This window comes from Candidatus Eisenbacteria bacterium (assembly GCA_026388185.1).
GTDB lineage: Bacteria > Eisenbacteria > RBG-16-71-46 > JAFGJU01 > JAFGJU01 > JAPLKG01.
Map to the genome: position 1 here is coordinate 288,357 of JAPLKG010000014.1, position 53,180 is coordinate 341,536.

General features: G+C 54.4%; 49 protein-coding genes and 1 tRNA gene. 31 read left to right on the forward strand and 19 right to left on the reverse strand.

From position 1 onward, the window contains the following. Positions 1–10: 10 nt before the first annotated feature. The gene (gene nifS / locus NTX17_08740; GenBank protein ID MCX5801458.1) at positions 11–1,204 is read right to left on the reverse strand and encodes a cysteine desulfurase NifS; all 1,194 of its coding nucleotides are present in this window, start codon (positions 1,202–1,204) and stop codon (positions 11–13) included. Between the two features lie 223 nt (positions 1,205–1,427). Between nifS and nikR the strand changes: the two genes are divergently transcribed. The 5 genes from nikR (at position 1,428) to NTX17_08765 (ending at position 4,549) form a co-directional block, all read left to right on the forward strand. Then, positions 1,428–1,853, forward strand: coding sequence for a nickel-responsive transcriptional regulator NikR (gene nikR / locus NTX17_08745; protein ID MCX5801459.1), 426 nt, complete (start codon positions 1,428–1,430; stop codon positions 1,851–1,853). Between the two features lie 95 nt (positions 1,854–1,948). After that, the gene (locus NTX17_08750; GenBank protein ID MCX5801460.1) at positions 1,949–2,593 is read left to right on the forward strand and encodes an energy-coupling factor ABC transporter permease; all 645 of its coding nucleotides are present in this window, start codon (positions 1,949–1,951) and stop codon (positions 2,591–2,593) included. A gap of 20 nt (positions 2,594–2,613) precedes the next feature. After that, positions 2,614–2,916: a PDGLE domain-containing protein gene (locus tag NTX17_08755; protein MCX5801461.1), complete on the forward strand. Its 303-nt coding sequence runs from the start codon at positions 2,614–2,616 to the stop codon at positions 2,914–2,916. 30 nt (positions 2,917–2,946) lie between these two features. Then, complete coding sequence (gene cbiQ / locus NTX17_08760) at positions 2,947–3,723, forward strand: cobalt ECF transporter T component CbiQ (GenBank protein MCX5801462.1); 777 nt, start codon at positions 2,947–2,949, stop codon at positions 3,721–3,723. Between the two features lie 70 nt (positions 3,724–3,793). Beyond that, the gene (locus tag NTX17_08765; protein MCX5801463.1) at positions 3,794–4,549 is read left to right on the forward strand and encodes an ATP-binding cassette domain-containing protein; all 756 of its coding nucleotides are present in this window, start codon (positions 3,794–3,796) and stop codon (positions 4,547–4,549) included. On the opposite strand, the gene NTX17_08770 is transcribed toward NTX17_08765, so the two are convergent. Next, entirely contained in the window at positions 4,546–6,099 is a 1,554-nt protein-coding gene (locus NTX17_08770; GenBank protein ID MCX5801464.1) for a family 20 glycosylhydrolase, read from the reverse strand. The genes NTX17_08765 and NTX17_08770 overlap by 4 nt on opposite strands. A gap of 362 nt (positions 6,100–6,461) precedes the next feature. Here NTX17_08770 and NTX17_08775 point away from each other — a divergent pair, with 362 nt between their 5' ends. Further along, positions 6,462–6,989 carry a hypothetical protein gene (locus NTX17_08775; GenBank protein ID MCX5801465.1) on the forward strand — a complete coding sequence of 176 codons (528 nt, stop codon included), beginning with the start codon at positions 6,462–6,464 and terminating at the stop codon, positions 6,987–6,989. 48 nt (positions 6,990–7,037) lie between these two features. Then, positions 7,038–7,487 (forward strand): hypothetical protein, encoded by a 450-nt coding sequence (locus NTX17_08780; protein MCX5801466.1) that lies wholly within the window; start codon positions 7,038–7,040, stop codon positions 7,485–7,487. Positions 7,488–7,516: 29 nt separating this feature from the next. Here NTX17_08780 and NTX17_08785 read toward each other — a convergent pair whose 3' ends face one another. Further along, positions 7,517–8,407, reverse strand: a complete 891-nt coding sequence (locus NTX17_08785; protein MCX5801467.1) for a hypothetical protein — start codon at positions 8,405–8,407, stop codon at positions 7,517–7,519. A 299-nt stretch (positions 8,408–8,706) separates the two neighbouring features. On the opposite strand from NTX17_08785, the gene NTX17_08790 reads away from it, so the two are divergent. The 6 genes from NTX17_08790 (at position 8,707) to NTX17_08815 (ending at position 16,754) form a co-directional block, all read left to right on the forward strand. Next, entirely contained in the window at positions 8,707–9,162 is a 456-nt protein-coding gene (locus tag NTX17_08790) for a DinB family protein (GenBank protein MCX5801468.1), read from the forward strand. Between the two features lie 394 nt (positions 9,163–9,556). Further along, a complete protein-coding gene (locus tag NTX17_08795) occupies positions 9,557–11,245 on the forward strand; it encodes an ATP-binding protein (protein ID MCX5801469.1) in 1,689 nt (562 codons plus the stop codon). Positions 11,246–11,274: 29 nt separating this feature from the next. Further along, on the forward strand, positions 11,275–12,660 hold the full coding sequence (locus NTX17_08800) for a sigma-54 dependent transcriptional regulator (GenBank protein MCX5801470.1): 1,386 nt from the start codon (positions 11,275–11,277) through the stop codon (positions 12,658–12,660). 533 nt (positions 12,661–13,193) lie between these two features. After that, a complete protein-coding gene (locus NTX17_08805) occupies positions 13,194–13,700 on the forward strand; it encodes a hypothetical protein (protein MCX5801471.1) in 507 nt (168 codons plus the stop codon). A gap of 245 nt (positions 13,701–13,945) precedes the next feature. Further along, positions 13,946–14,908 (forward strand): NGG1p interacting factor NIF3, encoded by a 963-nt coding sequence (locus NTX17_08810; GenBank protein ID MCX5801472.1) that lies wholly within the window; start codon positions 13,946–13,948, stop codon positions 14,906–14,908. 76 nt (positions 14,909–14,984) lie between these two features. Continuing rightward, a complete protein-coding gene (locus tag NTX17_08815; protein MCX5801473.1) occupies positions 14,985–16,754 on the forward strand; it encodes an NAD+ synthase in 1,770 nt (589 codons plus the stop codon). 49 nt (positions 16,755–16,803) lie between these two features. Here the strand turns inward: NTX17_08815 and NTX17_08820 are convergent, their stop codons facing one another. Then, on the reverse strand, positions 16,804–17,373 hold the full coding sequence (locus NTX17_08820; GenBank protein MCX5801474.1) for a CvpA family protein: 570 nt from the start codon (positions 17,371–17,373) through the stop codon (positions 16,804–16,806). A 339-nt stretch (positions 17,374–17,712) separates the two neighbouring features. On the opposite strand from NTX17_08820, the gene lexA reads away from it, so the two are divergent. The 12 genes from lexA to NTX17_08880 all read left to right on the forward strand — a co-directional run bounded on the left by lexA (position 17,713) and on the right by NTX17_08880 (position 30,955). Then, positions 17,713–18,546: a transcriptional repressor LexA gene (gene lexA, locus NTX17_08825; protein ID MCX5801475.1), complete on the forward strand. Its 834-nt coding sequence runs from the start codon at positions 17,713–17,715 to the stop codon at positions 18,544–18,546. Positions 18,547–18,559: 13 nt separating this feature from the next. After that, the gene (locus NTX17_08830; protein MCX5801476.1) at positions 18,560–18,811 is read left to right on the forward strand and encodes a hypothetical protein; all 252 of its coding nucleotides are present in this window, start codon (positions 18,560–18,562) and stop codon (positions 18,809–18,811) included. Positions 18,812–18,839: 28 nt separating this feature from the next. Next, complete coding sequence (gene dinB / locus NTX17_08835) at positions 18,840–20,000, forward strand: DNA polymerase IV (GenBank protein MCX5801477.1); 1,161 nt, start codon at positions 18,840–18,842, stop codon at positions 19,998–20,000. Between the two features lie 44 nt (positions 20,001–20,044). Next, positions 20,045–21,148: a three-Cys-motif partner protein TcmP gene (gene tcmP / locus NTX17_08840; protein MCX5801478.1), complete on the forward strand. Its 1,104-nt coding sequence runs from the start codon at positions 20,045–20,047 to the stop codon at positions 21,146–21,148. After that, positions 21,135–21,869 (forward strand): phage Gp37/Gp68 family protein, encoded by a 735-nt coding sequence (locus NTX17_08845; GenBank protein ID MCX5801479.1) that lies wholly within the window; start codon positions 21,135–21,137, stop codon positions 21,867–21,869. The genes tcmP and NTX17_08845 overlap by 14 nt, the downstream gene beginning before the upstream one ends. A gap of 335 nt (positions 21,870–22,204) precedes the next feature. Further along, entirely contained in the window at positions 22,205–22,651 is a 447-nt protein-coding gene (locus NTX17_08850) for a hypothetical protein (protein ID MCX5801480.1), read from the forward strand. Between the two features lie 226 nt (positions 22,652–22,877). Next, the gene (locus tag NTX17_08855; protein MCX5801481.1) at positions 22,878–23,654 is read left to right on the forward strand and encodes a DUF72 domain-containing protein; all 777 of its coding nucleotides are present in this window, start codon (positions 22,878–22,880) and stop codon (positions 23,652–23,654) included. Next, positions 23,655–26,033, forward strand: a complete 2,379-nt coding sequence (locus NTX17_08860) for a DEAD/DEAH box helicase (GenBank protein MCX5801482.1) — start codon at positions 23,655–23,657, stop codon at positions 26,031–26,033. A 103-nt stretch (positions 26,034–26,136) separates the two neighbouring features. Then, a complete protein-coding gene (locus NTX17_08865) occupies positions 26,137–26,883 on the forward strand; it encodes a ribonuclease H-like domain-containing protein (GenBank protein MCX5801483.1) in 747 nt (248 codons plus the stop codon). Between the two features lie 42 nt (positions 26,884–26,925). Next, positions 26,926–28,056, forward strand: coding sequence for a thiamine-phosphate kinase (thiL, locus tag NTX17_08870; protein ID MCX5801484.1), 1,131 nt, complete (start codon positions 26,926–26,928; stop codon positions 28,054–28,056). 406 nt (positions 28,057–28,462) lie between these two features. Beyond that, positions 28,463–29,176 carry a hypothetical protein gene (locus NTX17_08875; GenBank protein ID MCX5801485.1) on the forward strand — a complete coding sequence of 238 codons (714 nt, stop codon included), beginning with the start codon at positions 28,463–28,465 and terminating at the stop codon, positions 29,174–29,176. A 123-nt stretch (positions 29,177–29,299) separates the two neighbouring features. Next, positions 29,300–30,955, forward strand: coding sequence for a DUF885 domain-containing protein (locus NTX17_08880; GenBank protein ID MCX5801486.1), 1,656 nt, complete (start codon positions 29,300–29,302; stop codon positions 30,953–30,955). A gap of 15 nt (positions 30,956–30,970) precedes the next feature. Here NTX17_08880 and cdaA read toward each other — a convergent pair whose 3' ends face one another. The 6 genes from cdaA to NTX17_08910 form a co-directional block, all read right to left on the reverse strand. Next, positions 30,971–31,759, reverse strand: a complete 789-nt coding sequence (gene cdaA / locus NTX17_08885) for a diadenylate cyclase CdaA (GenBank protein ID MCX5801487.1) — start codon at positions 31,757–31,759, stop codon at positions 30,971–30,973. A 288-nt stretch (positions 31,760–32,047) separates the two neighbouring features. After that, complete coding sequence (gene folP, locus NTX17_08890; GenBank protein MCX5801488.1) at positions 32,048–32,905, reverse strand: dihydropteroate synthase; 858 nt, start codon at positions 32,903–32,905, stop codon at positions 32,048–32,050. 35 nt (positions 32,906–32,940) lie between these two features. Further along, on the reverse strand, positions 32,941–33,564 hold the full coding sequence (gene folE / locus NTX17_08895) for a GTP cyclohydrolase I FolE (protein ID MCX5801489.1): 624 nt from the start codon (positions 33,562–33,564) through the stop codon (positions 32,941–32,943). Further along, complete coding sequence (gene ftsH / locus NTX17_08900) at positions 33,542–35,515, reverse strand: ATP-dependent zinc metalloprotease FtsH (protein MCX5801490.1); 1,974 nt, start codon at positions 35,513–35,515, stop codon at positions 33,542–33,544. The genes folE and ftsH overlap by 23 nt, the downstream gene beginning before the upstream one ends. Positions 35,516–35,685: 170 nt before the next feature. Further along, positions 35,686–37,239, reverse strand: coding sequence for a tRNA lysidine(34) synthetase TilS (gene tilS, locus NTX17_08905; GenBank protein ID MCX5801491.1), 1,554 nt, complete (start codon positions 37,237–37,239; stop codon positions 35,686–35,688). A gap of 184 nt (positions 37,240–37,423) precedes the next feature. Then, positions 37,424–37,500 (reverse strand) — tRNA-Met (locus NTX17_08910). Positions 37,501–37,813: 313 nt separating this feature from the next. On the opposite strand from NTX17_08910, the gene NTX17_08915 reads away from it, so the two are divergent. The 5 genes from NTX17_08915 to NTX17_08935 all read left to right on the forward strand — a co-directional run bounded on the left by NTX17_08915 (position 37,814) and on the right by NTX17_08935 (position 42,373). Next, entirely contained in the window at positions 37,814–38,473 is a 660-nt protein-coding gene (locus NTX17_08915) for a hypothetical protein (protein ID MCX5801492.1), read from the forward strand. 10 nt (positions 38,474–38,483) lie between these two features. Next, on the forward strand, positions 38,484–39,299 hold the full coding sequence (locus NTX17_08920; protein ID MCX5801493.1) for a histidinol-phosphatase HisJ family protein: 816 nt from the start codon (positions 38,484–38,486) through the stop codon (positions 39,297–39,299). Positions 39,300–39,377: 78 nt separating this feature from the next. Next, positions 39,378–40,844 carry an IMP dehydrogenase gene (gene guaB, locus NTX17_08925; protein ID MCX5801494.1) on the forward strand — a complete coding sequence of 489 codons (1,467 nt, stop codon included), beginning with the start codon at positions 39,378–39,380 and terminating at the stop codon, positions 40,842–40,844. A 68-nt stretch (positions 40,845–40,912) separates the two neighbouring features. After that, positions 40,913–41,713 (forward strand): hypothetical protein, encoded by an 801-nt coding sequence (locus tag NTX17_08930; GenBank protein ID MCX5801495.1) that lies wholly within the window; start codon positions 40,913–40,915, stop codon positions 41,711–41,713. Between the two features lie 132 nt (positions 41,714–41,845). Continuing rightward, complete coding sequence (locus NTX17_08935; protein ID MCX5801496.1) at positions 41,846–42,373, forward strand: DUF4416 family protein; 528 nt, start codon at positions 41,846–41,848, stop codon at positions 42,371–42,373. Between the two features lie 296 nt (positions 42,374–42,669). Here the strand turns inward: NTX17_08935 and NTX17_08940 are convergent, their stop codons facing one another. The 5 genes from NTX17_08940 to NTX17_08960 form a co-directional block, all read right to left on the reverse strand. Continuing rightward, positions 42,670–43,152, reverse strand: coding sequence for a HEPN domain-containing protein (locus NTX17_08940; GenBank protein ID MCX5801497.1), 483 nt, complete (start codon positions 43,150–43,152; stop codon positions 42,670–42,672). Then, positions 43,142–43,717: a nucleotidyltransferase domain-containing protein gene (locus tag NTX17_08945; GenBank protein ID MCX5801498.1), complete on the reverse strand. Its 576-nt coding sequence runs from the start codon at positions 43,715–43,717 to the stop codon at positions 43,142–43,144. The genes NTX17_08940 and NTX17_08945 overlap by 11 nt, the downstream gene beginning before the upstream one ends. A 391-nt stretch (positions 43,718–44,108) precedes the next feature. Then, entirely contained in the window at positions 44,109–45,248 is a 1,140-nt protein-coding gene (locus tag NTX17_08950; GenBank protein MCX5801499.1) for an ATP-binding protein, read from the reverse strand. Positions 45,249–45,858: 610 nt separating this feature from the next. After that, the gene (locus NTX17_08955) at positions 45,859–46,278 is read right to left on the reverse strand and encodes a type II toxin-antitoxin system death-on-curing family toxin (protein ID MCX5801500.1); all 420 of its coding nucleotides are present in this window, start codon (positions 46,276–46,278) and stop codon (positions 45,859–45,861) included. Continuing rightward, entirely contained in the window at positions 46,278–46,535 is a 258-nt protein-coding gene (locus NTX17_08960) for a helix-turn-helix domain-containing protein (GenBank protein MCX5801501.1), read from the reverse strand. Before NTX17_08960 ends, NTX17_08955 begins: the two co-directional genes overlap by 1 nt. A gap of 329 nt (positions 46,536–46,864) precedes the next feature. Here NTX17_08960 and NTX17_08965 point away from each other — a divergent pair, with 329 nt between their 5' ends. After that, on the forward strand, positions 46,865–47,752 hold the full coding sequence (locus NTX17_08965; protein ID MCX5801502.1) for a hypothetical protein: 888 nt from the start codon (positions 46,865–46,867) through the stop codon (positions 47,750–47,752). A 429-nt stretch (positions 47,753–48,181) separates the two neighbouring features. On the opposite strand, the gene NTX17_08970 is transcribed toward NTX17_08965, so the two are convergent. The 4 genes from NTX17_08970 to NTX17_08985 form a co-directional block, all read right to left on the reverse strand. Next, positions 48,182–49,336 (reverse strand): right-handed parallel beta-helix repeat-containing protein, encoded by a 1,155-nt coding sequence (locus NTX17_08970; GenBank protein ID MCX5801503.1) that lies wholly within the window; start codon positions 49,334–49,336, stop codon positions 48,182–48,184. 326 nt (positions 49,337–49,662) lie between these two features. After that, complete coding sequence (locus NTX17_08975) at positions 49,663–50,145, reverse strand: HEPN domain-containing protein (protein MCX5801504.1); 483 nt, start codon at positions 50,143–50,145, stop codon at positions 49,663–49,665. Further along, positions 50,135–50,710, reverse strand: a complete 576-nt coding sequence (locus NTX17_08980; protein ID MCX5801505.1) for a nucleotidyltransferase domain-containing protein — start codon at positions 50,708–50,710, stop codon at positions 50,135–50,137. The genes NTX17_08975 and NTX17_08980 overlap by 11 nt, the downstream gene beginning before the upstream one ends. Positions 50,711–51,250: 540 nt before the next feature. Continuing rightward, positions 51,251–53,008, reverse strand: coding sequence for an FG-GAP-like repeat-containing protein (locus NTX17_08985; GenBank protein MCX5801506.1), 1,758 nt, complete (start codon positions 53,006–53,008; stop codon positions 51,251–51,253). Positions 53,009–53,180: the final 172 nt, after the last annotated feature.

Sequence of the window (53,180 nt, forward strand, 5' to 3'; positions counted from 1 at the left end):
TACCTGCCCGTCACGCCCCTGGGTCATTGCCCCTTTTCTTCTTCATGTCGCTGTAAAGCGGACTCATCTCACGAAGCCTCTCGACTATTGGAGGGAAGACCTTCAAGAAATGCTCTACGTCCTCCGCGGTGTTTTCCCTGCCGAGCGAGAAGAGGAGAGAGCCCTGAGCCACGTCGGGCGGTACTCCCATGGCCGTCAAGACGTGAGACGCCTTCAATGCCTTCGAGCTACACGTGGAACCGCTCGACGCGGCAATTCCCTCCATGTTGAGAAATAGAACCATGGATTCGCCCTCTATGTACTGGGCGCAGATGCTCAAATGCCCGGGTAAGCGCCTTTCGGGGTGACCGTTCACGCGGACGAACTGGATGCGTTCTTTGATTCCAGCCTCCATCGTGTCGCGTAGTTTCTTGCAACGTTCCGCCGCCGGCCCCATTTCCTGCTCCGCCACTTCCACTGCCTTTCCCAGCCCGACAATCGCAGGCACGTTCTCGGTGCCGGCTCTCTTGCCGTCCTCCTGAACCCCGCCGTCAATGAACGGCGCAATCCTTACACCTTGCCTCACGTAAAGGGCCCCGACCCCCTTGGGTCCGTAACACTGGTGGCCCGCAAGGCTGAGAAGGTCTACACCCAGTTTGTTGACATTGACGGGAATGTTGCCGAAGCTTGCCACGGCGTCGGTGTGAAAAACGATGCCCCTCTCCCTTGCGATCTTTGAGATTTCTTCCGTGGGTTGTATGGTGCCCACTTCGTGGTTGGCGTGCATGACGGATATGAGGACGGTGGACGGCATGACGGCTCTTGCGACATCGTCGGGATTCACCAGCCCGTGGCCGTCTGTGGGTACGTAAGTAACCTGGAAGCCTTGTTTCTCGAGTTTTTTACAGGAGTGCAGAACCGCGTGGTGCTCGATGCTGCTTGTGACTATGTGGTTTCCCTTCTTTTGAGCCGCCGCTACCAGCCCCTTGATTGCAAAGTTGTCGGCTTCCGTCCCCGTTGACGTAAAGACAATTTCGTCCGGCCGTGCGCCGATGAAATCGGCCACACGCTTTCTGGCAGCCTCCACGGCCGCTCGCGCCTCTTGCCCGAAATCGTGCACACTGGAAGGGTTCCCGAACGTTTCACCCAAGAATGGAAGCATCGCCTCAACCACTCGAGGGTCGGTCTTTGTCGTTGCCGCGTGATCAAAATAGATCCGTTTCATCTACTCTCACCTCCGCCTGGTCTTCTTGTGATTCTTACGGAGTCTACCAAAAACCGTGGACGTGTCAAGCGAGGGCTTGCGATCCAGGCGCCGGAAGACGCCCGCGCCGGGGGAAAATGTCGGCGAGGCGTCAACAAAGTTCTTGACCGTTCCAGAATTAGTGTTATGTTTTTGAGAAACGTATGCACACCGGCAACGGCGGCTCGCAATTGTGGGGTCAGCTATGAAGAAACCGTCTCATCTCATCAGGTTTGGCGTCTCGCTCGAAAGGGAGCTTCTCGCGCGGCTCGACTCGTTCGTCAGAGACAATGAGTTTCCGACGAGATCGGAGGCAATACGTGCCCTGATAAGAGAGAGGCTCGTCAGAAAAGAGTGGTTGTGCGGTAGGCAGGTGGTGGGTGCGATAGTGCTTGTGTATGACCACGGAAGACGCGAGATTCTCAACAAGATTACCCACGTTCAGCATGAGTTTCACGACAATGTGATCTCGACGCAGCACGTGCATCTTGATCGCGACAACTGCCTTGAGGTAGTCGTCGTGAAGGGCAGACCCAGAGACGTGGACAGTCTCTACAAGGGGCTACAGTCGATTAAAGGTATCAAGCACATCAGTCTGAATACGGGGACCACGGGTCGCGGAATTCCATGATTGTGCAGTGTAGGTCTCGCGCGAGCGGGGACGGCGGCTGATAGATAGCCGGTCATGCGCCGGCGAGGACGGTGGAATTCCCGGAGGACTTCTTCGTGCACATTCCAGACGGTTTTCTTGAAGCGAAGGTGTGGGTGCCTGCTTGGGTGCTGGCGGCCGGGGCAATGGGACTCTGCTCCAGAAAGGCCGGCCGGGCTCTTGGCGACAAAAAGATTCCTGTCATGGGAGTCACGGCGGCGTTCATCTTTGCCGCGCAGATGCTCAATTTTCCGATAGCCGGGGGTACTTCCGGTCATCTTCTTGGCGGCGCAATAGCCGCAACACTATTAGGACCGTACGCAGGATTCATGGTCATCACGGTCGTGCTCACGGTTCAATGCCTCGTATTTCAGGATGGAGGTCTCACCACGCTCGGCGCGAACATCATGAACATGGCATTTGTAGGTACCACGTGCGTCTACCCGATCATAAGGGTGAGTAGCTCCGTGATGCGCAGGAGAGCGGGAGTTGTTCTCGGGGCTTCGCTGGCAGCGTGGGTCTCTGTCGTGGCAGCTTCCTTTGGCTGCTCTCTTGAGCTTGCGCTGTCTGGAAGGGCTCCGATCGCCGTGGTCGTGCCTGCCATGGTGGGTGTCCATTCCGTGATAGGGATCGGAGAGGCCCTGATAACGGGATTCTTTGTCGGATTCCTGCTCAAGACAAGGCCCGATCTTGTGATGAGCGGGACAACGGCAAATCGCTAGCGCGCTTCAGGGGGAGAGCGATGTCGGAACGAAAGGTTCTAGTTTTGTCGTTCGTCGTTTCGCTGGTCCTTGCCGGTCTTGTGTCTCCTTACGCTTCACGGTTGCCCGACGGACTGGAGAGGATTGCCGGTGACCTGGGATTCATCGACAGAGAGCGCGCGCTCCTTCGCTCGCCCGCTCCCGATTACTCTTGGCAAGGTTTACTTCTTGGAAAACTACCCGCGTCTCTCGCCGGAATAGCGGGTGCAGCACTCGTGTTTGCGGCCGCCGCTCTACTCGGAAAGGTCCTGACCGCGGCGGAGTTGAAACACGAGACGCGTTGATCGCTAACAACGATTGTCAGCAAGAGACGTATGGATCTTTTCGCGATCGACAGATACTGCGGCTTGACGAGTCCGATCCACAGGCTGAATCCAGTCGTTACCCTGGTCTCATTCCTGACCTTTGTGGTTGTCGTAGTTCTTGTACCGGTGCGCGAATTCGCCCCGTTACTGGCGGCCCTGTTCAGCCTGTCGTGTATCGCGCTTGTTTCGAAAGTTCCTCTTCGCTTCATCCTCAGGAGGAGTCTTGCGATAGTTCCCTTTGCGATTGCAATCGGTGCATTCAATCTGCTCGGGAGGGGTGTGGACCTCATGATTCATCACTCCGCCTCGGGTTCTTCTGCCCTTGATTCCGCCGGGGTTCCCGCGTTCCTGAACGTGGTGCTGAAGTCGTTTGTCTGCGTTCTGGGCATGACTATTCTCGTCAGCACGACGGGCAGTGCCAATCTACTGAATGCCATGCGCAAGATAGGTGTCCCGGAAGGATTGACGGCGGGAACCTGTTTTCTCTCCAGGTACGCTTACGTTGTTGCGGACGAGCTATTCAGAATGAAGAGATCGAGAGACTCTCGACGGGCGGGCAGCTTACCGTGGATTGCGGAATTGCGTTTCGTGGGCTCGCTGGTCGGCGTGCTGTTCATTCGGTCTTACGAGCGAGCCGAGCGTGTCCACGTGGCCATGTGTTCACGCGGGTTCGATGGAACCGCCGTCGTTTCGACTCAATTCAGGACTTCGAGAAGAGACGTCTTGTTTCCTCTGTTTCTTCTAGGGCCCCTTCTACTGATACTTCTGATTTCGAATCTGATCTGACGGGCTGGTTTCGGAGTGATCACGCCGGCCACGGAGTTAGCACAAGGAATCAGCAGACGAGAGTCACATAATGCGCCCCATCATACAAATATCCTCGCTCTCTTTCGCCTATCCTGACGGAACCAGCGCTCTCGACGGCGTTTCTCTTGACATATTCGAGGACGAGTGTCTGGGTCTTGTTGGGCCGAACGGCGCCGGGAAGACAACGCTCTTGCTTCACCTCAACGGCATTCTGTCTGGAAGCGGTAAAGTCACGATCGATGGTCTGGAGGTGTGTGACAAGAACTTGCGTGAAGTCAGGCAGAGAGTCGGAATTGTGTTCCAGGATCCCGACGATCAGCTTTTCAGTCCCACTGTTTTCGACGACGTGGCGTTCGGGCCGCTCACAATGAGGCTCGCCAATCCGGAGGTTCTTTCGCGCGTGAACTGGGCCTTGAACGAAGCCGGCCTTGCCGGGCTCGAGAAGAAGGCGCCACATCATCTGAGCTTCGGCCAGAAGAAAAAGGCTTCGTTAGCTTCTGTTCTTTCCATGCGACCAAGAATCATTGCCCTCGACGAACCTACGAGCAATATGGACCCGCGCAGCAGGAGGAGGTTTCTCCAGCTCATAAAGGCGCTGAAGGCTACGAAGGTTCTCTCGACTCACGACATGGAGAGCGTGAGTGAATTGTGCAGTAGAGTCGTTGTGCTCGATTCCGGCAGGGTGGTCGCCGACGGGAACACGCAATCCGTTCTCTCGAATAGAGAACTCATGGAATCTCACGGCCTGGAAGTCCCGCGCAGCCTCTGGTGCCCGCCACGACATTCACCTGACGTGCCACACTAGTATTCAGGGCTCTCGAACGGGTCGTTGATGTACGGATGACGCCTAAAATTGGGAGGAATTTCCTTGCCCGTAGGATCCAGCGGGGGGGCTCCTCCTCGCCAGAATGCTTCTGCGCCCTCACGCAAAATTTTTCTGGGAGTGCCCATCCCGCTGTAGTTGAAGCAATTCCACAAGGCGACAGTCATGCCCAGGAATCGGCCGTCCTTGTCCGCAACATACTTGCCGAAGTTGTTTGTCGCTTGAAGGTCGTTGTACGTGCAACCAACCACGCGGAAACCCTTTGAGAGCAAATAGTCAACCGTGGGGAAATCCGGCTTCCGCTGCTTGTAATGCGCGTCCACGAGGATTATGTCTTTTGGCAGAGAATCTATCAGGGCATACGTATTACCGAGGAGTCCGTTGCAGTTGTCTTGCCCCTGAAACTGGGTAGAGCTAAGCAGCATGCCTGCCCACATCATCGTCTGCACATTCTTCTGCTCGAGGTACGCGTGGATCTCTCGGATGTCGCTCAAGAATAGCTTGGCTGCCTTCTCCTTCGGCATGTTCGAGAACGCCCGAATCTCGTCGTGCCCGATATGCATGTATTTGGGCTCGAATATCTCCAAGATCTCGTCGATGATTCCGAAGAGTCTCGCGTACACCTTCGGATTGGACGGGTCGTACGTGTTCTTGTCCAAACACAGATCCGGATAGGCTGGACAGAGCAGGACGTCCTGGTGACTGAAGGTATCTATCAGGGGGATCACTTCGAACCCCGCCGCACGTGCGTATTCTACGAGGGCTCTGAGCGTGTCCCTTGCGAGAGCATCGGTTCTTCCCACTCCCGGGGCTGAATTGAATTTGATTGCGTCGTCCACCTGGACAATCATGGTGTTCATGTGCAGCATCTCTGCCATGTCGATGACCGCTCTTGCATCCCACACTTGCTCACGAAATCTGTAGCCGCGAAGCGGGAGCAAGAACGCTCGCATGCTTGCGGACGGGAAATCAACGATCTCGATCGGAGGAACTACAGATGTTGCGGTGTAAGCGTCTATCGAAATAACCTGAAGCAGAGTCTGCGCGCCGCACTTGAGTCCTTGGATGCCATTTCCTATCAGACACGTCCTGCCGGGGCTCACCGAGAGAACGTAACTCTGCTCCGGAGAGCTACCGAAGTCCGCAGTCGAGAGTGACGGAACAAGACCTTTCAACGCTGCGTTACTAGCGAGGCCGACCACGATCGCGTTTTTCTCCGGGATCAGATCTGTCACCATCATTTCGGGGTTGACTCCGTGCAACTTGTAGAGGCCTTGCTTGAGCCAGGCTGCGATGTTGCGCTCTTCCTGCGAGGAAGTGGTCGGGAGGATGATGACTGTCGTGGCGGTGAGCGTAAACGCCTCGCTAATCTTCCATTTCAGCTGGATAGGTTCCGGCACGGCGAGCGCCCGCATGGAACTCGAGGCGGGAAGCCACCTTTGGGCGAATCCGTTGCCGGCACACGCAGCCACGAGTATCGAAGTCAAGAGCACGATCGCGGTTCCGGAAGCGACTCTGGTTCCAGTTTTCAAGGCCATCCTCCTCGTTGCCATGTCTTGATTGCGATGTCATCGTCGTCGAAGTGCCCGTGCGATTGCCACGGCCTGGTCGGCCCGGCGTCCCCGCAACAAACGCGTTTGCCGGAGTGCATGTGGGACGATTTCATCAAAGAGTGTATAGGTGCTCCGATCGGAAGTCAATCAGCTCGTCACAGTAGAATGGGACGTCTCCTAACTGCGTCGACATGATTCGTCACCTCTGTTGACGCATGGCGCCTTTGCTGTTATCATGGCGCTTCACTTAGTGGAAACGCCGAGAAGAGCGGGTGGTGACACATAAACTTGACAGATTGTTTCAGATACGGGTCACGACCTGTCGAAAGGAGGGAGGACAAATGCGTGTGCTCGTTATCGCTATTGTGGTTGCTTCTTTGACCAGTCTCGCTGCTGTGTGTTCGGCTCAGGACTATTCTGATTGGAGCGTAACCGGCAGTGGTGGGGACAAGAATTACAGCATAGGGTTTCAGCTCGGACTTCCCCTCGTGGCCGGAGTGGACATTTCCGGGCAGCTCAACCAGCGGTTCAGCGTGAGCCTGGGTTTTGGATTTGTGCCCGATCTCATTGCCCTGGGCGGCCAACTGCGAATGAACGTCCTTGAGCCCGGTCCAGACAAGATAGTTCCCATTGTCGGCGTCGGACTCAACCAGTACTGGCTCGAAGACGACGGAGAAAATACCGATGCCGTGGCGGCTCATCTTCTTGTCGGAGGCCAGCGCATGTTTGGTTCGAATTACGCTTTAGGTCTGCACCTGGGTTACATTGCAACCCTCAGCGAGAGCACTGCGTCTCATGTTAGCGTGTGGGGAGTGAACGACGACATGTCTAAGCTCTTCTTGGGAGTTGAGGGACGCTACTTCTTCTAATGGGAAACAGTGCGGTGACACTTTCTTGACAAACGAAAGGAGACGAAGATGAAAGGGACAAGGGCTGTAATCATCATGATAATCGTGTTCGTCGTGGCCCTTTTTCTTGGCTTCATGATGGGTTCAAAGCGCGTGTCCGACGTCACGAAGGAACTCAATGCTCTCAAGACAGAGTTCAAGACCAAAGTCGCCACGCTCGAAGAGAACCTCGCAACGGCCAAGGCACAGAAGGAACTCTCCGTCTGCAAGTGGGAGCTTGTGCAAGTCAGAACCAACGCATCAGCGCGGAATTTCGGCAAGGCCACAGAATCTCTTTCTGTCGCGAAGGGAGCGTTAGACAAGGCCGTTTCCATATCATCTCCCAAGTTTTTTGCCAGGCTTGCCCCTCTTCAGCCGGCACTTGAAGAGATCAAAGTCGATCTTGATAAGAACGACGTGAAGGTTGTCGGGAAGGTGGAGGGAGTGATAGCCCAGCTCGATACGATCATATCCGAATGAAATTCGCTCGGGTTACCGGGGGAGGCGCTCTAGGCCAGCGGAGAGACGAATAGCATGAGCCACTCTTTGAGGCTCAGTCCGAATGCCTCTTTTCCATAGCGTGTGGCGCAGACTGTCTTTATGTTGCTGAACTGTCTGCCTGTACTCACGGCGTGTTTCTTTAGCCTCAACGCAAATTCAATCGCCTCCCCCGAGAACATCGTTTCTCTAAAACCCCCCAGTCTGCGAAAGGCGCTTTTTCTTACGAACATCACCCCCAGGCTGACGCCGTTGAGCCTCAGCGGAAGGCGGGAGATCATCGCCGCGAGTCTTGAACTCAGGCTCCCATCCTCTGACGCCACATTTGTCCCGCCTCCAAGTGACTTTCTGTTGGCAGTTGCCTGAAGAATACGACAGAGAGACCCTTTCTTGGGCATCAGGTTCGGTCTGAGAAGAACCAGAATCTTTCCCCTGGCAACGCTTGCTGCGGCGTTGATTGCCGCCGCGCAATTCGGGAGGTTTCTGGACACAATTTTGGCATCGAATTCCTCCGCCGAGGCAAAGTAGGTAAGTGAGGCGGAGCGAGTGATCCGGTCCGAGCCTTTGATTGAGGTCGACGTGGCAACGAGGGCGGCCCCGGCCGCTAGAGTGGAATCGCCGGCCCCAATGGAGTCCGTGGACTCGGAGCCGTATGCAGCCACGATTATCTCTGCCTTTCTTCCAAGCGTTCGAGAGAGTTCCTCTCCTGCTTCAGCGAGCAGTTCCAGCGTCCGCAGCAACTCCCTTGAGCAACTAGTCGCAGCCACGATGACAGACAGGGCTGGCCTGGACTCTGGCAGTGCATTCTGCAATGGACGTCGCGGTTTGGGCTGAAGGGCCACCGACTCGGTGTCGAGGTCTTCGAGCAATGCTTCAATCGTATCGTTAAGAATGGCAGCCAATAGCGCAGACCTCCTTAGCAATGCGACAACCGGGCCCCGCGCACTAGGCAGAGCAGGGCCGACATGTATTTTGGATTGCAATAGACGTGCCAGAGGCAAAGCCGGGGTTAAGCGATCGTCCGGGCATGGTGCAGCGGGGCGATTATCCATTCGCGTCGCGACGAGGAATCTCTGGGGAGCGATTCGACAGTCCGGTCAGAGCAGAGAATATCACGAGGGGGATTCGGCAATCGTGTTAAGATGAGAACTACGCGGCGGGCAATTCGTCGACTCCGGAGCCATCTTGACAGGAGGGGGGCATGACAATTCAAGAGCCGTTCGAACACATCGAGAATGCGAGAATCTTGCTTCTTCAAGCCGCCCAGGAGGTTGACAGAGAATGCTTCTTGAACAGGCAGAAGGGCATGAGTTCGATACGAGATCTTCTCGTTCATCTCATGGATGCGGAAGACTACTGGATCGGCTCCGTAGTCTGTGGCGAAAAACGACAGAAGTTCCTCCCCGAGAAATATGAAGACGTTGCTGCGCTCCAGGCAAATTGGGACAGAATTCACGGCCGCACCCAAAAACTCGTCTCTGACATCGCGAGCGGACTCCTCTCAGAACAAACGACCGTGCGGTGGGAAGGGGAGAGGGTGCTCGACTTGGGCACGGTCTTTCTGCACGTGTTTACCCACGAGCTTCACCATCGCGGCCAGATCTGCCTCTTGATGAGGCAGCAAGGATACGAGCCGCCCTACGTGGACTTGCTTTAAGAAAGTTGTTGACTTTGTGACCTCGGTGTGCTATCTTACGAAGGCAAGAGCAAGGAAACGAGCTGACGAGGTTACCGAAAGGCCCTGTTCTTCTTGTTACAGCAGCTTTAGCGCGGCCGAATAGCTTTCCGGCCTCCCGCCAGTTTGATTACAGTTCATGAAGTGAGACGAACATGACTCCAGCTGAGATTCCGAGCCGAGACTCGATGCCCGGAGTTTGGGGATTCTCCGTCCGTCGTTGCTTGCTGTACGTGTTCTTCCAGCCCCCTCGCCGGATTGCATCATGTTAGCCTTTCATGGCGGGTCCCTTGCCGCTGATATCTTAGGGCCGAACTTACTGACATTCGGGTGATTCAGAGGAAAGCCCTGAAGGCAGGTGATTCTCGTGGGCACGGTGGCAAGATCGGTCGACGCGAGACAACCCTCTCGGAGGCATCGCGTTGCATCTATCGTTCACTACGAACAGGCCTTTTTCATCCGGCAGATTATCGCCGCATCCGTTCCGGCAGTCAGCCTTGTCGTGAGGCATTCTTTCCCCAACTTGATGTTTGCCTTCTACGTCGTCATTGCCGTCACGTGTCTCAATCTCTTCTACTACTGGCTCACCGTGACCGGGAGATTCCGTTCTTCCTTCAAATGGGTTCAGATCGGCATCGACATGTTTCTTTGGACGCTCCTCATACACGTTACCGGCGGGAAAGACAGCGTTTTCTTCTTTCTCTATCCGCTCGAGATACTGGTGGCGGCTTTCACGCTCTCCGCGTCAGGCTGCGCGTACGGCGCCACGCTTGCGGGTGTTTTCTACACTATCGATGTAGGTTTTCTCGGCTCACATGCGGACCTGGGAGGCACCCACATCGTCAGACTCTTTTTCCTCTCGGCAATCGCAGCCATATCCGTCCTCGTAGTCAGAAAACTCGAAAAGAAGACGGTCGAGGTGGAAAGGCTCAGCGAGATGTTGCGCGAGCGGGCCGAAAGCGCAGAGACAAGCCTGGGTGCAGTTCTCGACACCGTGGGCGACGGCCTCCTGATACTGGATGAAAAAGGTGGGTTGCTCTCCGTAAACGGCCCGTTCGCGAGAATGTGTGAAATTGCAGACGGAAGGCTGCCTGGAGAAGCGGCGCGCGGAACACCATTCTACAACGTCAAGGCTCGATTGCTGGAATTGCTGAGCGGGGGAGCCGAAGATGAGACGGTAGAGATTACTTTTCCACAGGAATCCGGGCGCCCACGAGGGTTCCACCTTAAAACCAAGGTGTTCAAGCGGCACGGTGAAAGATGCATCATGGCGATCGCTTCGGATGGCGTTCTCGAAAGCGAGAGGAACGACGCGCTATTTCACAACGGTGATGCCGGCGAGACGGATTCGCTTCCGGGCGTTGGCGAGACAGCCCTCGTCATAGCTCACGAAGTCAGAAATTCCTTGACCTGCATCATGGGGTTGCTGTCGCTGCTCAACGAGGATTTGTCAGGGAAAGCGGAATCCGTTGGATTGCTCAGGAAGGCCGTGGGTGCGGCCGAAGACTTGAACTTATTCGTGTCCGATCTCCTTGTCTACTCACAACGCGTCGAACCGCGATTAGAGAAAACAGATCTTGTGAGCCTCCTGAATTCGGTGATCGAGTTGGTCTCAGGCAAGCTCGATGGCACTAAGAACGTGAGACTTACAAGAGAGTTTTCTGTGAGTCGGCTTGAAGCTGAAGTGGACCCCAGATACATGCAACGCGTGATCATAAATCTATTTCTCAATGCATATCAGGCGGTGAACGAGGAAGGCAGTGTGTGCATTCTCTTGCGCGAGGAGGATGGGAACGCCGTGATAGAGGTGAAAGATGACGGATGCGGGATATCGAGCGAACACATCGACAAGATATTTGAACCATTTTTCACCGCGAAGGGTAAGGGTAGCGGACTCGGACTCGCGATTGCGAAAAGGCTCGTCGAGGCGCATCGAGGCAACATTAGCGCGATCAGTAACCCGGAGGTGGGAAGCACGTTGACCGTTCGGGTTCCGGCCGCGCGACATGATGCCGAGGTACGCGAGAGAACGAACGAACTCTTGTGCGAGACAACCAAGGTCTGAAGCTTTTCGTTTGGAGTGGCCGACAGAGGATGAAAGATGTTCTTCTCGTAGATGACGATCGCCGCATTCTCGAGACGATTGGTGAGATCTTAGAACGTAAAGCGCTCAGCTTTGAGGCCGCAACGAGCGTAGAGGAGGCGTTGTCTACACTCGGCGGCGAGACTTTCCGGGTCGTGCTCACAGACGTGAAAATGCCGGGTCAGGATGGGCATTCGCTCCTCCGCGAGATCAAATCGCTCTATCCCGACACGGAGGTGGTACTTCTCACCGGTTTCGGCAGCGTCGAAGGTGCCGTCAGTGCCTTGAAGGAGGGAGCGTACGACTACATTCTCAAGCCTTTTGAGCGGGAGGCGCTTGAAGGTCTCGTTGGGCGTGCGCTTGAGAAGTCTCGCCTCGTGAGCGAAACGAGGGAGCTGCGTAAGCTTCTTTCGGAGAGGTATCGGTTTCACAACGTAATCACGAGGGACGAGCGCTTGCTGAAAGCACTTGACCTTCTGGAGACGGTTTCGGATTTCAATGCCACAATCATGATTACGGGCGAGACCGGGACGGGCAAAGAACTCATTGCGAAATCGGCTCATTTCAACGGCAACCGCAAGAACAGACCCTTTGTGAAAGTCAATTGCTCTGCAATCCCAGAGGGGCTGCTTGAAAGCGAGCTCTTCGGGCACGAGAAGGGAGCGTTCACTCACGCAACCGCACGCAGGATCGGCAAGTTCGAGCACGCAGACGGAGGAACCATCTTCCTTGATGAATGCGCCGACATCCCGAGGGCGATCCAGGTCAAGCTGTTGAGGGTCCTAGAACAGAAAGAGTTCGAGAGAGTCGGCAGCAACGAGACCGTTCACGTTGACGTGCGAGTCATTGCCGCGACGAATTCCGATCCCTGCCTGGCCATGGCCGAAGGGAGAATTCGAGAGGACCTTTTCCACAGACTCAACGTGATTCCGATCAGCATTCCCCCTCTGCGCGAGAGAAAGTGTGACATCCCCTTGCTGGTCGAGCACTTTCTTGATAAGTTCGGTGGTTCCAGACAAAGGACTCTTCGAGTGTCCCCGGAGGCGATGCGGACTCTCGTCGAGCATGATTGGCCGGGCAACGTTCGAGAGCTGGAGAACCTGATCGAGAGGCTCTCCATCATCGTGAAGGGCCCGCTTGTGAGGCCTTCCGATCTGCCGGAACAAGGCAGAAGCCAAAAATGCGTATCCGGCGGCAGTGCTCCAGGTGGATCGCGTCCTCTCCGGGACGTCGAGAAAGAACACATTCTTAAGACCCTCCAACAATGCCGCGGCAACGTCGCCAAGACCGCAAGATTGCTCGGCATTGACCGCACCACCCTTGCCCGTCGCTTGAAGAAATATGGCGTCGGTGAAAAATCCAGCCGCAAGACGCACCCGCAACAATTTCACGAATGAAAGAGGCGTGAGACCTCCGTGGACCGCGCAAGGACCCGCCTTGCATTGAGGCAGGTTGCACATGTGCGGCCTAATGCATCACGTGCCCCAGTCCGTCGTTTCCCGCCATGTTCCGCTCACAAGTTCCTGAAGACTGATGTGAAGTGCCTCAGTGTCTGTAGGGAGGATCACGTCTTTAGGACATCCACACATGCCGCAATCGCTTGTCTGGCAAGCAAATGAGGCCTTTCACGTGAGGCGGCACGCATCTTGCCCTGCTTCTAAGTGCTAGTTCATTCACGGGTAATGTCGCTTGATGGTCTGTTGTGGGCGGCGATGGTGCCCGAAGTGACGCGAGGGGCGCTTTTGCGTCTGTGTGAGAAGCCGGAGTTCTTGGGGGGGTGATGCCCGGAAGCGTGGGATTGAGGATTGGGTGGTCGTGACGAGGGGTTGAGGCGGTGCCGCAATGGTTTCTAATTTCGCGTGTTGTGTCGGATGGCGCGTCATGACTTGCGCGTGACGTCGTGAGCTCGTCCGAGGGAAGGAGGCAGGAAATGAAGAAGGTTCTCGCTCTATTTTTGTTGGGAAGCGTACTGTTGTTGGTTCAGGTCTATGCAGTCAGTGCCGGGACAGCCTTGTCGGACAGGACGATTTCCATTGAATGCAGCCCAACTTTCAGTGTCCCTCAGTCGCCGATCACGTTCGGCGATGACACGAATGTTACGTGGGAGGTCAGCGCCGACTGCACGACAACCGCAGACAGCGTCAGGATCGTCTTTGGGGTCGATAACCCGTGGTCTGCGACTCAGGCTGAGACGTTTACAACATTCCCGGACACCCTTGTCACCTCTCCTCCTACCACAAGGGAGGGTGACTTCTTATACAAGGTCATCCGGTACAAGAACGGCAGTCCCGTTGACACACTTACAGCCAGGGTGATATGCGCAGGTCGAGGTCCAGGCTTGCCTTCGCTGAGCACCTGGGCTGTACTCATTCTGGTCCTTGCAGTGATTGCAGTGTCAATTGCCTTCTTGAGGCGGCGAAAGATAGTCGTTACGTAGCACCTCGGTGTTGGATTGGGCCGGCAACATCACTGTGCCGGCCCACAATACGCGGTCAATCTTGATAAGAACCGCCCCTGCCTCCATGCGAGGCCGGGGCGGCTTCTTTGTTTCAACTCCTCTCTTCTTGTTGACCACCGCGGGGCGAAGTGTTATAGTCGACCGTTATCCTTCTGTGCGAACTGAAGTTAGACGGCGGAATCCCCCAGTTCCTTTTCCGAGTGTCTCACCGAAAGGAGTCTCTCATGAAGCTCAAGGAGTTCTACAACAAGTGCGTTGAGGCTGGAATTGCGGGGGACCGGAGAGGGAAGGCTTTCATAACAAGCCTTCTCAAGGAAGAGAAGAAGAGATACGACAAGCTCGAGGGTTTTGACAAAGAGTGCTACGACGTCGAGCGGCTTCACAATCCCTACACGGACTGCCGAATTCTCTACGGCGATCTAAACACACAAATCAAGTGCATGATGGTCGGCATAGATGCTCACGCGGACGAGCTGCTTCTGGCCAACGAACTGCGCAGACGCGGGAAGCAGATCGATGCCGTCTTGACGCATCATCCTGCCGGATTTGCAGTGAAGCGTCTTCCCGAGGTGATGGACATACAAACCGAGCAGTGGATTGCCTTTGGCGTACCGACGCATCTTGCCGAGGCCATGATCGAAGAGAAAAAAACGTGGGCCGTCAGACAGTTCCACGTCAGGAACACGGACGCACCGGTAGACATCGCTCGTATTCTTGACATTCCGTTCATGGCCACACATACTCCGGCCGACAACTGGGCCGCGGGCTATCTGCAGAAGAAAGTTGACAAGGCAAAGCCCAGGACCGTCGGCGATCTCATCGATCTGCTTCGTGAAGTTTCCGAATATCGCTACCATGCCAGCCTACAGGCAGGGCCGACGCTGAGTTGCGGTGGCAAGGAGAGTCGCGCCGGGAAAGTGTATGTTGATATGACTGGCGGGATCATGGCCGGCAAGGGCTATCTTCCCGAATTGTCCAAGCGCGGCATCAGCACGTTGGTTGTCATGCACATCCCGGATGACGCGCTCGACAAGGCCAAGGAAGAGAAACTGAACATCATCGTGGCCGGTCACATAGCGAGCGACACGCTCGGTATGAACCTTCTTCTCGACCGCGCGCTGTCGAAAGGTGTCGAGATCGTAGAATGCGCAGGGTTCAAGAGATTTCCGCGAGCCGTGGAGAAATAACGGATCACCGGACCTACTAGGCCCTAAGGTCGGCAGTCGGAATCGGCGCGGGAGCCGAGGAGGGTGGAAAGAACCCATGTTCAGGGTTGCGCTGGCTCAGGTCAATCTCTGTGTCGGTGATCTCGAAGGGAACAAGCGCAAAATCATAGAGTACATTCACAGGGCCAGAGACGGGCAATCCGACCTCGTTGCCTTCCCCGAGCTCTCCATCACCGGTTATCCGCCCGAAGACCTTCTCCTGCAGCCCAGCTTTGTGAGAGACAGTCAAGAGGCGCTTGCGGCAATCGTACGCGAGACAAAAGGAATAATCGCCGTCGTAGGCTTTCCGTACGCAGAGGCGCACGACGGAAGTACACTCTACAACGCAGCAGTAATCGCGAGAGACGGGAGTCTCGTTTCTGTCTACAGGAAGATGCTGCTGCCGAACTATGGCGTGTTTGATGAGAAGCGCTATTTCACCGCGGGTCATTCGCCCACCACTTACGAAATAGGCAGACTTCGCTTTGCCGTTAACATCTGCGAAGACATCTGGAGACCGGAGGTCTCGAGCGAACAAGCCACTCGAGGCGGTGCGCATGTTATCGTCAACATTTCCTCGTCTCCGTACCGTGTCGGCAAGGGAGTGGAGCGACAGAGCATGCTCTCAGACCGCGCCCGCGAGAACAACGCGGCAGTCTGCCTGGTGAACCTCGTCGGCGGGCAGGACGAACTTGTCTTCGACGGTGAGAGTCTTGTTTTCTCGTCCGGCGGGAATCTTCTCGCTCGTGCTCCGCAGTTCGAAGAGGCCCTGCTGGTGGCGGACATCGACGTCGACGAAATCGCTCGGACGCGCCAAGCCGGAAGAGGCGGCGCTACCCGCGACAGTACTCGCGAAACGACCGGGCAAGAGGCCGAGGCCCTTACGGCTGCAACAGTCAAGTTGGGTGACTGGAAAGAGCCCGTCCCGCGAGAGCCCATCAAGTCAACAATCACGCGCAGGCTCAATCACGTCGAGGAAATACACCGCGCACTCGTCCTCGGCACACGCGACTACGTCAGGAAGAACGGGTTCGAGAAAGTCGCCATCGGGTTGAGCGGTGGAATCGATTCCGCCCTCGTTGCGGTCATAGCCGCAGACGCACTTGGTCGCGAGAATGTGATCGGAGTCATGATGCCGTCGGGCTTCACTTCGGCGCAGAGCGTGAACGACGCCGAAGACTTGGCGCGAAGGCTCGGCATCAAGACCGTTACGATCCCAATTGAGGAAATCTTCTGCGCGTATCTGAGCACGCTCAAGACTGCTTTTGAGGGCAGGAGCCAGGACATTACGGAAGAAAACGTGCAGGCGAGAATCCGGGGCAACGTCTTGATGGCCCTTTCCAACAAGTTCGGTTGGCTCGTGCTCACCACGGGTAACAAGAGCGAGATAGCGGTGGGCTATTCGACTCTCTACGGGGACACGGCCGGAGGTTTTGCCGTCGTCAAGGACGTACCAAAAACTCTCATCTACGAGCTTGCGAGATTCAGGAACTCACTGCCCGCAGGTCCGGTGATACCGGAGTCGATTCTGACCAAGGCGCCGTCCGCAGAGTTGAGGACCGATCAGAAGGACACGGACTCGCTCCCGGCTTACAGCGTCCTGGACCCAATCATAGAGGCATACGTCGAGCAGGACAAAAGCCGAGACGAAATCGTCAATCAAGGGTTTGACGAGAACGTGGTTGACCGGGTGATATCAATGGTGGAGAAAAGCGAGTACAAACGTAGACAGGCGCCACCTGGAGTCAAGATCACGCCGAAGGCGTTCGGCAGAGACAGGCGAATGCCGATCACAAATTTCTACAACATGACACGAAAGAAACGCTGAAAGCCGACCGGCTCTGCGGCTTGGGTGAGACGCTGCGCGGCGACTTCTCTCAGAGAGACGTCGGCTCGCCGGCTTCTGTTTGCGGACCTGAATGACCGGTACGACCCAGTTGTTTCCTTATCTTGGCTTCGTTGCGCGAATATCTCTCGTACAACTCGGTCGGTAGAAAACGGGCGATTACGCGTGACACGTTCATGATACGCGGCGTGAGTTTCGACGCGATCATTGGTTCGGTGGGTTTGTCCGTGCAGACTATAAACAGCGCAAACAGGACAGCTATCAGAAGCACAAACCTCGCCAGACCGAATACGCCTCCGACCAACCTGTCGAACCATCCCACGTGTATCGCAGAGATGGCAGCCCTGGAAGCGAGGCCTATCAGCTTGAACAGCAGGATCACGATGGCAAGAATGACAACAAAAGAGATCACCGTGAGAGCCACGGGGTGCTGAATCCACTTGCTAAGATATCTGGCTAGCAGCTCGTGATACCTAAAGGCTATGATGATGGCCAGGACGAGACCCATGAGAGAAAACGCCTGTCGCACGAATCCCTTGACGAGACCCTGGATCATGCCGGCGATGAGGATAACTAGTATGGTGATATCAAGCCAGTTCATGACGAGAGTATTGCCCAACGAATCAGAACATGTCAAATGTTTTTTGCCGAAGAACCTGGCCCTGGGGTGCAGTCTGGTTGCGCTCGGACGCCTGACTAGGGTCTTCACCGGGATGAGCAAGCCGACTAGTGCATTCTGACGGTCGTTGGCGCATACGGTCCTTCTTATTTGTTACTTCCCATGCTGTTGTCGTTCCTAATAATTTTTTTCTTGACACCTGCACAAATGTGCAGTAAAATGTCTGCGGAATGTTTGATGTAGGCAAAATCCGAGATACCGATTGAATGTTCAGTGCAGAAACGAAGGTAGCTAACCGATTGAAAATAAAAGAGGTAGCGTATGGGAATGAAAGATCGAGATCGAGTCAAACTTGAGAGACCAAGAGGCGGTAGGAAGCTCGGCAAGGGACAAGGTGCGGGTAAAAGAGCGCAGGCTGGCCAAAGAGCAACGGGTTGTCTCGGAGCGAGGGCCGGGAAGATCCTCGATTTTATAGTGAATTCTATTCTTGAAAAGGGTTCGCCACCGACGATACGCGAGATAGGAAAAGAGTTCAGGATTTCCTCTACTAATGGAGTGAGATATTACCTCGGAGTTCTTGAAAAGGCCGGATGCATTAAACGTAAAGGGAAGATATCGAGGGGCATAGAAGTGAAGAGAGAGTGGATTGATTCCGCGAGAGGGGAGTCTTGGAGATTCGTCCTCGGCCGGGTTCAAGGCGGAAGGATTGACAAGGCGAGGGAAATCAGCCCAAGCAGCCCACTAGGATTACTCAGACCACTAGGATTACCAGGGCTTGTTGAGGTTCCCCTCGTCGGTAGGGTGGCTGCCGGCACTCCTGTTCTTGCCGAGGAGAACATAGAAGATGTTATAACGGTCGATGGGAGCATCGCGAAACCCGGGAAACTTTTCGCGCTGAGAGTGCGCGGAGACAGCATGAAGAACGCGGGCCTTCTTGATGGAGACATAGCCATCGTAAGGCAACAACCCCGCGCCGATTCAGGCGATATTGTAGTCGCGCTTCTTGGAGAAGAGGCCACGGTGAAAAAATACGTCCTCAAAGAAAACGAAGTGATACTTGAGCCGGAGAACGAAAGCTATGAACCCATAGTTGTAACGGAAGAAAGTCAATTCAGTTTGGTGGGTAAGGTGATCGGATCGTTGAGAAGGTATTGAGCTAAACAAAGTCATGATCGAGACAATCAATGAAGCCATAGAGGTTGTGTCTGTTTGTACAAACGGCAAGATGCATCCCCTTCGTTTAAGGTGGAAAGGCAAAGTAGTCAAGGTGAAGAGAATCACGGGCGAGTGGAGAAAAAACGAGGGAGAAGCAAGGGTCTATTACTATTCGATCCTTGGTGAGAATTCCGACTACTTCGAGATTTGCTACGATTCGCGCACGCTAATCTGGACTCTGTGCAGAGTATGGCTTGAGGGATAGGCGCGTGAAAGAAAGCAGTGGAGAGCGGATGCGAACAATAGCCCACATAGACATGGATGCATTCTTTGCGTCGGTTGAGCAGGTATTTAATCCGCACTATAAAGGCAAACCTCTTGTAGTGTGTGGTGACCCGAACAGAAGAGGGGTTGTGTCAACGGCTTCTTACGAAGCCCGCAAGTACGGAGTAAGAGCCGGAATGCCGCTTCAGGAAGCGCGCTACCTGTGTCCTAACGGGATTTATGTAGAGGGAAATTCCGAGAAATACGTGCATGTTTCTCTCAAACTCCTTGAGATTTACAAAGACTTCACGCCGATGGTGGAACCCTTCAGCATTGACGAGGCCTTTCTGGATTTGACGGGGACTATTTATGAATGGGAAGTGGCGAGAAAGGGAGCCATTCTTATAAAGAAGAGGATTCGCGAGGAGTTTAACCTTACGGCCTCAATAGGGATAGCTCCGAACAAGTACATGGCCAAGATGGCGTCGGGCCTAGAAAAACCGGACGGCCTGGTCCAGATTGACAGTGAAGACTACAGGAAGATTTTCTGGAAGCGAAAGGTGGAAGAATTGTGGGGCGTGGGAGCCAAAACCGCTGTAGCATTGAGAAGGTTGGGTATAGACACCGTCGACGACCTGGCCAGATTTCCGGTCACTATTTTGAGAGCAGAATTTGGAATCAACGGAGAGAAGCTTTCTGATATGGCGAACGGGAAGGACGATTCTCCTGTCACTCCTTACTACGAAGGCGTGCCGGTAAAATCAATGGGTCACGAATATACCTTGAGGGAGGATACGGACAGTCTCGACAAATTGGAAAGGACGCTCTTAAGGCTTTCGGATCAGGTCGGGCGACGCCTCAGACAAGAAGGGTATCTCGGTGACACCGTGACGCTGAAACTGAGAAGCAGTACGTTTGCAACAATAACAAGACAGAAAAAACTCACGGGTTACACCGATGAAGATAGAATGATATTCGGCGTGGGGAGAGGCCTCCTGAAAGAAAACTGGAAGGGAGAAAAAGTAAGACTGGTGGGTGTGAGTATTTCGGGACTCGTGAGAAGAGGCCACAGCTTAAGCGAATCTCTTTTCGAGAAGGACGAAAAAGAGCGAAGAGTGCTTGAGGCAATCGATAACCTCAGGGACAAGTTCGGCGAGAACGCGATAGTAAGAGCGGGTGCCATGCGATAATGTTGTACGAGTCATGCCATGATTTCAAGTGAGAGAACGTACTGATGACAGAAGACTTTCATAAGAAACCCTTCGACGAGGGGACCATGGTGAAGCTCCGTCTTTTTGAGAACTACGTCGCGGAGTGGCTTCCGGTGTTCATATCCTCCGCCCAGGGAAAACGAATCAATATAGTTGATTTCTTCGCGGGGCCGGGAAGAGATGTCAAGGGAGTAGACGGGAGTCCACTTATTGCGCTTAAACAGATTCGCAAATTCACCTTCCGCATTCGACAAAGCTCCAGTTTGTTGTACTTGCTTCTCAATGAGAAAGCCACACAGAAAGCGGCTACACTTCGCAGCATAATGGAAAGTCAGACAGTTGATGAGAAGTTGTGTAAGTGTGAAATTGAGGCACTGGATTTCGGGAAGGCCTTCGAGAAGTATTACCCACACCTTCTAGGGAATGCAAACCTGCTCTTCTTAGATCAAACCGGAGTGAAGTCCATATCGGACGACGTGTTTGTCAGAATCCTAGAGCTTCCGACGACAGACTTCATTTTCTTTATTGCATCCTCGTCGCTCCGTCGATTTGCCGATCATCCCTATTTCCATAGACACCTGAAGATTCCTAAGGGGACTATTTCAGCTCGGAGTTTCAATGAGACGCACCGCGTAGTTACGGACTACTATCGCAGTCTGGTCCCGCCTGGGAGGGAGTTCTACTTGGGCTCTTTTTCGATTAAGAAGGGCAGCAATCTGTACGGGATCATATTTGGATCGGGACATCCACTTGGAATGGAGAAATTCCTCAGGGTATGTTGGAAACTGCATTCAATTCGCGGTGAGGCGAACTTCGATATTGATTCGGAAGACATCAATGCCCGTTCACCACACCTGTGGAAAGAAATGGATAGACCTAAGAAGCTCGATCTCTTCGAACGGGAATTGCGGCAACGTGTACTGAAAAAAGAACTGAGAACCGATGGTGATTTATATCTATTTGCCCTCCGACGAGGATTTCGGCCATCCCATGCGCGCCACGTATTGAACCGAATGTTGAAGAAAAGCGAGGTAGCTATGGCTGAGCCGAGGGTTAGACCTAGGATCTCTCTGGATGGCTACAAGGCACCCCGGACCCTTGAGGTATTACAGAATGGCAATCTCTAGGATCGAATGGACAGAGATGTCATGGAACCCGGTCACGGGATGTTCCAAGCTGTCCGCGGGATGCAAGAACTGCTACGCCGAAGTCTTGGCCAAGAGACTGTGCTCTATGGGTTCAGAGAAGTACGTGAACGGCTTTGAGGTAGCGACGCATCCCGAGGCGCTCCCGGTTCCGTTCAAGTGGAAGACCCCCCGCATGGTTTTTGTGAACTCAATGAGCGACTTGTTTCACGACGCAGTACCCTTGAGCTTCATACTGGAAGTGTTCAAGGTCATGAACCAGTGCAGGCGGCACCAGTTTCAGGTATTGACCAAAAGGCCTAAGCGTCTGGTGTCGCTGGATCAAGTGCTTCCATGGAGTGCTAATATCTGGATGGGAGTCTCCGTTGAGAATGAGGAGGTGCTGGGTCGAGTAGATTGGCTTAGGAAATGCAGTGCGAAGGTCAAGTTCTTATCGCTGGAGCCCTTGCTGGGTCCCCTCAACCATCTTTCCTTGGCTCACATTGATTGGGTGATTGTCGGGGGAGAGTCTGGCTCCCGTGCAAGACCGACTCGGGAGGAGTGGGTCTTGGAGATCCGCAACAAGTGTGCAGACACTGGGGTACCCTTCTTTTTCAAGCAATGGGGTGGGGCAAATAGGAAGAAGGCCGGGCGTCTATTGTGTGGGCGGACGTATGAGCAGATGCCACCCTTTGCCGCCGAAGAAAGCCTATTGCTGGCTTAGAGTTTCTTCGTAATCTATGTCCCAAGCGGACGCTGCAGCAGCAGCGTCGCAAGGCCTCGCCAGTGATTACTGCCGCTATGCAGAGCTTAGGATGGATTTGGTCTCTTTTCTTTGAGTGAGTGTCCTGCATGAAGAATGATTGCTGGGAGATTGTCCTTGCAGAGGACAAATTCAATCAATTGAGAAATGATAAGGCCTTTCTGGCGATCTTGACGCTTGCGCGCTGTGTCAACGCGCTCAGATTTTGCCAGACCCCTTTGATCGAGTCCGAGCGCAAGAGTACTCCTGCTGTGAGTAGACAACGTCTCAATTCGGTCTTGCTTGCGAGTTCGGTCTTGTACGAAGGGTTGAAGGTTGCTGATTCGCTGGGACGTGATTTCAAGAGCCTAGTTTCCTTCCGGGAAGGGTTTGGGAAGCTGCTCAAGAAGCCAGAGACGAAGAAACTTAGGAGCGGGATCCTTTGGAAGATGAGGAATAAATTCGTGTTCCACTTCGATCAAGACGTAGCAGCCATGGCATTGACTCACTTCGAATTGCCTTCATACAAGTTCGCCGTGGGACAGGGAACAGCCCGGGGTCACGTTTACTATGCCCTAGCAGATGAGATCAGCCTTCATTATTTGCTGGACCCCGAGGGTGAGAAATCGAATGACCAACTGGAAAAAATATACATACAGTTCGCTCAGGAAATAGCAGATCTCATGGTTGAGTTTGACAATGCGGCAGAGGAGCTGATTGCCGAAACCTTACTACAGCAGGGCTGGTCATTAGGTGACGATTAGCGGGGAAGAAGACGAACCTGACGAAGGCACAGCCCAATGTAGATCCGTCATCAGCGCCTCATGTACCTGCCAGGGGCTTCTACGGGTGCAGGCGATGCGTAGCGTAAAGTTGCCCGAGTTGCAGCCGTTTGAGACTCGCTCAGACTGGAAGAGAACGGCAACAGTCGGCGCTGTGAGCTTAGCTTCATCTTGACGCTGAGGGATTCGCAGCACAGAGAGAAGGGCCATGATAAGAATAGGTACGAGCGGCTACAGTTTTGATGACTGGGTGGGGACTTTCTATCCGCCCGACATTCGGAAGGGCGACATGCTTTCTTACTACGCCAAGCACTTCAACGTGGTGGAGATAAATTCCAGCTACTATAGGATTCCCCATCCGGCAGTATTTCACCAGATGGAGAAGAAGACCGCCCCCGGCTTTGAATTCTTCGTCAAGGCGAACAAGGCAATGACGCACGAGTGGAGCACGGAACGGGCTCTGTACCAGCAGTTTCTGGATTCGTGCCGCCCGCTCGTGGAGGCGGGCAAGTTCTGTGGTGTTCTGGCCCAGTTTCCCTGGGGGTTCAAACAGAACGAAAAAAACTCCGAGTTCCTCAAGAAAATGCGCGAGAACTTTGGGGACACCCCTCTGGTCGTTGAGTTCAGGAACGATTCCTGGGTCAAGGACGAAGTGTTCTCTCTCCTCGAGAAGGAGAGCATCTCCTTCTGCGCCGTGGATGAACCGCCGTTGAGGGGGTTGGTGCCGCCGATTGTGAAGTACACCGCCGAACCTGGTTACGTGAGGTTTCATGGGAGAAACGCGAGGAACTGGTGGGCGAGCGGCGGAGGCGATCGGTACGACTATGACTACACCGAACAAGAACTGACGGAGTGGTTAGGAAAGATAAAGGAGCTGGCCGCAACCGCGCGGAAGACGTACATTTTCTTCAACAACTGTCATGCGGGGCAGGCGGCGAGAAGTGCGAAACTCATGGAGAGGCTACTGTCGCTTGAGATTCAATAGATGAGACAGGTTTGTGATAGAAAGACCGGAGCCGAGGTGACGATCAAGGAAGCGCTGAAAGACTTACTTTCTTCGCCGGGCTTCAAAGAAAGAGTGAAGTACATAAAGAATCTGGAAGCACGAGAGGCAGTCTACGGTGAACTCTCGTCGCCGCTACGGGCCGAGCTCTCAGGCGCGCTTGCAGGGGTGGGAATTGAGCGGCTCTATTCCCATCAAGTGAGGGCCGTGGAGCTTGCGAGAGAGGGAAAGCACTTCGTAGTTGTTACCGGGACGGCAAGCGGAAAGACTCTCTGCTATAACATCCCGGTGCTTGAGACGTTGCTTTCGAGAGAGAACGCGAACGCTTTCTACGTCTTTCCGACAAAGGCGCTGGCCCAGGATCAGTTGAAGGGGCTCCTCAGGTTGGCCTCCCAGGACGAGAGAATATCGTCCCGTCTTCACCTCGGCACGTACGACGGAGACACCACGCCTCACGCGAGGCGAAAGCTTCGCGAAGCCGCTAACGTGATTCTCACCAATCCTGACATGTTGCACCAGGGAATCCTGCCTTACCACACGCGCTGGAGCAAATTTTTCTCGAATCTTGAGTACGTGGTTATCGATGAGATCCATTCTTACAGAGGCATTTTCGGTTCCAACGTGGCTAACGTAATAAGAAGGTTGCGCAGAGTCTGCAGTCACTACGGTTCGAACCCGAAATTCGTTCTTTGCTCGGCAACTATCAGGAACCCCCAGGATTTGGCCTCGCAACTCATCGGCCTCGACGTAGAGATCGTCTCCGAAGATGGGTCGCCACGCGGTTCGAAGATGTTTATTTTCTGGAATCCCCCTTTTCTTGACGAAGCAAAGATGGAACGAAGAAGCTCAAACGTTGAGGCGAAAGAGCTTCTGGTTGAGCTTGTCAAGAATGGAATACAAACAATCGCGTTCACCAAGGCAAGGGTCGTCGCGGAATTGATATACCGGTACGCCTTGGACGATCTTTTGAAACACAGGGCGACGTTGAAGGATTCCATAAGGCCCTACAGAGCGGGATATCTTCCGGAGGATAGAAGAGAAATCGAGCGACAGCTTTTCTCCGGCGAACTCATGGGCGTTGTCAGCACGAACGCGCTTGAACTCGGAATTGATGTCGGCGGGCTCGACGCATCAATCACTGTAGGATTTCCCGGTACTATCGCGAGCACGTGGCAGCAGGCAGGTAGGGCTGGTAGGGGCACAAGAGAAGCCTTGAGCGTGCTCGTTGCGTACAACGACCCGATTGACCAATACCTCATGCGTCACCCGGAGTATTTCTTTAGACAGTCGCCCGAGAGCGCGGTCGTTGCTCCCGACAATCCATATGTTCTTGCGGGCCACCTCTGCGCCGCGGCCTTCGAGCTTCCGATATCGGAGTCCGACAGGGAGCTCTTTGGTCCGCTGACCGAGGAGATCACGCGCGTGCTCGAAGACGAAGGCAAGATGAAGGGGATAGACAAGAAATGGTACTGGTCCAGCACCGATTTCCCCGCCGCCTCGGTGAATTTGAGAACCATTTCCGATGACACCTACACTATCGTGGACGCGAAACACGGCAACACGGTGATAGGAACGGTTGATGCCATAAGCGCACCGGAGCTTGTTTACCCCGAGGCCATCTATTTGCATGAAGGGGAGACCTTCTTCACGAAAAAGCTCGACATGGAGCAGAAGGTTGCATACGTGGAACGAGCTGAGGTGGACTATTACACGCAGCCCGTCCTCGACACCAGTCTGAGGGTATTGAGACAACGAAAAGAAAAGAAATTGGCGGGACAGAGAGTCGTTCTTGGCGACGCGGACGTGACCTGGGCGACGATCGCGTTTAAGAAAATAAAGTTCTACAGCCTGGACAGCATCGGATACAAGACGCTCGATCTTCCAGCGCAACACCTTGAGACGGCCAGTATGTGGTTCGTACCCGCGACGACCCTCCTGAAGCAGGTTCGAGTGGCGGGCAAGAATCCCGTCGAAGGGCTCGCGGGCATACGCAACATGATGATAAACGTAGTTCCTCTTTTTGCCATGTGCGACAGGCAAGATATCGGAGGAGTCATAGACAGCAGTAATACGGGCACGCCCACCATCTTCATTTACGACAGATTCCAGGGGGGTCTCGGATTCGCCGAGAGAACGTACGAACTCATCCAGGAAGTGCTTCAAGCCTGTCTTTCTCTGGTCAAAGAATGCGAGTGTTCCGAGGGATGTCCTTCCTGCGTCGGTCTCCCGATACTCAGACCTGCGCAGCACCAGGACCCCGACGTCTATCACGGTTGGGCGATTCCTAGTAAGGAGATCGCGCGAGCAATGTTGGAGGCTCTCGTCATGAAGAGTGGGCCGATCTTGGGCGAACGACGCTGACATGAAGCTGAGTAGCAAGAGCAGAGAATCTCTGTGTAATTTGATCTCCGCCCACCGGACCTCACGTGAGGAGAAAGAGACTCGTCACAGGACACCCGTCTCCGTGGAAGAACTCCTGCCGGGTGGGGTGCTGAAGGGCAAGCACGGCCAGATATTCGTTCACGAAAGGCTCAGGTCCGAGATAGAGAGGAACACGCAGCGGATCGTCTCGCTTTATCGTCAGGCAGAGCTAAACGCCTTTTCTGCCACGCTGGAGGGCAAGGCGGGCGAATTTTCGGAATTGGGAAAGACGGGATTCTCGCGGGCCGTCTTTCTCGATATCGAAAGCACGGGGCTTTTCAATTGCCCGACCTTTCTTGCCGGTGCGATGTTTCTTTCGGGGGACGATTTCGTCATAAGGCAATTCTTCGCCCGCGACTACTCTGAAGAGAAATGTCTCATAGAAATCCTCTCAAAATTTCTTCGTCAGTTTGAGGCCGTGATTACTTTCAACGGAAAATCGTACGACATTCCGTTTATTGCAGACCGAGCCATATATCACGGCGTCAAATTTGCGACGCGCCACTCGCACGTTGATCTTCTCCATCACTCGAGACGGCACTGGAAGGGGACTCTCCCCAACTGCAAACTTCAGACGCTGGAGCTTCACGTGTGTCGAAGAAGAAGGGTCGGAGACATTCCGAGCTCTGAGATCCCGCAGCTCTACCACGATTTTGTGCGGACGGGCGATCCTTACCTTCTGATCCACGTGTTTCATCACAACATGCTTGACCTGATAACGATGAGTGAGTTACTGGTGGAACTGATGCGCAGGGAGGGGCTGATTCGCGCACGCCGTGCATTGCAGTAGAGGTCTTGACGGAAGGTGGCCTCGATCACGAGGGAATCCTGAATGAAGCCTTTGAGAAAATCAGAACGGGAGCTTGTCGCCGGGGATCTTGGAGAAATGGGACTCATCGAGAGGATTTTGTCAAAGACCGGCCGGTCGTTGGGACTCTCGAAGTCGGACGTAGGGCGCGTGATCGTCGGCCCCGGAGATGACGCCGCGGTAATAGAGTTCGGCGGGAGGACGCGCGTCGTTGTGACGACGGACGTCCTCGTGGAAGGCGTGCACTTCCGACTCGATTGGTCATATCCTGAGGCTCTTGGATTCAAGTCCGTGGCAGCGAACCTGAGTGACGTCGCTGCGATGGGAGGCCGTGCTGTAGGAATCGTGATTTCTCTTGGAATACCGCCGGCGGTTCCAGTGAAAGCCGTTGACAGGATGTATCGCGGCATATCCAAAGCGCTGTCGTTGTTCGGAGGAAATCTGCTTGGGGGAGACACGGTGCGCTCGAGTGCCATAATCGTCTCGATATCTGCCATCGGCGTGCTTGTTGGCGAGAGGCCGCTACTCCGTTCTGGAGCGAGGCCTGGAGACAAGATATGTGTCACAGGTTCGCTGGGTCGTTCCGAGTTGGGGCTGATGTTGCTGAAGAGATACTTCAGACCGACTCGTCGGCCGAGAAAAATCTTGCTCGAGGCGTGGGCGGAGAGAACAGAACAGTACTTCAGGAAAGGACTTCCTCCATCACTGCGGGAGGCGGGATGTGCATGCATCGCCAAACACCTCATGCCTTCTCCGCGGGTGAAGGAAGTGCGAGTGCTCTCAACTTTGGGTCCCTCTGCGATGATCGACATCAGCGATGGGCTGTCGGCAGATCTGATGCGGGTGGCAAGGGCGAGCGGGGTAGGACTGGTGCTGAACGAAGCAGACATTCCCGTTGACAAAGACGCGATGGCCGTGGCGCAGGCTCTCAACGTTGCGCCATACAAGATAGCGCTTTCGAGCGGCGAGGAATACGAAGTTCTGTTCACCATTCCGCAAGCTAGAGTCGAACGGGCGGCAAGTGTTCTGGCGAGAAGGTGTGGAACTGCAATCGGAGTAATAGGAGAAATCACGGGATACAGAGAGTCGATTCTTGTGGTCGGGAGTCGCGCTAGAAAGAGGGCCTTGGCAGAGACAGGCTTCAGACATTTCTAGCTCGCTTTTCTCTGCGGCCCGATGCCTGGCGTTGTGGTGACTCCTGGTCGCTGATGCACTTCCAAGAAGTGTGTCGCCCTTGGAATCGGCCTCGACATCCCATCTAACCCAATTATATCGCAACGAGTTGGGTTATCACGCGCACTTTTCTATTGATTACGTTCTCACAGTGCTGTATAATTAGTACAAAGTTAAGTGTGAGATGGCACGTTAGGGTACGGTCGAAAACCTTCGGAAGTCTCTCTTTCGGAAGTCCCTGAGGTCTCGTACCTCATCCGCTCCGCTGGGGAGTTAATATGACCGAAGTGTCGTTTTCGACCTTTTTGTTTGCCCTTTTTTGACGCCGAGAAGGCCATGAAGTGACCGGGAAGAGGGGCCATGACAAGAAGGTGGAGGTGTTCAATTCATGTTCAGATCATCGGTAATGGTAATCGTTGGCGTTTGTCTGCTTTTCGGACAAGCTCTTGGCTGCGGGACTCAGCTTTGCTGGAACACGGTCGTGCCGCGGAACATGGTAGGTTTCGATTTGAACGTAATCTCTACTGTCGACGGGCCTGACAAGTCGGGGCTGTATACCTACACGTACACGATTTACAGGCTCGACAACGGGTTGAAGCTCGACAACGGAGCGTGGGTCCTTTACCGAGAGATCAGTCACATCTCTTTCTGGTTTCCCTGTGGGCCGGCCGCAGAGAGGAGCATAGTGAACGGCAAGTACGGCATCTCTGTTAGTTGCACGGACGCGGGGCAGTGTCCGACAATTGAAATGGGTGGAAGTCGTGGCATGGTTGAGCCCGTTATGAGCAGATCGTGCAGCGTGTTCTGGGGGTTCAAGCTTGACGCATGTGTCTGCCCCGACGACAGAATCTTCCTTCTTCCCAATCTCAATAAGATTTCTTTCCCCACCGACCCCGAGGATCCCCACTGCACCATCACGTTCAAGAGTGGTAGCGCACCCGAGTGGGGCAAGTGGCTCGCGAAAGGCGGTGCCACACGGGGTGGGCTACACGATGGAATGGGTTGGGTCTACGATGCTGGCGACATCAAGGTTCCGACCTGCGTTCCCGCTGTTGACGTCGGAGACATGACGTGGGGTGCAATCAAGGCAACCTACCGCTAGCGCCGGCCACGAACACATAGCCCGTCGTATACCCTCACGCGTTCAATTCCGTTTGACACAACTAGAATAGCGGATTAGCATCTCACCGCACGTTCTGTTCTGAACCTTTCGCAGGAGGAGGACATGGAAGGAGAGCAAAGCCTAAGGGCCTTGTCTGACGAGTATTTTGACTTCTACGTTGAATCCTACCCCGAAATGGCCACGGTCGTGGGGCTTCACACCTTCGATGACAGGCTGACTCGCTACGATCGGGCCTCCATCGACAAGCAAGTGCGAGCATTCCGCGGATTCAAGAGGCGCGCCGAAGAGCTCTTGTCCGCCGGAGGGCTCTCCACAACCGCTTCGATAGATGCGAGACTCATCGCCAGCAACTGTGAGATTCAGGTCCTCGAGATCGAAAAGATGATGAAACCCTGGGTCGATCCCACCCTCTACATCGAAATGAGCCTGTATGGGTTGTTCCTTCTCGTTTCCAGGGAAGTCGTCCCCGTCGAGAAGCGTGCCAACTCGGTGGCCGGAAGATTGAGAGAGTTCGCTCGCGTGCTGGTCGAAGCTAAGCAAAACCTGGAAAACCCGCCGTCCATTTTTACGAGGACGGCCCTCGGCATGCTCAAGGGCGCAGACGCTTTCGTGAAGGAAACCGTTCGTCACTTCGGCGACAGCTTGGCCGGAGCAAGAAGCGAGTTGGAATCAAGTTCAACAATCTGCATCGAGGCCATGAGGGATTTCGAGACCTACCTGGAAAACGATCTCCTGCCAAGATCAAACGGGGATTTCGCCATAGGACGCGATCTCTTCGAGACCAAGCTAAGGGTGCAGCACATGTTGGACGTGGACACGAAGACACTCGAAAAGATGGGCCGCGCGCTCTTACTGGAGACCAAGGAGCAGATAGAACACCTCAGTAACGAGTTGCACCCCGGCAAGAACTGGAGAGACGTGATCGAGGCCCTCAAGGAGCACCATCCCGACGCCTCGATGCTGAGAAGTGAATACGAGGAGCACATGAGGAAGGCAAGAGAGTTTGTTCTTGCCAAGGATCTTGTTCCTATCCCGGCTGGCGAAGAACTCACGGTCATTGACACTCCCTCTTTTGAACGAGGGACCATCCCTTACGCTGCATACGTCAGCCCGGGGCCCTTCGATGAAAAGCAGGAAGGCCTCTTCTTTGTCACGCCCGTGGATACGAGCGCGCCGATTGAGGTACAGCGGGAACAGCTCAAGGGACACAGCTATGCTTCAATGGTGTTAACGGCCCTGCACGAAGGTTATCCGGGTCATCACTTGCAGTTCATTCATTCTAACCGCGTCCCCACCAAGCTTCGGCATTTATGCGGGAATACTGTTTTTGCGGAAGGATGGGCGCTATATTGCGAAGAGCTCATGAAGGAAGCCGGCTTCTACAGGAGCAGGGAGGTTGAGCTGTTTCAGTTGAAGGACATGCTTTGGAGGGCAGCGCGCGTGGTCGTAGATGTGGGGTTGCACACGAAAAGCATGAGCTTTGATGAAGCGGTCGAGTTTCTGATCTCCGAAGCGTTGATAGAACGCCCCAATGCCGTTGCCGAAGTCAGGAGATATACCAACTCGCCATCTCAACCCTCGAGCTACGCCGTAGGAAAGGCCGAGGTTCTGGCTCTTCGAGACGGCGAGAAACAACGGCTCGGCCCTAACTTCAACTTATCCAGATTCCACGAAAAGCTTCTGAGCTCAGGCACCATTCCATTCAAGCTGGTCAAGGAGGAACTGGGAGCGAAAGACGAGAGCTCGCGAGAAAAGTGAAGGCGCTCTATTGTTCTATGCCAGAGCGGTTCCGGCCTTGGCGTGTTCGCGGGTTTTTCTCACAAGCAGTCTGCTCAGTTCGCTTCTGAGAGAGCCCTTGTCGAGACGTCTCTTGAGAACGCCGCGGGAGGCTATGGAGATCGCCCCCGTCTCGCCCGAGACGACGATGACAACCGAATCGGTTTCCTCGCTAAGCCCTATGGCGGCCCTGTGTCTCGTGCCGAGATCGGCGGCCAGACGAGGATTCTCGCTCAAGGGAAGGAGACAACCTGCAGCCACCGCCTCGTCTCCACTTATGATCACGGCACCGTCGTGCAGCGGAGAAAGCGGTGTGAAGAGTGTGAGAAGAAGCTCGGAAGTGACCTTCGCGTTCAGGGGGGTGCCGGTTTCTTCATAATTACGCAGCCCGACGTCTCTTTCTATTGCTATCAGGCCGCCTTTTTTCTCCTCTGACATTTCTTCCACTGCCTTCAGGATCTCGCCGAGCATACCGAACTCCTGAACCCTTATGAAGGAACCGAACAGTCTGTTTTGACCAATGAGGGCCAGGCCCTTTCTCAATTCCGGCTGGAATATTATTACGAATGCGATAACCCAGACCGTCTTGAGACTGGTAATGATCCAGTTTAGCGCGTTGAGCTGAAACCACTGCGCCACCAGCGAGGTTACAACCAGTACGACGAGACCGGCGAACATCTGCGAAGCGCGTGTGCCCTTTACAAGCATGAAGAGCTTGTAAAAAAGAAATGCCACGATGGCGATATCAATCAGATCAAGATACAGGTGCTGACCAAAAATCCCCATCACATGGTTCCCCTCAGCCTTTCGCTCGAATAGCCGCTCAAGGCATTGGCATCGCCGCGGCAACCGAAGTCGATGCAGCGCTTGCCGTGGACTCTCTCCGGGCAGATTACGATGACTCGTTGCCGATTCTTACCACATCTCCCCGAGAGTTGCATCATTTTTCAGGCGGAGCCGCCATTTTCAGGTCAGGTACACGCGTCTATCCCCCGGCCGACTTCGGAATCGTCCAGGATTCCCAGAGGCGCCGGGCCGCAACGGTCGAATCCCCCGGCCCTCCTGCTGCCGACTTCATGCTTTTGCCACCGCGTCGGCGATGGCGGCAGCTTCTCGTGCCTCTCTCACGTCGTGGACTCTCACCATCGAGGCGCCGGACAGAATGCTGACGACGACCGCGGCCAAAGTCCCAGGGAGCCTTTGGTCGACCGGAAGATCGAGGAGCTGACCGATAAAGGCTTTTCTCGACGGTCCGACCATGATCGGTCTCTGCATCGATTTCAGTTGAGACAGGTTCTTCAGGATTGTCAGATTGTGCGAGAGTTCTTTCCCAAATCCGATACCCGGATCGACCATCATCGATTCGAATTTGACTCCAGCCGTTCTGGCTCGCTCCATCGCTTTCCTGAGAAAGTCGGCTATCTCAACCATAACGTCGTCGTATTCCGGATCGTTCTGCATCGTGGCGGGAGTGCCCTTCATGTGCATCAGTATGAGACCGGCTCCATACTTGGAAGCCACGCACGCGAGTTCGGGGTCGAATCGAAGCGCGCTCACGTCATTGATTATGTGCGCACCGGCGTCCAGGGCAGCTTCGGCAACCGAAGACTTGTAAGTGTCCACCGATATGATCACATCAAAGCGTCGTGCGAGCTCCGAGATGACAGGCACGACCCTGGTTTTCTCTTCGGATTCGTTGACTGGCGTGGAATTCGGTCTCGTGCTTTCTCCGCCGACGTCAATTACGTCTGCCCCCTCCTCTATCATTCTTTCGGCGTGTCTCAGGGCCGTCTCGGGCCTGAGGAACGTTCCTCCGTCCGAGAAAGAGTCGGGGGTTACGTTCAGTATGCCTGCGACGTGAGTTCTCTTGGATAGGTCGAATTGTCCTCCGCGGAACACGAACGTCGCGTCGCTCGTCTCACATGCGTGCATCGTTTTCTCTGCGGTACCTGGTTGCGGCCGGTTCACTATTTCGAGGTGCGGCGCGTTCCGGCGCGCTTGTGCGGCGCCTTTTTCCTGGCTCTCGAGTCGGCTTGGCTGCCTATCAAGGAGAGAGCTTCAGCTCTTGTTCGTTCTTCAAGCATCGCGCCTCTCGCGGCGGTCGAGATCGTCTTTGCGCCGGGTTTGTGGGTGTTATTCATGGCCATGCACAAATGCTCGGCTTCGATGATAACAAGCAGCCCTCTTGGATCGAGAGCCTTCGTCAGTTCGTCCGCAATCTCATTAGCCAGGCGTTCCTGTAATTGGAGCCTCCGGGACAGAACCTCGACGGTCTTCGTGAGACTGCTCAGTCCTGTGACGCGATTCTTACTTGGCAAGTAGGCGAGGTGTATCTTTCCGAAAAAGGGAAGCAGATGGTGCTCGCACATCGAATGAAAAGAGATGTCTCTCACCAGAATCATGCCGTCCTGATTGTCGACACGATATAGTTTGAGGCCTCCCGCAGGCTTCTGGCCGATTCCGCTGAAGATTCTTTCGTAAAGCCGGGCGACACGGCGAGGAGTATTCTTGATTCCTTTCCTCTCCGGATCCTCTCCTATCGCCTCGAGGATGGAGCGGACGGCTTTCTCAATCTTCGCGAGCCTCACCAGTCGCTGCGTCCTGTGTTTGCGCACCTCCCTCACGGGGTTCAGTCCTTTCCGTTCCAGAAGGGGATTCCGTCTGATTGATCTTGGGGATTTCTTGCTGGCCCTGCGCTGGAGTGCGTGGAGTTCGCGTCTTACTGACGGGCTCCAGCTTCTCCCCTCGGAGCACTCTGTCTATTTCCTCGCTGTCCAGAATTTCTCTTTCCAGAAGCGCGATGGCAAGGTCGTTGAGTTTTTCCCTGTTCTCAAGAAGAAGCTTCCTGGCTTTCTCGTGCGATCCTTCCACTATGGCCTTTATTTCTTCATCTATGGAGACGGCCGTCTTCTCGCTGTAGTTCTTCTGCTGGGAAATCTCGCGCCCCAGGAAGATGAGCTCCTCTCTCTTGCCGAGAGTCACCGGACCGAGTCTCTCGCTCATGCCCCACTCGCACACCATCTTTCGTGCTATCTCGGTAGCAGTCTCGATGTCGTTTGCGGCGCCGTTGGTGATTTGATTGAGTACCAGCTCCTCCGCCGCTCGTCCTCCCATAAGCGTGGTGAGGGTCATGAGAAGGTAATCCCGCGTCCTCGTGTATCTTTCGTCGATCGGAAGCAAGTGGGTGAGCCCGAGGGCTCTTCCCCTGGGGATGATTGTAACTTTGTGAATTGGGTCCGAGCCGGGCTGTAGCCTGGCTATTAGAGTGTGGCCGGCTTCGTGGTAGGAAGTCGTGCGCTTCTCTTCGTCGCTTATGATGAGACTTCTTCTTTCCGTGCCCATCATGACCTTGTCTTTCGCCTCCTCGAAGTCCTCCATGAGGACTTTCTTTCTGTTCCTTCTTGCGGCGAGGAGAGCGGCCTCGTTGACGAGATTCGCAAGGTCTGCGCCGGCAAGCCCGGGCGTCGCTCTGGCGAGCACTTTGAGATCCACGTCTTCTGACAGCGGGATGCCTCTCGTGTGTACGCGGAAAATGCCTTCGCGACCGCGGACGTCGGGCCTGTCAATCACGATCTGTCTGTCGAAACGGCCGGGTCTCAAGAGCGCGGGATCGAGAACATCCGGCCTGTTGGTGGCAGCCAGGAGTATGACTCCTTCGTTTGAATCGAAGCCGTCCATCTCGACCAGGAGTTGATTGAGGGTCTGTTCCCGTTCGTCGTGTCCTCCTCCGAGGCCCGCGCCGCGCTGCCTCCCGACGGCGTCTATTTCATCGATGAAAATTATGCATGGGGCGTTCTTCTTCCCCTGATCGAACAGGTCTCGGACCCTCGAGGCCCCAACACCTACGAACATCTCGACGAAGTCGGAGCCACTCATGCTGTAGAATGGTACGTTGGCTTCTCCGGCCACGGCCTTTGCGAGCAGCGTCTTCCCGGTCCCGGGAGGACCGAGAAGAAGCGCGCCTTTTGGAATTCTGCCACCGAGGCGTTGAAACTTCTTCGGTTCCTTTAGAAACTCTATTATTTCCTCGAGCTCTTGCTTTGCTTCGTCGGCCCCGGCCACGTCTCTGAACGTGACCTTGGGTCTGTCTTCGAGAATCACTTTGGCCTTGCTTCTTCCAAACTTGAGGGCGGCGCTCCCACCGGCCTGCATCTGACGCATTATGAAGAGCCAGAATGCGACTATGAGAACGATAGGAAGCCAGGAGACGAGCATTCCAATCCAGTTCATGCCTTCCGGCTGGGACGTGATCTCGGCGCCCGGGAACTTCTTCCATATTTTGTCGGGAAGGTCGGCGTCCTCCGTGGGGAGCCATACCTTGAAGTTTTTGAACGTGAGCTTCCTGCCGCGATAGTCCGTCTCGGCCTGGGCTTTAAGTTCTCCCGTCACTTGCTTACCGGACAATGTCAGCGACGCAATGTTGCCCGCGTTGATTTCCTTGAAGAATCTCGAATAAGAGATCTCCACATCTTTAGGTTTCGCGGAGAAATAGAATTCAAAGAGGAGGACAGTGAGAAGAATCAGCATGATCCAGAACGCCATCGTTTTGAACGGTTTTACCGGCGACAGGGGTATGCCCCTTCGGGGGCCTCTAATTCTTCCACGAGGAGGAAGAGGAGGCTTGTCGTCTTGTTTCTGGAGCTTGTCTCCTCCGGGTCGAGATCTATCTTCGGGTGGAAGCTTTTCTTCAGGAGATTTCTTCTCGGGTTTTGTCAAATGCATTTCACCTCAACGCTAAGGATTAGTTCCGTTGTCTCGTTTACAGAAGCCGCGTTGCTCCTTCGTATACCGACCACCCAGAGTACTTGACTCTGGTCGCAGAAGGCGGCCAGTCTCTTTCTCCTTGACCTTGGTACTTTCAGATCGACCAGAAGGTCCTGGATCTTCCTCGTGCCGTCCATGCCGAACGGGGTCATCCTGTCCCCGGGCTCGAGACTGCGCAGGACGAGGGGTGGCGTGAGCTTTTCAAGATCAAAGATCACTCTGTCGGGTCCGCTCTTGAGCAAATCGCCCCCGCCAGGCTCCTTTGCGCCGGGCTTCCCTGTCGTGGGTCCATCGGCCGACAGCTTTTCGCTCCGCGCATCCTTACCCAGTACCCTGCTGTCGATCTCAAGCCCTATGAGCGGTAGCGACACCGCGTTGCCGGGCTCGAGTCGGACAGCGAATTTCGGCGCAACAGCTCGCTCGGAACGCAGCGTTGAGGTGCGTCCGATCCAGAGCCTCCGTCCATCCAGCCATGCGCTTTTGCCCAACGCGATGTCAACCGAGTCACCTGATTGCCCCGAGGAAATCAGACCGATCAGGGATGCGACGTGAGTGAAGCTAAGATCCCTGAGGCTGCCGCAAAGTCTACGATACGCCTCTCTAAGGATGTAGCTCTGTACAAAAGTATGATAGGACAGGAGGGAGGTTAGTTCAAGTTGAATGTGCTCACGCGTTTCCTCGCGGACACAGTTGCGGTATGCTTCTGAAGCCACTTTGCTCAGGTAGTCTTCCGCTTCTGCGACCAGAGACGCATGAGAGCTCAGTACCTCGACGATTCGCGGATTGTATTTCTCTCTTAGGATCTCCACAAGCTCGTGACGGACTCTGTTCCGCATGAAAGCCGCGTCAACATTGGAGGCGTCCTCCCGGTATGCGATCTGCCTCGAAGCAATGAATTCATTGACTTCAGCTCTACTCGTGGCGAGAAACGGCCTGATGAAGAAGAGTCCTGAATCCGGCCGACTCTCTCCATCTGACACGCCCGGCATCGCACTTGTGCAGGTCTCGGAGATTGTCTTTGTCCCAACCTTCGAGATCGGTTTCATTCCCGAGACGCCCAGAATGCCCGCGCCCCTGATGATATGCATGAGGACGGTCTCGGCCTGGTCGTTCATGGTGTGGCCGAGAGCGATTTTGTTGTGGCCGTGCGCGGCTGCTCTGTCTTTCAGAAAGCCATGTCTGAGCTCGCGCGCAGCTTCCTCCGTCGAGAGCTTGGCACTTTTGGCGAACGACGGTGCATCGGCTCTTCCAACGTGGCAGGCAATCCCGAGTCCCAGGCACATTTTTTCGACGAAGTCTGCGTCCTCGTCCGCGGCGTTTCCCCTGATTCCGTGATTGAGATGCGCGGCCTCGAGAGTGAAACCCATGTCCCTGTGCAAGTCGAACAAGACTTGGAGCAAAGCCACGGAGTCTGCTCCTCCGGACACGGCCACCAGAACAGAGTCACGCGAGACGATGAGCCCCTTCGTCTCAATGAACTCTCCGACTTTTTTCGCTAACATCCCCGACATACTCCAGCCTTCTTCAGGAAAACGGTTTGTGCTCTGCTCCGATTTCCTACATTTCCTACGAAGGTGTCACGCCTGAAGTTATCACAAAAAACACCCCTCTGTGCCCAATTTTCTTGCCGGACGCGAGTCGCTTTCTGCCTGATTGTCGTCCCGGGGACTTGGTACATGAGGAGGGTGGTGGCGGTGCAGGGATTCGAACCCCGGACACAAGGATTATGATTCCTCTGCTCTGACCAACTGAGCTACACCGCCAGAGAGTCATAGGGAGCAATCAAATTCTGAAGCTAGGCACCGGCTTGCGCCCTGTCGAGGCGGAAGCCCCAGGTAATTCTCCAAAAGAGAATACTGGAGGGTGCGCCGCTCGTCAACTGCAAAGAAGGCGGGATGTCGTGGATAGACGGGGGGAGCTCGCCTGTCACGGCAGTGGGGCGACCCGTGTTCATCTGTACAACTACCCTCATTACCGGTATTGACAGTTTTGACCGTGCCCGTATATACTGGACTAACCTTCTTGGTGCATCCGCTTCTCACCGGGGCATGGTTCGTCTGAAAGGAGTTCCATCGTATGAAACTCGTCCGGTTTGTTGTCATTGCAGGCCTTCTGCTTTCTATACTCTGTGGGACGTCCTTTTCTGCTGACGTAACCGGGCGCGCCTTCATGGGTAGCTCAGTCGGAACAATGCTCTTCATCTCTGACGACCAAATGAACGGGTCCAAGATCTGGGTGGGCGGCTACAAGATGAGTAGCGGCGTCAAGCCGAGGCCTTACGGAGACGTGAGTTTCGGTTACGTCTTCAAGCCCTATCTCTCCGCCCTGGTGAGCGTCGGTTACGGCTGGGAGGCATACAAGTTCGATGACCTGCGAGTCACGACTGCCAGGCCCATCACCGTGGGGGTTGAGTACAGGTACGGGACCCGGAAGTATGTGCCCAAGGCAGGGATCGGCGTAGGTTACTACGTGTGGTCCGTGCTCGAAGACAGGAAGGTCATGAAAGATCCGATCACGAGGGAAGAACTCAAGCGCGGCAACCCCGGCGGGTATGTGATGGCAGGTGTTGAGTATTTCATGAGACCCGATCTGACCATCGGCGGTGACGTGGTAGGCCATCACGTATTCTCCGAAGACATCGAGGCTTTCCCGTCAGGATATGCGTACAACAAAGATATACTCTCCATGAAACTGGGCTTGAAGTACTACTTCGTGTCCAAGAAAAAGGGGTCCTAGGCCCCGACTGATGCTTCTCACTGGTCTCGTTGACTATCACTTACACACTAAACTCTGCGGCCACGCCCGAGGCGAGGTCGAAGAGTATATTGACGCGGCCCGGGCTGCGGGTCTTGTCGAAGTAGGATTCGCAGATCATTTTCCGCTCTTGGGACGCGACAGAACGGGGCTCACGATGTCCCTGGAGGAGCTGCCGCTCTACTATGAGCGGGTGGCGGGCCTGAGGGAGAGCCACTCCGAAATTCGCGTGAAAGTGGGGATAGAGGCTGACTACATCCCCGGACAGGAAGCGCTCATAGAGAAACTGCTCAGTCTGTACGAGTTCGACTACGTGCTTGGGTCCGTACATCACATCGGGGACCTGGATGTCAGCAGTTCGCGGAATCTTGCCCGAGTCAATGCAATGGACTTCGACTCGCTTTACACCCAGTACTTCACCCTGGTAACGGAGTGCGCCGGAACGGGCTTGTTCGATATTCTGGCCCATCCCGACATTATCAAGAAGCACGGACATACCACCTCGCTTGACCCGAGACCTTTCTGGGAAGCGACCGTTGAAGCGACTGCGCGTGCCGGAATGTGCGTCGAGGTGAACGCCTCGGGTTTGCGGCGGCCGGTGAAGGAGATCTATCCCTGTGCAGAGTTTCTGGGAATGTGCCGGGAGGCCCGGATACCCATTACGCTTGGCTCGGACGCGCACGCGCCGTCCGAGGTGGGCTCCGGCATGGAGGATGCGGTCAGGCTGGCTCTTCAATGCGGGTACACTGAGAGCGTTCTCTTCTCGAGGAGAAAGGTCGAGGGGAGAGTGAAGCTAGGGGTGTCATAGCCTCATATACGTATATCTGTATATAAGACTATGACGCTTACCTCCTACTGTAGAGCGGCGAAACACGGGGCCTTGAAAATGCATGACAGATTTGTTGACGCGGACGGAATCACCTTCGACGACGTCCTAATCCTGCCTGCGCGTTCGACCGTGGTTCCTGCGCAGGTGGACGGCAGGACGCGCCTCACGCGAAACATCGAGCTCGGGATTCCGCTCGTGAGCGCTGCTATGGACACGGTGACCGAGGCGGCGCTGGCCATCGCAATCGCCAGGGAGGGCGGAATAGGCTGCATCCACAAGAACATGGGGATCGGAGAGCAGGCGGCGGAGGTCGACAGGGTAAAGAGAAGTGAGAGCGGGATGATTGCCGATCCCATCACGCTTTCTCCCGAAGCTCCCGTCAGAGCGGCCCTGGAGCTCATGGATAAATTCAAGATCTCCGGCGTGCCGATTACCCAGGGCAAGAAGCTGGTGGGTATTCTCACAAACCGGGATCTGCGGTTTGTCGAAGACGTGAATTCGCCCGTGGGAAAAGTGATGACTCGCGAAGGCCTGGTAACCGCACCTGAGGGGACGACGCTCGAGCAGGCGACGAAGATACTTCACAAGCACAAAATCGAAAAACTGCCGGTGGTGGACGCAGACTACAACCTTGTAGGATTGATAACCGTCAAAGACATCATGAAGCGCATCAAGTATCCCCAGGCGTGCAAGGATTCGCAGGGGAGACTGAGGGTCGGTGCCGCCGTCGGCGTATCCGGGGACCTCGAGGAAAGGGTGCTGGAACTCGTCAGGGCCGAGGTTGATGTGCTTGTTCTGGACAGCTCGCACGGGCATTCGGAGAATGTCATCAAGGCTGCAGAGAGCATCAAGAAACTGGCTGCCGGGATTGAGCTTGTGCTCGGCAACGTCGGGAGGGCAGAGGGCGCCGAGGAATTGATATCTGCCGGGGCCGATGCCATCAAGGTCGGGATGGGGCCGGGAGCCACGTGCACGACGAGAGTGATTGCCGGGGTCGGCGTGCCGCAGATTACTGCCATAATGGACTGCGTGCGCGTTGCCGACAAAAAGGGTGTGCCGGTCATAGCGGATGGCGGGATAAGGCATTCGGGCGACATCGTCAAGGCCATTGCCGCCGGAGCAAGCTCGGTCATGATAGGGAATCTCTTCGCGGGCACGGAAGAAAGCCCTGGCGAGACCATTCTCTACGAGGGCAGGAGTTACAAGCTCTACCGCGGGATGGGAGCGCCGGGTGCCATGAGGAGGGGGAGCGCCGACAGGTATGGCCAGGAGGCCGCCACCGCAGAGGCCAAGCTGGTTGCCGAGGGAATAGAGGGAAGAGTGCCGTACAAGGGTCCGCTTGGTCGGACTGTTTACCAGCTTGTCGGAGGCTTGAGAGCGGGGATGGGATACTGTGGTGCAAGAACGATACAGGAGCTGAGAACTACGGCCAAGTTTATCCGCATCAGCCCTGCGGCCCTCCGGGAAAGTCATCCTCACGACATAACCATTACACGCGAAGCGCCCAACTACGGGCTGCGTTGAGGTGCGGCAAGCGCAACGCGCAGCTATAGGACAGCGGATCAAGATAAACGCCGCGGCAAGACGACGAGATGGAAAAGCAGGGCAAAGCAAGAGAATTCACTGAAACACTCAGGGGAACTGCCAATTCTTGTGGCGTGACCCTTTTCGGGACGGCCTCTTTCCACGGACGAGAGAACGAGGCTCCGAGCACGTTACCCTTTTCCTTGAGTGATCTCCCCTATGCCGTATCCATAGGGTTCAAGCTCAGCGACGTTGTCGTGGATGGTTTGGTGGACAGGCCGACCCGCACGTACCAGTATCACTACCGTCAGGTGAACCTGTTCATCGACCAAGCCCTGTTGCGACTTCTCGGGAAAGTGCATGAGCTGGGATACGAAGGCTTCCCGGTTCCCTCGTCACAAATAGTCAACTGGGAATCGAACACCGGCCATCTCACGCACAAGGTCGTCGCGAAGGAGGCGGGCCTCGGATGGATAGGTCGGAGCAACCTGCTGGTTTCTCCCGTGTACGGCGCCAGAGTGAGATACGGGAGTCTGTTCACAACCATGCCGCTTCAGACGCCGAGTATGCAAGGGGCAAAAGCCGGTATTCAAGGGGCTCAGGTGAGCGCTCAGGGAACTCAGGCGGGCATTCAGGGAGCTCAAGACGGCATCCAAGCGGCTCAGGACTGCGGCGACTGTTTCAGATGTCTCAGGGCGTGCCCGGCCTCGGCAATCGGAAAGACCCGCGAAGAGTTCGATCTCGGAAAATGCACCGAGATGCTCAAGCTTTTCAGCAAGGAAGAAAACATCGGCTCCATGATTTGCGGGCTTTGCGTCAGGGCGTGCAAGGGACACGACAGACCGCGGAAGACGCCAGCTGCGGGCTAGCGGAAGTTGTGGCGGCATCCCCGGCCAGCAAGCCGCATGGAGCGTATGTCGCGTCTGCGCACGATCCTCGGCTGGCCGACCGCACAAATCACTTGTCGCCGCCCCGCCACTTAAGTATTGGAGGGAGCTAGAATGCCCATCCTTACTGGAAAGCCTGCCAAAGCCAAGCTGGTCGCGGCGCTCATGGCTCCACGTGAGGGGTTGATCCAGAAAGCCCTTTCTGCTCTCGAGCCAACCTACGGGTCAGTAGAGCTTGCTAGTAGCGTTTTTCCCTTCACCTACTCCGATTACTACAAAAACGAGATGGGGGACGGTCTGTGCAAGATGTTCTGCTCGTTTGGCAGGCTCATCGAACCTGATGAAATCGTGAGCTTGAAACTCGAGGCAATCGAATGCGAGAAGAAGTTTCTGAGAGACGAGGCCCCTCAAACGTCATTCAAAAGGTCGGTCAACATAGACCCCGGCTATTTGGACAGAACGAAGCTTGTCCTCGCTACGACAAAAGACTGCTCCCACCGAATCTACCTCGCCAAAGGAATCTACGGTGACGTCGAGCTCGTGTATAGATCGGGAAGTTTTGTCTGCCTGGAGTGGACGTATCTCGACTATAGAGAGGCGTTCGCCATAGAATTCTTCAACAAGGTGAGGAGCGCAACCTGACCTCGCAGCGTGTCTTCTTAACGCCTGTGCGCGCTCGGGCAGAGGGAGGCGATAGTGCCGCATGACGTTTTTCCAAATGGCCAGGTTTATTTGCTAGTCGCACTTCCAAATAACACGGCTAATATCGGAAGCCAGGTACAAGTGCTGAGGGATGGGTGGGCTTGTGTCCCGGGTGAGGTAAGACACTGGGTACCGCAGGTTCGAGTCCTAGCTGGGGAGCCACAACTCTTCCGTATTCCGCAGCCCAAACGCCTAAACCTCAAGTACCCGTCGTTGGACCCGGCCGTACAGCAAGTCTACTCTTCTAGCAGATTCCCGAATCTCAACTGTCTTTGAGGGGCTTTCGCCTTGATAAGGCTGGAGACTTTCTCAACGAACTTCTCGGCCACCGCGATAGAATGAGTCGCTTCTTTCAGCGAACAAGGTATGCCGGGTTCATAGATGAACCTGTGACGTTTTCGCCTCATGAAATCATAATCGTTCACAAGTTTCCTAAACTCATCTCCTAAAACCGAACCCGCAAATCTCACTATTGTCAAGTGCTTGTTCTTGATTTCCGGTCTGAACCCCTCGCTGAACATCAAACCCAATCCCATTCTCAACATGGCATTGTAAGCATAGTTGTAGGCACATTCCGGATCCTCTCGTAGGTTTCTCTTCGCAGTTCTCAGATCAGTGCGGGCGCGCTTGATCAGCTTGGCTACCGCCCTTTGGTCTACAGGACACCTCTTGATCAATCCGTCCTTTTCAAGGGGTTTCTCGGAATGTCTAGAGCTCATCCTCTTTTCCCACCAACATTATCTTTGGAGCCGTCAAGACCTCTTCGATGAAACCGCTCGCGACTCTTTTCTTCGCCCGGTATTCTTGCAGAGAGTAGATCGTCGGGTTGATTTCTCTCCGGAGTTTTTTCTCCAATCCCGCAATCTTCTCGTTCAACACGGAGATGTCGGGACGCCCGATTATCATTAGATCGATGTCGCTGGTCGCTTTTTCTCGACCCGAAGCGAATGATCCATAAATGAAGGCCAGCCTTATGTCCTTGAAAGACGATAACGTTTTTCTTACTGCCCCTTCAACACCAACAGTCTTAGAGACTATGGCCTTCAGTTCCTTGAATAGGGGATGTCCAGTATTCAGAGAGTAGTAGAGCAGGTTTCCGACTCTGTGAGTGACGAATAGGTTATCCCTCTGAAATCTTAAGAGCTCTCTTCTTATGCTGCCCGCGGAGTAACCCAGGATGCGCTCAAGTTGTCGCAGATAGTATTTCTGGGATGGATTGCTGAAGAAAAGGGACAGCAAGCCCTGTCTGATTCTTGACTTCGTTACATATAGCGCTTCCAACATCGTTGAACTCCTTCTTGAGTACAATTGTACTCAGTATTGGATACAGCGGCAAGTCTTATCTGAACCCAACCTTTGTACCGAAGTGGACTGTGCGACGAGCGTCTGAGGGTGGCATTCCAGATTGCACCACTGCCTGGTACTCGGAAGCTGCGGTGAGCCCTTCTGGCAATCAAGGCTGGACGACAGTTCTGGCACGATCCGGCCAGGAAGACAGTCTGAAGGTGAACCTATCCAGTCGTCACACACTCTCGCTGGCGTTCGTTGTGCCCGCGCTTAGTGCTCCAGTCCGTGTAGACAACCCGGAAGTGAAGGGCGACTTCAAGGCTCTCTTCTAGGGTTCGAATACTGGCACATTTGGGGAGGCACACCCTCCTGCTGTGCTGCACAATGCTCACCGCTGCAGAGCCGTCACAAGACCGGAAAGGCTGACGAACCGAACCTCCATGTCACCATACTTCCTGTGGTAGCTGCGGGTCACGTCGTTAGCCACGACATAGTTTGAACCGGTCGGATATTGTCTCCGAAATGCCTGAAGATTCTTGGGGTCGAACGCGCCTGCCGACCATTTGCATTCGATGGCCACCGGAGCCCTTCCTCGCACCGAGTGTACGAAATCCACCTCGTGTCCTCGTTTGTCACGCCAGTACCGAACTGTCCTCACCTGAAGAATGCTCTGAATCTCGTTCAGCACGTAGTGCTCCCAGAGCTGTCCCATGTCCTCTTCACGCAATTCTGTCCACCCGCGGTGGTAACATACGAAGCCAGTGTCGAAGCCGTAGACCTTCGGGGCCGCCACGATTTCGGTAGACTTGTGTCTTGTGAAGGGGCGAACTACGTGGGTGATAAACGTGGCTTCAAGCACGGCGAGATAATTGGAAATCGTCGTCCGGCTGATCTCGCAGGAGCGTGCGAACCTCGTCGCCTCGAATATGCTCCCACTTTGCGCGAGAAGAAGCTCCACAAATCGCTGAAACGAGGCTCTCCTCTCTAAGCGAAACAACTCCTGAATGTCCTTCGCCCAGTATGCATCAATCCATTCCTGGAAATCTCGATCCGGAGTATTCGTGGCAAGAAAGAACGGGGGGAGTCCGCCGTAGAGGAAGCGGTGGCTGAGATCCACGTTCTTGAAGTCCACGAGATCGTGGCTGTTCATCGGCGTAAGCCAAAGATCCCTTTTCCGACCCGCCAGTGTGTCCTTGAACCTTGCCGACGCCCCGAGCGTGGATGACCCCGTGGCAAGGACTCGAGTCTTCAGGAAGTGGTCTGCCGCGATCTTGAGCAACTCGGAAGGATTCGAAAGGCGGTGAATCTCATCGAGCACAATTCTCCGGCCTACGAGGTCTTTCAGGAAACCTTCAGGATCCTCCATCAGACGCCGCGTACGGGGAAGCTCACAGTCGAAGTACTCGACTTTGTCCAATGACTTACTCAGGAAGGTCTTGCCTACACGTCTAGCTCCAGAAAGCCAGACTACCGGCTTTTCCTTCCAGGCAGATTCAACCAAATCTATCCAGAAAGACCTTCGTACCATACGCAACCATTGTTGCACATGGTGCTACCAAATGCAAGATCAAAAGCACAGTCGAAGGCACGCCTTATTGAGTGGTGGCTAAGATACTCGGGCAGGAGTGTGAAAATGACCTGCTTGCCCACGTTCCGGGCGGGTCCAGACAGCACTCCGTTCAGACGTCGATTTTCCAAATAACCAGGTTTATTTGCTAGTCGTGCTTCCAAATAACACGGCTAATATCGGAAATCAGACACAAATGTTGAGGAATGGGTGGGCTTGTGTCGCGGGTGAAGCAAGACACTGGGTACCGTCGGTTCGAGTCCTATCTGGGGAGGCACTCGGTGCTCCAAGGTTGCCCTACTTCCTGCGCAGAGGATTTTGGCGTTCTCCAGCGAGAGCGCCTGTTCTCTTTTGGCAGGACTAAGACGAGCCGATGGACAGAGACCGGGTATTGCTCTGGTTTAGTATCAAGGGCTGAGTTTTTTCTCTTGGCCTCTACGTGCGGTCGTGCTCACTGCATCCTTGCCCTACCCCTCGGGCTCCGGAATTTGATGGCAATGGCACGAAACTCAATGGGATGCTGCCGCTGATCGCACGCATTGATACTCGTCACAATGATCTTTAGGCTGGGCTAGTCCGCATCTACCAGATGGTCTCGAATGAACTTCTCCGCAGCCGCAACGACGTGATCTTTGACTCCCGATGGACTCTGTGCCAGCCAGACTGTGAAATTGTAAAGTTCTTGGGTATCCGCCTTCAGCCACTTACCATTACCAGCTAGAAATGTGAGCAAGGTGGTTACTGCGATCCTCTTGTTGCCGTTCTGGAAGGGGTGGTTCTTGATCATCAGATAGAAAAGAACACTAGCCTTGCCCACTAGTGTTGGGTACAGGGCCTTGCCTGAAAAACTCTGAAACGGAGTCACAACGCAGCTTTCAAGTCTGTTTGCAAATCGCGTAGAGAAATCAGGTATTGGCTCGTCGAAGGAGAGGTGTTCTTTAGCGAGTCGAAAGGCAAGGTATTCCACGTCGGCTATAGTTATGATTCTCACTATTCCCTGCTTAAGTTCTTCAGGACTTCGCCATATTCCAGAACTGTTCTACGAACAGCTGCATCTATTCGCTTCTTTCCCTTTCCTGATGTCTTCTTGCCGAGGACATCTGTGAGAGTACGGTCTGTAATGACGTACGTTTTGCCGATCTTCATAGCACGGATCTGCCCTTTTCTGACCCGGTTGTAAATGGCAATGCGACTGACTCCGATAAGCTTGGCAAGTTCGGGTATAGTGAAGTATTTTTCCTTAGCCATGGTTCCTCACCTGAAGTTAGAAGGTTAACTTGACATCCACAGGTTAACATAAGTTAATCAAGCGAACAACAGTTAACATGAGTTAACGTGAGCAAATTGATCAGTAACAAACAGATATCCTAACGTCTTGTCAAATAGTCAAGTTAGTGGATAATCCTGGAAAAGCCTTACTTTAGGAAGCTGGCGAGTATATCTCTCCCGGAAGCGACTCCTTTGTGGTACAATTCTCTTTCCAGTGAGGCCTTCGTTTTCTCAGAAAGGTATTTTATCCACAGATCAGATACCAATAGATGGTATATATACCATCTATTGGTAGACAAATGGGCTCTATGAAGATGCTAACCAAGAAACATCATCTCGAAATCAAGACCTACTTCGATAGCGTGGATGCAAGAATATACACCCAGAAAGACATCCGACAAATCCTCGCAAGCAAACGGATTCTATGGCAACTGCCTGGAAAAATAGGCGTGGCTGAATTCCTGGACCATCTCATTAAGAATTCGGAACTCAAGAAAATCGTTCTCAATTCTCCAGATTATGATAAGAAATACATCCGCTATGCATGGAGGGAGATATCTGCATATCAGCTAAGTCTCTCTTTGAGACCACATTCCTATTTATCTCACCGCTCCGCAATGTACTTGAATAATCTGACTGAACTGCCTTCCAGGATCATATACGTTAACTCCGAACAAACCCCAAAACCTCGACATGAAACCAGCCTTGAACAGAGATTGATCGACTTAGCCTTCAAATCTGAGCCCAGAACCTCAAAGTATGTTTTCAAGCATAAGAATTGGCGGATATGCTGTTTGAGCGGATTGAATACAGATAATTTGGGAGTAGTGGAAATCCAGGCACCCACTCAGGGCAGATTGCAGGTCACTGGCATTGAGAGAACCTTGATCGATATAGCCGTCAGACCTTTTTATTCTGGCGGGACAGGTGAAGTCCTCAAGGCTTATATGAAGGCAATAGGGAAAATTGACACTGACCGACTGATTTCAATTCTGAGGAAGATCGAATACATTTATCCGTACCATCAGGTAATAGGTTTCTATTTGCAGGGGGCAGGTTTTCAGAATTCTTCCTTGAATTCGTTTAAAGAAATGGGACTCAAACATGATTTCTATCTTGACTATGGTATGCAGGAAAAAGACTACTCCAAAGAGTGGAGAGTTTACTTTCCCAAAGATCTTATGACTGCGCGTTAGTTCATTGTCCGGATATCCACCAAGCCCGAGCTGATCCAATATGATAATAAGGTTCTAATCAAGCGCGAGGCACTTCTCTTCCATCAGTTAGCAAGGCGCCTTCTTGGTAGGTGACAAACTTAGGCGTCAGGACACGGTCTCATCATCTCTTGGTCGAGGGGCACTTGCTTCTGTCTGAACCGTGGTCTGTGAGAAGGTCGGTTGCATGCGCCTGTTGCGCCGACTAACGACTGTCAATGGCGATTTAATCTTACCCAGAAGTGGCGAAGTAAAAGTGTACCACCTATACGGCGTGCGCTGATCAGGCGAGTACGGATCTTGCCTCCTGTCTTGGGTCATAGGTGTAGTTCTTAACCAAACCTATAGTAGACCTCTCACAGGAGGTTTTTCATAAGTATCTAACATCGTCCAGCGAGGGGAGGCAACGAGCTATCTGAAAAGCGCCTTGATCTTGCCCCAGGTGGTGGGCAGTACAGATGTGGGACCGCAGCCGACACCCAAGGCGCCTACCTGTCCACAACCAGGATGATTTGCGCAGGGCGAGGTACAGTTGATGTGGTAGTCCCCAGCAGCAGGATCACAAAAGAGAGGGTTTGCCGAGAAATCTTCAGACACCGACGTGCACGTATAGTAGTTTCCACGGCTGTTGTTCCATACGTCATTGCAGTGCAGTGTGGGTGACGATGAATGGGGCTGGGCGCAATCTATCCCGTACCATTCACTGCCAATCACGATATTGTTCTCCAGAAGTGGCGAGGCAGAATCAAGGGCAATGCCGACCTGGTTGTTGACTATCGTGTTACTATGCACAGTTGGCGATGAATAGCTTATGTAGACACCATAACCCGTTCCGTCTACGATCAGATTCTCGTAGACTTCTGCCTGTGATGAAGCCCTGCACGAAACGCCGCCTGAACCATCCCTCATGATATTCCTGCGTACAACCGGAGAGCTACCTTGACAGGCAACCGCCATATCCTCGTTCCCGATGAACTCGTTGTTCTCAATGACAGCCTGCGAAGTCAGACAATAAATCCCAGATCCATCAACGCTGCCGTACTCTGGCCATCCGCCCGTGTTGTTGCTTATTGTATTGCCGGAAACATATAGAACCGAAGCAGCATCAGCGGCTATGCCGCCCCCGGAGTTGTCCGTAATGACGTTGTCAATGATCTGAACATCTGAAGATTCACAGAAGATCCCACTCCCGGCATTGTTGGGCCAGTAATACCCAGAATACTGACCGTTGGTTATCGTAAGCCCTCGTATTACACCCGTGGCCGGAACATTGGTGCAATGGATAGCTCTGTGAAAGTCCCCGCCATGAATGCTGGTAACCGCGGTACCTTGTTCGCTAATTAGGGCGATGTTCTTTCCAGATATGGTCAAGGGCCCATAGTAATAGGGCTCATAGTAATCACCCGGACCGACAAGGACTGTGTCGCCTGCAGCAGCAGAATCGATGCACGCCTGAATGGTCGTGCAATCCCCACTTCCATCCTGCCTCACAAGCCACGTGCGGGCGTCAGAGGCAACGGGGATGAGCAAGAGAAGAGAGAACAGAAGGAGGATGATAGCTCTCATATCGCTTTCGACCTCGCTTTCTGCCTGTCACAGACGAGCTCAGGGAAAACAAGAGGAAAGAGATCTTGTAAGCTAATCAATACGAGGAACTGTCTAAGGTTAGACTATCACATCTTGCCGCTTCGCGCAATCCCTTTCGATAACCCACCGAGAGCATGCAACCTGTTCTCAGTATGTGGGAAGGGAACACCTCGGGACCAGACGGCTCACATCCACTCTAATGGTTCGCAAATCGTACAACTTGAGGAGCCACAACTCTTCTGTATTCCGCAGCCCAAACGCCTCAACCTCAAGTCCCCGTCGTTGGACCCGGCCGTACAGCAAATTCACTCTTCCAGCAGATTCCCGAATCTCGACTGTCTCTGAGGGGCTTTCGCTCTGATGAGGCTTGAGACTTTCTCAACGAACTCCTCGGCCACCGCGATAGAATGAGTCGCTTCTTTCAGCGAACAAGGTATGCCGGGTTCATAGATGAACCTGTGACGTTTTCGCCTCATGAAATCATAATCGTTCACAAGTTTCCTAGACTCGTCTCCTAGAATCGAACCCGCAAATCTCACTATTGTCAAGTGCTTGTCCTTGATTTCCGGTCTAAACCCGTCGCTGAACATCAGACCCAGTCCCATTCTCAACATGGCATTGTAAGCATAGTTGTAAGCACATTCCGGATCCTCTCGCAGGTTTCTCTTAGCAGTTCTCAGATCAGTGCGGGCGCGCTTCATTAGCTTGGCTACTGTCCTTTGGTCTACAGGACACCTCTTGATCAATCCGTCCTTTTCAAGGGGTTTCTCAGAATGTCTAGAGCTCATCCTCTTTCCCCACCAACATTATCTTTGGAGCGGTCAAGACCTCTTCGATGAAACCGCTCGCGACTCTTTTCTTCGCCCGGTATTCTTGCAGAGAGTAGATTGTTGGGTTGATTTCTCTCCGGAGTTTTTTCTCCAATTCCGCAATCTTCTCGTTCAACACGGAGATGTTGGGATTCCCGATTATCATCAAATCGATGTCGCTGGTCGCTTTTTCTCGACCCGAAGCGAATGATCCATAAATGAAGGCCAGCCTTATGTTCTTGAAAGATGATAACGTTTTTCTTGCTGCCCCTTCAACACCAACAGTCTTAGAGACTATGGCCTTCAGTTCCTTGAATAGGGGATGTCTAGTATCGAGAGAGTAGTAAAGCAGGCTTCCGACTCTGTGGGTGACGAATAAGTTATCCCTCTGAAATCTTAAGAGCTCTCTTCTTATGTTGCCCGCAGAGTAACCCAGGATGCGCTCAAGCTGTCGCAGATAGTATCTCTGGGACGGATTGCTGAAGAAAATGGACAGCAAGTCTTGTCTAATTCTTGACTTCGTTATATATAGCGTTTCTAACATCGTCGAACTCCTTTTTGAGTACAATTGTACTCAGTATTGGATACAGCGGCAAGTCTTATCTAACCCCAGCCTTTGTACCGAAGTGGACTGTGCGACGAGCGTCCAAGGGCGGCATTCCAGATTGCACCACTGTCTGGTATTCGGAAGCCGCGGTGAGCCCTTCTGGCAATCAAGGCTGGACGACATCTGGCACGATCCGGCCAGGAAGACAGTTTGGAGGCGAGTTTATCCAAGCAGCACACACTTTCGCTGGTACTCGATCCGGTGACGCCTGATGTCCCAGTTCGCATAGACGACTCGGAAGCACGGGGCAGATTCGCGAGTCTCTTCTGCAGTTCGAATACTGGCACATCTGGGGAGCCTGCCGCGGCGACGGGGCCTGTTGCATCCACGCTCGCTCCTGTGACTACCGCCTCGGGCCACCAAAGCAAGAGGAGCCAGCGCTTGGCCAGTCCATCGGTTGTGCTTAGTCTCTTGCCCAATCAGCAAGAGCCTCTATCTTCGCACACAAAAATACACTTGGTTTGTGCGGTATCTCTATCAGCGCGTCAGCACTATCTTCCGCGCTTCCTTATGACCCCCGAAGTTGAGCTGAACGAAATACACTCCCGCCGGAAGCTTCGTCCCACGCGCACCCTTTCCATCCCAGTTCACCATGTGCTGGCCAGCATCCTCCTCACCATCTCTGAGAACCGCTACCTGCCTACCTGCCACGTCATAAACGACTAACCGCACATGCCCACGCTCTGGCAACGTGTACCCCAGGTGCGTCAATGCCTCAAACGGATTCGGCGCACCGCGACCGAGCAACAAGGCACCAGGAACTGCCCCTCCGCCTTCAACACCGACCACGGTTCCAGTCCGCACATCCGCCTCCGTCACACAGTTGTACGGCAACGAAAACCACGGGGAACGCGGGAAAAACGGCGAATCCGTCAACGTGCGAAGCCGCCAGTGATACATTATGTTTGACGTAAGACCAGTCACCACCTTGGAGAGACCCACCACGCTGCCGCCACCTCCAGGAATTCCCGTGTTGTACGCCGAACCCGTAACGAGCCCGCTACCGTTGAACGGCGTCCCCAGCGGCTTCACCTCGCACTGGAGCCGCACATTGCCACGACCTAAGGGGGTGCGACCCACGGCTTTCAAGAGGAAACCATCAGCCGAGCCGGACAGACCCAGTAGCGCGATAGGCGCCGAGTCGTCGGTTCGCGCCTGGCGGGCGATGCGATGGAGCCCATCACCTTCGTTCCCATAGTACACATACGCACGCCCCTCACCCGTCTGACCGTTGCTGTGGCTTGGGGCGCCAACAATAACATCCGAGTAGCCATCCCCGTTCACATCCCCTGCAGTACCCACGGAACGACCGAAGTCGGCACTTGCCTGGTCGCTCTGCGCTATCCAGCCTGCGGTCGCCGCAAGACCACCGGCAGACCCATGGTACACATACGCCTGGCCGTTGCTGTACTCATAGGCATAGGCGCCGACAATAACGTCCGAGTAGCCGTCCCCGTTCACATCCCCTGCAGTACCCACGGAACGACCGAAGTAGGCGCCTGCCTGGTCGCTCTCCGCAGTCCACCCAGCGCTCACCGCAAGACCACCGGCAGACCCGAGATACACAAAGGCACACCCCTCATACGCCTGGCCGTTGCTGTACTCATAGGCGCCGACAATAACGTCCGAGTAGCCGTCCCCGTTCACATCCCCTGCCGTACCCACGGAATAACCGAAGGAGCCCCCGCTCACCGCAGTCCACCCAGCGCTCACCGCAAGACCACCGGCAGACCCGAGATACACAAAGGCGCGCCCGTAATTGGGCTGGCCGGCGGCGTAGTATGGGGCGCCGACAATAACGTCCGAGTAGCCGTCCCCGTTCACATCCCCTGCAGTACCCACGGAATAACCGAAGCATGCGTTTGCCTGGTCGCTCTCAGCTGTCCAAGCCGCGGTCGCCGCAAGACCACCAGCAGACCCATAGTACACATACGCACGCCCCTCACGCGTCTGACCGTTGCTGTACTCATAGGCGCCGACAATAACGTCCGAGTAGCCGTCCCCGTTCACATCCCCTGCAGTACCCACGGAATGACCGAAGTCGGCACTTGCCTGGTCGCTCTCCGCAGTCCAGGCAGCGGTCGCCGCAAGACCACCGGCAGACCCGTGGTAAACATACGCACGACCCTCATTGGTCTGCCCGTTGGCGTAGTTTGGGGCGCCGACAATGACGTCCGAGTAGCCATCCCCGTTCACATCCCCTGCAGTACCTACGGAAAAACCGAAGTAGGCGATTGCCTGGTCGCTCTCCGCTGTCCAGGCAGCGCTCAGACTTTATGGATCTGGCTGGACTCCTCAACTAATCGTGGGTTAGTGTGGAACTGTCATCGTTAACCGTTCCTACTAGAGCCACATGAGTGCCGCAAGCACTCAAAGAGGAAAGGAGCCCAGCCATGTCTCAGTATAT

Excerpts from the sequence above, each read along its gene's own strand:
- NTX17_08945 (MCX5801498.1), bottom strand. The coding sequence starts at position 43,717 with ATGTTGGAAGCGCTATATGTAACGAAGTCAAGAATCAGACAGGGCTTG.
- tcmP (MCX5801478.1), top strand. The coding sequence starts at position 20,045 with ATGACAGAAGACTTTCATAAGAAACCCTTCGACGAGGGGACCATGGTG.
- NTX17_08800 (MCX5801470.1), top strand. The coding sequence starts at position 11,275 with ATGAAAGATGTTCTTCTCGTAGATGACGATCGCCGCATTCTCGAGACG.
- NTX17_08975 (MCX5801504.1), bottom strand. The coding sequence starts at position 50,145 with ATGAGCTCTAGACATTCTGAGAAACCCCTTGAAAAGGACGGATTGATC.
- cbiQ (MCX5801462.1), top strand. The coding sequence starts at position 2,947 with ATGGATCTTTTCGCGATCGACAGATACTGCGGCTTGACGAGTCCGATC.
- NTX17_08780 (MCX5801466.1), top strand. The coding sequence starts at position 7,038 with ATGAAAGGGACAAGGGCTGTAATCATCATGATAATCGTGTTCGTCGTG.
- NTX17_08845 (MCX5801479.1), top strand. The coding sequence starts at position 21,135 with ATGGCAATCTCTAGGATCGAATGGACAGAGATGTCATGGAACCCGGTC.
- NTX17_08790 (MCX5801468.1), top strand. The coding sequence starts at position 8,707 with ATGACAATTCAAGAGCCGTTCGAACACATCGAGAATGCGAGAATCTTG.
- NTX17_08940 (MCX5801497.1), bottom strand. The coding sequence starts at position 43,152 with ATGAGCTCTAGACATTCCGAGAAACCCCTTGAAAAGGACGGATTGATC.
- NTX17_08915 (MCX5801492.1), top strand. The coding sequence starts at position 37,814 with ATGAAACTCGTCCGGTTTGTTGTCATTGCAGGCCTTCTGCTTTCTATA.
- NTX17_08960 (MCX5801501.1), bottom strand. The coding sequence starts at position 46,535 with ATGGCTAAGGAAAAATACTTCACTATACCCGAACTTGCCAAGCTTATC.
- NTX17_08970 (MCX5801503.1), bottom strand. The coding sequence starts at position 49,336 with ATGAGAGCTATCATCCTCCTTCTGTTCTCTCTTCTCTTGCTCATCCCC.
- nifS (MCX5801458.1), bottom strand. The coding sequence starts at position 1,204 with ATGAAACGGATCTATTTTGATCACGCGGCAACGACAAAGACCGACCCT.
- NTX17_08765 (MCX5801463.1), top strand. The coding sequence starts at position 3,794 with ATGCGCCCCATCATACAAATATCCTCGCTCTCTTTCGCCTATCCTGAC.
- NTX17_08930 (MCX5801495.1), top strand. The coding sequence starts at position 40,913 with ATGGAAAAGCAGGGCAAAGCAAGAGAATTCACTGAAACACTCAGGGGA.
- lexA (MCX5801475.1), top strand. The coding sequence starts at position 17,713 with ATGGGAATGAAAGATCGAGATCGAGTCAAACTTGAGAGACCAAGAGGC.
- NTX17_08855 (MCX5801481.1), top strand. The coding sequence starts at position 22,878 with ATGATAAGAATAGGTACGAGCGGCTACAGTTTTGATGACTGGGTGGGG.
- NTX17_08830 (MCX5801476.1), top strand. The coding sequence starts at position 18,560 with ATGATCGAGACAATCAATGAAGCCATAGAGGTTGTGTCTGTTTGTACA.
- NTX17_08935 (MCX5801496.1), top strand. The coding sequence starts at position 41,846 with ATGCCCATCCTTACTGGAAAGCCTGCCAAAGCCAAGCTGGTCGCGGCG.
- nikR (MCX5801459.1), top strand. The coding sequence starts at position 1,428 with ATGAAGAAACCGTCTCATCTCATCAGGTTTGGCGTCTCGCTCGAAAGG.
- ftsH (MCX5801490.1), bottom strand. The coding sequence starts at position 35,515 with ATGGCGTTCTGGATCATGCTGATTCTTCTCACTGTCCTCCTCTTTGAA.
- NTX17_08755 (MCX5801461.1), top strand. The coding sequence starts at position 2,614 with ATGTCGGAACGAAAGGTTCTAGTTTTGTCGTTCGTCGTTTCGCTGGTC.
- NTX17_08860 (MCX5801482.1), top strand. The coding sequence starts at position 23,655 with ATGAGACAGGTTTGTGATAGAAAGACCGGAGCCGAGGTGACGATCAAG.
- folP (MCX5801488.1), bottom strand. The coding sequence starts at position 32,905 with ATGCACGCATGTGAGACGAGCGACGCGACGTTCGTGTTCCGCGGAGGA.
- NTX17_08880 (MCX5801486.1), top strand. The coding sequence starts at position 29,300 with ATGGAAGGAGAGCAAAGCCTAAGGGCCTTGTCTGACGAGTATTTTGAC.
- NTX17_08775 (MCX5801465.1), top strand. The coding sequence starts at position 6,462 with ATGCGTGTGCTCGTTATCGCTATTGTGGTTGCTTCTTTGACCAGTCTC.
- NTX17_08820 (MCX5801474.1), bottom strand. The coding sequence starts at position 17,373 with ATGAACTGGCTTGATATCACCATACTAGTTATCCTCATCGCCGGCATG.
- tilS (MCX5801491.1), bottom strand. The coding sequence starts at position 37,239 with ATGTTAGCGAAAAAAGTCGGAGAGTTCATTGAGACGAAGGGGCTCATC.
- NTX17_08810 (MCX5801472.1), top strand. The coding sequence starts at position 13,946 with ATGAAGCTCAAGGAGTTCTACAACAAGTGCGTTGAGGCTGGAATTGCG.
- dinB (MCX5801477.1), top strand. The coding sequence starts at position 18,840 with ATGCGAACAATAGCCCACATAGACATGGATGCATTCTTTGCGTCGGTT.
- NTX17_08805 (MCX5801471.1), top strand. The coding sequence starts at position 13,194 with ATGAAGAAGGTTCTCGCTCTATTTTTGTTGGGAAGCGTACTGTTGTTG.
- cdaA (MCX5801487.1), bottom strand. The coding sequence starts at position 31,759 with ATGGGGATTTTTGGTCAGCACCTGTATCTTGATCTGATTGATATCGCC.
- thiL (MCX5801484.1), top strand. The coding sequence starts at position 26,926 with ATGAAGCCTTTGAGAAAATCAGAACGGGAGCTTGTCGCCGGGGATCTT.
- guaB (MCX5801494.1), top strand. The coding sequence starts at position 39,378 with ATGCATGACAGATTTGTTGACGCGGACGGAATCACCTTCGACGACGTC.
- NTX17_08920 (MCX5801493.1), top strand. The coding sequence starts at position 38,484 with ATGCTTCTCACTGGTCTCGTTGACTATCACTTACACACTAAACTCTGC.
- NTX17_08875 (MCX5801485.1), top strand. The coding sequence starts at position 28,463 with ATGTTCAGATCATCGGTAATGGTAATCGTTGGCGTTTGTCTGCTTTTC.
- NTX17_08965 (MCX5801502.1), top strand. The coding sequence starts at position 46,865 with ATGAAGATGCTAACCAAGAAACATCATCTCGAAATCAAGACCTACTTC.
- NTX17_08815 (MCX5801473.1), top strand. The coding sequence starts at position 14,985 with ATGTTCAGGGTTGCGCTGGCTCAGGTCAATCTCTGTGTCGGTGATCTC.
- NTX17_08980 (MCX5801505.1), bottom strand. The coding sequence starts at position 50,710 with ATGTTAGAAACGCTATATATAACGAAGTCAAGAATTAGACAAGACTTG.
- NTX17_08950 (MCX5801499.1), bottom strand. The coding sequence starts at position 45,248 with ATGGTACGAAGGTCTTTCTGGATAGATTTGGTTGAATCTGCCTGGAAG.